Source organism: Bacillus stratosphericus, assembly GCF_020524495.1.
Taxonomy (GTDB): domain Bacteria; phylum Bacillota; class Bacilli; order Bacillales; family Bacillaceae; genus Bacillus; species Bacillus stratosphericus_B.
The window spans coordinates 1-57,671 of record NZ_JAIVLB010000019.1 but is presented as its reverse complement, the minus strand read 5'-3'; the positions used below and the strand labels follow the sequence as shown (position 1 = coordinate 57,671).

Annotated in this window: 60 protein-coding genes, 2 pseudogenes and 2 riboswitches; of the genes and pseudogenes, 44 read left to right on the top strand and 18 right to left on the bottom strand. The window is 40.8% G+C overall.

Annotation, left to right across the window (positions count from 1 at the left end; all coding sequences use genetic code 11):
- Nucleotides 1–22 precede the first annotated feature (22 nt).
- Genes LC033_RS09480 through LC033_RS09470 form a run of 3 tightly spaced genes read right to left on the bottom strand, consistent with a single transcriptional unit; the run spans nt 23 to nt 2,590 of the window.
- Nucleotides 23–961 (bottom strand): metal ABC transporter substrate-binding protein, encoded by a 939-nt coding sequence (locus LC033_RS09480; RefSeq protein ID WP_226568013.1) that lies wholly within the window; start codon nt 959–961, stop codon nt 23–25.
- Between the two features lie 13 nt (nt 962–974).
- The gene (locus LC033_RS09475; protein WP_226568012.1) at nt 975–1,847 is read right to left on the bottom strand and encodes a metal ABC transporter permease; all 873 of its coding nucleotides are present in this window, start codon (nt 1,845–1,847) and stop codon (nt 975–977) included.
- Nucleotides 1,847–2,590 (bottom strand): metal ABC transporter ATP-binding protein, encoded by a 744-nt coding sequence (locus tag LC033_RS09470; protein WP_226568011.1) that lies wholly within the window; start codon nt 2,588–2,590, stop codon nt 1,847–1,849. Before LC033_RS09470 ends, LC033_RS09475 begins: the two co-directional genes overlap by 1 nt.
- A gap of 416 nt (nt 2,591–3,006) precedes the next feature.
- On the opposite strand from LC033_RS09470, the gene LC033_RS09465 reads away from it, so the two are divergent.
- From LC033_RS09465 to LC033_RS09440, 6 genes are all read left to right on the top strand, one after another.
- The gene (locus LC033_RS09465) at nt 3,007–5,100 is read left to right on the top strand and encodes a heavy metal translocating P-type ATPase (protein ID WP_226568010.1); all 2,094 of its coding nucleotides are present in this window, start codon (nt 3,007–3,009) and stop codon (nt 5,098–5,100) included.
- A gap of 147 nt (nt 5,101–5,247) precedes the next feature.
- Entirely contained in the window at nt 5,248–5,931 is a 684-nt protein-coding gene (locus LC033_RS09460) for a DsbA family protein (RefSeq protein ID WP_376776432.1), read from the top strand.
- Complete coding sequence (locus LC033_RS09455) at nt 5,928–6,341, top strand: disulfide oxidoreductase (RefSeq protein ID WP_226568008.1); 414 nt, start codon at nt 5,928–5,930, stop codon at nt 6,339–6,341. Before LC033_RS09460 ends, LC033_RS09455 begins: the two co-directional genes overlap by 4 nt.
- A gap of 145 nt (nt 6,342–6,486) precedes the next feature.
- A complete protein-coding gene (locus tag LC033_RS09450; protein WP_226568007.1) occupies nt 6,487–7,098 on the top strand; it encodes a trimeric intracellular cation channel family protein in 612 nt (203 codons plus the stop codon).
- Nucleotides 7,099–7,408: 310 nt separating this feature from the next.
- Nucleotides 7,409–8,257: a glyoxal/methylglyoxal reductase gene (gene pgoN / locus LC033_RS09445; protein WP_226568006.1), complete on the top strand. Its 849-nt coding sequence runs from the start codon at nt 7,409–7,411 to the stop codon at nt 8,255–8,257.
- A gap of 374 nt (nt 8,258–8,631) precedes the next feature.
- Nucleotides 8,632–9,231, top strand: a complete 600-nt coding sequence (locus tag LC033_RS09440) for a hypothetical protein (protein WP_226568005.1) — start codon at nt 8,632–8,634, stop codon at nt 9,229–9,231.
- 30 nt (nt 9,232–9,261) lie between these two features.
- On the opposite strand, the gene modB is transcribed toward LC033_RS09440, so the two are convergent.
- The 4 genes from modB to LC033_RS09420 all read right to left on the bottom strand — a co-directional run bounded on the left by modB (nt 9,262) and on the right by LC033_RS09420 (nt 13,279).
- The gene (gene modB / locus LC033_RS09435; RefSeq protein WP_226568004.1) at nt 9,262–9,927 is read right to left on the bottom strand and encodes a molybdate ABC transporter permease subunit; all 666 of its coding nucleotides are present in this window, start codon (nt 9,925–9,927) and stop codon (nt 9,262–9,264) included.
- Nucleotides 9,927–10,703 carry a molybdate ABC transporter substrate-binding protein gene (gene modA, locus LC033_RS09430; RefSeq protein ID WP_226568003.1) on the bottom strand — a complete coding sequence of 259 codons (777 nt, stop codon included), beginning with the start codon at nt 10,701–10,703 and terminating at the stop codon, nt 9,927–9,929. Before modA ends, modB begins: the two co-directional genes overlap by 1 nt.
- A 113-nt stretch (nt 10,704–10,816) precedes the next feature.
- Nucleotides 10,817–12,667 carry an LTA synthase family protein gene (locus LC033_RS09425; RefSeq protein ID WP_226568002.1) on the bottom strand — a complete coding sequence of 617 codons (1,851 nt, stop codon included), beginning with the start codon at nt 12,665–12,667 and terminating at the stop codon, nt 10,817–10,819.
- 120 nt (nt 12,668–12,787) lie between these two features.
- The gene (locus tag LC033_RS09420; RefSeq protein WP_226568001.1) at nt 12,788–13,279 is read right to left on the bottom strand and encodes a metal-dependent hydrolase; all 492 of its coding nucleotides are present in this window, start codon (nt 13,277–13,279) and stop codon (nt 12,788–12,790) included.
- A gap of 232 nt (nt 13,280–13,511) precedes the next feature.
- On the opposite strand from LC033_RS09420, the gene sspJ reads away from it, so the two are divergent.
- The 10 genes and pseudogenes from sspJ to LC033_RS09370 form a co-directional block, all read left to right on the top strand.
- Nucleotides 13,512–13,655: a small acid-soluble spore protein SspJ gene (gene sspJ, locus LC033_RS09415; RefSeq protein WP_226568000.1), complete on the top strand. Its 144-nt coding sequence runs from the start codon at nt 13,512–13,514 to the stop codon at nt 13,653–13,655.
- 128 nt (nt 13,656–13,783) lie between these two features.
- A riboswitch (Lysine riboswitch) is annotated at nt 13,784–13,962 on the top strand.
- Between the two features lie 193 nt (nt 13,963–14,155).
- Nucleotides 14,156–15,562, top strand: a complete 1,407-nt coding sequence (locus LC033_RS09410; protein WP_226567999.1) for an amino acid permease — start codon at nt 14,156–14,158, stop codon at nt 15,560–15,562.
- A gap of 276 nt (nt 15,563–15,838) precedes the next feature.
- Nucleotides 15,839–16,561, top strand: coding sequence for a response regulator transcription factor (locus LC033_RS09405; RefSeq protein ID WP_226567998.1), 723 nt, complete (start codon nt 15,839–15,841; stop codon nt 16,559–16,561).
- A gap of 3 nt (nt 16,562–16,564) precedes the next feature.
- Nucleotides 16,565–18,319, top strand: a complete 1,755-nt coding sequence (locus LC033_RS09400) for a HAMP domain-containing sensor histidine kinase (RefSeq protein WP_226567997.1) — start codon at nt 16,565–16,567, stop codon at nt 18,317–18,319.
- A 227-nt stretch (nt 18,320–18,546) separates the two neighbouring features.
- Nucleotides 18,547–19,554, top strand: coding sequence for a LacI family DNA-binding transcriptional regulator (locus LC033_RS09395; protein ID WP_226567996.1), 1,008 nt, complete (start codon nt 18,547–18,549; stop codon nt 19,552–19,554).
- Nucleotides 19,555–19,673: 119 nt separating this feature from the next.
- Nucleotides 19,674–20,624 (top strand): ABC transporter substrate-binding protein, encoded by a 951-nt coding sequence (locus tag LC033_RS09390; protein WP_226567995.1) that lies wholly within the window; start codon nt 19,674–19,676, stop codon nt 20,622–20,624.
- The gene (locus tag LC033_RS09385; protein WP_226567994.1) at nt 20,590–21,648 is read left to right on the top strand and encodes a FecCD family ABC transporter permease; all 1,059 of its coding nucleotides are present in this window, start codon (nt 20,590–20,592) and stop codon (nt 21,646–21,648) included. The genes LC033_RS09390 and LC033_RS09385 overlap by 35 nt, the downstream gene beginning before the upstream one ends.
- Nucleotides 21,645–22,931 (top strand): heme ABC transporter ATP-binding protein, encoded by a 1,287-nt coding sequence (locus tag LC033_RS09380; protein WP_226567993.1) that lies wholly within the window; start codon nt 21,645–21,647, stop codon nt 22,929–22,931. The genes LC033_RS09385 and LC033_RS09380 overlap by 4 nt, the downstream gene beginning before the upstream one ends.
- A 149-nt stretch (nt 22,932–23,080) precedes the next feature.
- Nucleotides 23,081–23,650, top strand: coding sequence for a cob(I)yrinic acid a,c-diamide adenosyltransferase (locus LC033_RS09375; RefSeq protein ID WP_226567992.1), 570 nt, complete (start codon nt 23,081–23,083; stop codon nt 23,648–23,650).
- A 147-nt stretch (nt 23,651–23,797) separates the two neighbouring features.
- A pseudogene (locus tag LC033_RS09370) lies at nt 23,798–24,207 on the top strand (response regulator transcription factor); the annotation flags it as partial.
- A 42-nt stretch (nt 24,208–24,249) separates the two neighbouring features.
- On the opposite strand, the gene LC033_RS09365 reads toward LC033_RS09370, so the two are convergent.
- From LC033_RS09365 to LC033_RS09350, 4 genes are read right to left on the bottom strand one after another with little or no spacing between them, the layout of a single operon-like run.
- Nucleotides 24,250–24,618 (bottom strand): hypothetical protein, encoded by a 369-nt coding sequence (locus tag LC033_RS09365; protein ID WP_226567991.1) that lies wholly within the window; start codon nt 24,616–24,618, stop codon nt 24,250–24,252.
- Nucleotides 24,619–24,655: 37 nt separating this feature from the next.
- Nucleotides 24,656–25,777, bottom strand: a complete 1,122-nt coding sequence (locus tag LC033_RS09360; protein WP_226567990.1) for a Ger(x)C family spore germination protein — start codon at nt 25,775–25,777, stop codon at nt 24,656–24,658.
- Entirely contained in the window at nt 25,774–26,868 is a 1,095-nt protein-coding gene (locus tag LC033_RS09355) for a GerAB/ArcD/ProY family transporter (protein WP_226567989.1), read from the bottom strand. The genes LC033_RS09360 and LC033_RS09355 overlap by 4 nt, the downstream gene beginning before the upstream one ends.
- The gene (locus LC033_RS09350) at nt 26,855–28,279 is read right to left on the bottom strand and encodes a spore germination protein (RefSeq protein WP_226567988.1); all 1,425 of its coding nucleotides are present in this window, start codon (nt 28,277–28,279) and stop codon (nt 26,855–26,857) included. Before LC033_RS09350 ends, LC033_RS09355 begins: the two co-directional genes overlap by 14 nt.
- A 112-nt stretch (nt 28,280–28,391) precedes the next feature.
- Here LC033_RS09350 and LC033_RS09345 point away from each other — a divergent pair, with 112 nt between their 5' ends.
- The 3 genes from LC033_RS09345 (at nt 28,392) to LC033_RS09335 (ending at nt 30,359) form a co-directional block, all read left to right on the top strand.
- Nucleotides 28,392–28,559 carry a YvzF family protein gene (locus tag LC033_RS09345; RefSeq protein ID WP_226567987.1) on the top strand — a complete coding sequence of 56 codons (168 nt, stop codon included), beginning with the start codon at nt 28,392–28,394 and terminating at the stop codon, nt 28,557–28,559.
- Between the two features lie 89 nt (nt 28,560–28,648).
- Complete coding sequence (gene fumC, locus LC033_RS09340; RefSeq protein ID WP_226567986.1) at nt 28,649–30,043, top strand: class II fumarate hydratase; 1,395 nt, start codon at nt 28,649–28,651, stop codon at nt 30,041–30,043.
- A 178-nt stretch (nt 30,044–30,221) separates the two neighbouring features.
- Nucleotides 30,222–30,359 (top strand): hypothetical protein, encoded by a 138-nt coding sequence (locus LC033_RS09335; RefSeq protein WP_226567985.1) that lies wholly within the window; start codon nt 30,222–30,224, stop codon nt 30,357–30,359.
- Here LC033_RS09335 and LC033_RS09330 read toward each other — a convergent pair.
- Nucleotides 30,350–31,228: a TetR/AcrR family transcriptional regulator gene (locus tag LC033_RS09330; protein ID WP_226567984.1), complete on the bottom strand. Its 879-nt coding sequence runs from the start codon at nt 31,226–31,228 to the stop codon at nt 30,350–30,352. The two genes, LC033_RS09335 and LC033_RS09330, sit on opposite strands and share 10 nt — an antisense overlap.
- 192 nt (nt 31,229–31,420) lie before the next feature.
- Between LC033_RS09330 and spxO the strand changes: the two genes are divergently transcribed.
- Entirely contained in the window at nt 31,421–31,585 is a 165-nt protein-coding gene (gene spxO / locus LC033_RS09325; RefSeq protein WP_226567983.1) for an anti-adapter protein SpxO, read from the top strand.
- Between the two features lie 21 nt (nt 31,586–31,606).
- Here the strand turns inward: spxO and LC033_RS09320 are convergent, their stop codons facing one another.
- Nucleotides 31,607–32,938, bottom strand: coding sequence for a sensor histidine kinase (locus LC033_RS09320; protein WP_226567982.1), 1,332 nt, complete (start codon nt 32,936–32,938; stop codon nt 31,607–31,609).
- On the bottom strand, nt 32,935–33,609 hold the full coding sequence (locus tag LC033_RS09315; RefSeq protein ID WP_099681859.1) for a response regulator transcription factor: 675 nt from the start codon (nt 33,607–33,609) through the stop codon (nt 32,935–32,937). The genes LC033_RS09320 and LC033_RS09315 overlap by 4 nt, the downstream gene beginning before the upstream one ends.
- Nucleotides 33,610–33,920: 311 nt before the next feature.
- Between LC033_RS09315 and LC033_RS09310 the strand changes: the two genes are divergently transcribed.
- On the top strand, nt 33,921–35,288 hold the full coding sequence (locus LC033_RS09310) for a S1C family serine protease (protein WP_226567981.1): 1,368 nt from the start codon (nt 33,921–33,923) through the stop codon (nt 35,286–35,288).
- 40 nt (nt 35,289–35,328) lie between these two features.
- Here the strand turns inward: LC033_RS09310 and LC033_RS09305 are convergent, their stop codons facing one another.
- The gene (locus LC033_RS09305) at nt 35,329–36,174 is read right to left on the bottom strand and encodes an SDR family oxidoreductase (RefSeq protein ID WP_226567980.1); all 846 of its coding nucleotides are present in this window, start codon (nt 36,172–36,174) and stop codon (nt 35,329–35,331) included.
- Nucleotides 36,175–36,289: 115 nt separating this feature from the next.
- Here LC033_RS09305 and LC033_RS09300 point away from each other — a divergent pair, with 115 nt between their 5' ends.
- Both LC033_RS09300 and LC033_RS09295 read left to right on the top strand, forming a co-directional pair.
- A complete protein-coding gene (locus tag LC033_RS09300; protein ID WP_226568025.1) occupies nt 36,290–36,730 on the top strand; it encodes a YusW family protein in 441 nt (146 codons plus the stop codon).
- Nucleotides 36,731–36,876: 146 nt separating this feature from the next.
- The gene (locus tag LC033_RS09295; RefSeq protein ID WP_226567979.1) at nt 36,877–37,707 is read left to right on the top strand and encodes an ABC transporter ATP-binding protein; all 831 of its coding nucleotides are present in this window, start codon (nt 36,877–36,879) and stop codon (nt 37,705–37,707) included.
- Between the two features lie 330 nt (nt 37,708–38,037).
- On the opposite strand, the gene LC033_RS09285 is transcribed toward LC033_RS09295, so the two are convergent.
- Genes LC033_RS09285 through LC033_RS09275 form a run of 3 tightly spaced genes read right to left on the bottom strand, consistent with a single transcriptional unit; the run spans nt 38,038 to nt 38,813 of the window.
- Complete coding sequence (locus LC033_RS09285) at nt 38,038–38,385, bottom strand: spore coat protein (protein WP_226567978.1); 348 nt, start codon at nt 38,383–38,385, stop codon at nt 38,038–38,040.
- Between the two features lie 12 nt (nt 38,386–38,397).
- The gene (locus LC033_RS09280; RefSeq protein WP_226568023.1) at nt 38,398–38,649 is read right to left on the bottom strand and encodes a hypothetical protein; all 252 of its coding nucleotides are present in this window, start codon (nt 38,647–38,649) and stop codon (nt 38,398–38,400) included.
- 26 nt (nt 38,650–38,675) lie between these two features.
- The gene (locus LC033_RS09275) at nt 38,676–38,813 is read right to left on the bottom strand and encodes a YuzL family protein (RefSeq protein WP_003212904.1); all 138 of its coding nucleotides are present in this window, start codon (nt 38,811–38,813) and stop codon (nt 38,676–38,678) included.
- A 198-nt stretch (nt 38,814–39,011) separates the two neighbouring features.
- On the opposite strand from LC033_RS09275, the gene LC033_RS09270 reads away from it, so the two are divergent.
- From LC033_RS09270 to LC033_RS09170, 21 genes and pseudogenes are all read left to right on the top strand, one after another.
- The gene (locus tag LC033_RS09270; RefSeq protein WP_226567977.1) at nt 39,012–41,399 is read left to right on the top strand and encodes a 3-hydroxyacyl-CoA dehydrogenase/enoyl-CoA hydratase family protein; all 2,388 of its coding nucleotides are present in this window, start codon (nt 39,012–39,014) and stop codon (nt 41,397–41,399) included.
- 12 nt (nt 41,400–41,411) lie between these two features.
- Nucleotides 41,412–42,587, top strand: a complete 1,176-nt coding sequence (locus LC033_RS09265; RefSeq protein WP_226567976.1) for an acetyl-CoA C-acetyltransferase — start codon at nt 41,412–41,414, stop codon at nt 42,585–42,587.
- Between the two features lie 14 nt (nt 42,588–42,601).
- Entirely contained in the window at nt 42,602–44,383 is a 1,782-nt protein-coding gene (locus LC033_RS09260; protein ID WP_226567975.1) for an acyl-CoA dehydrogenase FadE, read from the top strand.
- 111 nt (nt 44,384–44,494) lie between these two features.
- The gene (locus LC033_RS09255; protein WP_226568022.1) at nt 44,495–44,851 is read left to right on the top strand and encodes an arsenate reductase family protein; all 357 of its coding nucleotides are present in this window, start codon (nt 44,495–44,497) and stop codon (nt 44,849–44,851) included.
- A gap of 65 nt (nt 44,852–44,916) precedes the next feature.
- The gene (gcvH, locus tag LC033_RS09250; RefSeq protein WP_226567974.1) at nt 44,917–45,300 is read left to right on the top strand and encodes a glycine cleavage system protein GcvH; all 384 of its coding nucleotides are present in this window, start codon (nt 44,917–44,919) and stop codon (nt 45,298–45,300) included.
- 44 nt (nt 45,301–45,344) lie between these two features.
- Nucleotides 45,345–45,581, top strand: a complete 237-nt coding sequence (locus LC033_RS09245; RefSeq protein WP_226567973.1) for a YusG family protein — start codon at nt 45,345–45,347, stop codon at nt 45,579–45,581.
- 131 nt (nt 45,582–45,712) lie between these two features.
- Complete coding sequence (locus LC033_RS09240) at nt 45,713–46,057, top strand: ribonuclease M5 (RefSeq protein ID WP_034317449.1); 345 nt, start codon at nt 45,713–45,715, stop codon at nt 46,055–46,057.
- Between the two features lie 12 nt (nt 46,058–46,069).
- On the top strand, nt 46,070–46,372 hold the full coding sequence (locus tag LC033_RS09235) for a thioredoxin family protein (protein ID WP_226567972.1): 303 nt from the start codon (nt 46,070–46,072) through the stop codon (nt 46,370–46,372).
- A 120-nt stretch (nt 46,373–46,492) separates the two neighbouring features.
- Entirely contained in the window at nt 46,493–46,834 is a 342-nt protein-coding gene (locus LC033_RS09230) for an SCP2 sterol-binding domain-containing protein (protein ID WP_226567971.1), read from the top strand.
- 103 nt (nt 46,835–46,937) lie between these two features.
- Nucleotides 46,938–47,045, top strand: a riboswitch (SAM riboswitch).
- Nucleotides 47,046–47,198: 153 nt separating this feature from the next.
- Nucleotides 47,199–48,224: a methionine ABC transporter ATP-binding protein MetN gene (locus tag LC033_RS09225; RefSeq protein ID WP_226568021.1), complete on the top strand. Its 1,026-nt coding sequence runs from the start codon at nt 47,199–47,201 to the stop codon at nt 48,222–48,224.
- Complete coding sequence (locus tag LC033_RS09220) at nt 48,217–48,885, top strand: methionine ABC transporter permease MetP (protein WP_226567970.1); 669 nt, start codon at nt 48,217–48,219, stop codon at nt 48,883–48,885. The genes LC033_RS09225 and LC033_RS09220 overlap by 8 nt, the downstream gene beginning before the upstream one ends.
- A gap of 14 nt (nt 48,886–48,899) precedes the next feature.
- A complete protein-coding gene (gene metQ / locus LC033_RS09215; RefSeq protein WP_226567969.1) occupies nt 48,900–49,721 on the top strand; it encodes a methionine ABC transporter substrate-binding lipoprotein MetQ in 822 nt (273 codons plus the stop codon).
- A 139-nt stretch (nt 49,722–49,860) separates the two neighbouring features.
- A complete protein-coding gene (locus LC033_RS09210; RefSeq protein WP_226567968.1) occupies nt 49,861–50,889 on the top strand; it encodes a hypothetical protein in 1,029 nt (342 codons plus the stop codon).
- A gap of 148 nt (nt 50,890–51,037) precedes the next feature.
- Entirely contained in the window at nt 51,038–51,391 is a 354-nt protein-coding gene (locus LC033_RS09205; protein ID WP_376776433.1) for a carboxymuconolactone decarboxylase family protein, read from the top strand.
- Between the two features lie 215 nt (nt 51,392–51,606).
- On the top strand, nt 51,607–51,744 hold the full coding sequence (locus LC033_RS09200; RefSeq protein WP_226567966.1) for a YuzK family famiily protein: 138 nt from the start codon (nt 51,607–51,609) through the stop codon (nt 51,742–51,744).
- A gap of 210 nt (nt 51,745–51,954) precedes the next feature.
- Nucleotides 51,955–52,740 (top strand): Fe-S cluster assembly ATPase SufC, encoded by a 786-nt coding sequence (sufC, locus tag LC033_RS09195; RefSeq protein WP_226567965.1) that lies wholly within the window; start codon nt 51,955–51,957, stop codon nt 52,738–52,740.
- Between the two features lie 18 nt (nt 52,741–52,758).
- A complete protein-coding gene (gene sufD / locus LC033_RS09190; protein WP_226567964.1) occupies nt 52,759–54,072 on the top strand; it encodes a Fe-S cluster assembly protein SufD in 1,314 nt (437 codons plus the stop codon).
- The gene (locus LC033_RS09185) at nt 54,072–55,292 is read left to right on the top strand and encodes a cysteine desulfurase (RefSeq protein ID WP_226567963.1); all 1,221 of its coding nucleotides are present in this window, start codon (nt 54,072–54,074) and stop codon (nt 55,290–55,292) included. The genes sufD and LC033_RS09185 overlap by 1 nt, the downstream gene beginning before the upstream one ends.
- Nucleotides 55,282–55,728, top strand: a complete 447-nt coding sequence (gene sufU / locus LC033_RS09180; RefSeq protein ID WP_226567962.1) for a Fe-S cluster assembly sulfur transfer protein SufU — start codon at nt 55,282–55,284, stop codon at nt 55,726–55,728. Before LC033_RS09185 ends, sufU begins: the two co-directional genes overlap by 11 nt.
- Nucleotides 55,729–55,745: 17 nt before the next feature.
- The gene (sufB, locus tag LC033_RS09175; protein ID WP_007500362.1) at nt 55,746–57,143 is read left to right on the top strand and encodes a Fe-S cluster assembly protein SufB; all 1,398 of its coding nucleotides are present in this window, start codon (nt 55,746–55,748) and stop codon (nt 57,141–57,143) included.
- 219 nt (nt 57,144–57,362) lie between these two features.
- Nucleotides 57,363–57,483 (top strand): annotated as a pseudogene (locus LC033_RS09170) (peptidoglycan-binding domain-containing protein); the annotation flags it as partial.
- Nucleotides 57,484–57,671: the final 188 nt, after the last annotated feature.

Below are 57,671 nucleotides of genomic sequence, written 5' to 3'. Positions count from 1 at the left end.
GACTCACTCCGCCTGTCTTTTTTTATGAGGACAGTCCTTTGTAAATGGTGTCAATATTCCATTTCATCATTTTATAGTAGCTGTCTCCATCTTCCCCTTTCTTTCCAATGGAGTCAGTGAAGACTTTCCCTTTAATCGGAACCCCGGTTTCCTCAGAAAGGCTTTCCAGACTGCGTTTATCTACACTTGTTTCAAGAAATAGAGCAGGAACGCGATGATCTTTCACAAAATGAATGATGCGTTTCATTTGACCAGGTGTTCCTTCATTTTCTGTATTGATCTCCCAAATGTAGCCCGCTTTCAGTCCATATGCAGCTGCAAAATACTTAAAGGCCCCCTCACTTGTGACAAGCAGCTTTCTGTCATTTGGAAGCTGATTAAACTTGTCTTTTGCTTCATCATGAAGAGCCTGAAGCTTCTTGATATAAGCATCTGCATTTTTTTCATAATCCTCTTTATGCTCGGGGTCTGCTTCAATGAGCGCATCCCGGGTATTTTGGGCATAAAGAATGCCGTTCTCGACATTCAACCAAGCATGAGGATCCTGCTGACTTTCCAGCCCTTTTGAAGATAAATGCTTCACTTTGACGCCCTTGCTTAGTTCCGCTACCGGTGCATCATTCCCGTCCTTGCCGCTCGATTCAAGCAGCTTTTGAAACCAGCCGTTCCCTGTTTCAAGGTTTAAGCCATTATATAGAACAAGGTCTGCATCCGTCGTATGCTGAACATCCTTTGGCAGTGGGTCAAATTCGTGTGGATCTGTACCAATTGGAACAATGCTGTGAATAGAGACATGCTGTCCCCCTACTTCTTTCACAATGTCATAAAGAATGGAGTAGGTCGTGACAACTTTTAATTTGCCATCATCTTTGGCGAAATTATTATGTTGATTAGAACAACCTACGATGACCATAAAGGCAATGAATACTGCGATCAAACGGATTGCAAATAACTTCTTCATATATATCCTCCTTTTACATAGATGTTTCTTTTTTTAATTGTTTTCGTTTTCGTTTTGATTTTAATGATCTCCACAAAATACCTTGCTTCGGTGAAAAAATAAAGGCACTGCCGAATAACATGGTTGCGACCAAAACGATGGAAGCACCAGAAGACAGGTTATACGTAAAACTAAGCCCGAGTCCCACGACAGCAGAAACGACACCGAAAAAAGCAGATAAATAAATCATGATCCATAACCTGTCAGTCAAGAGATAAGCGGTGGCTGCCGGCGTAATAAGCATCGCAACGACAAGAATAATGCCGACGGTTTGCAGGGATGCAACGGTGACAAGGGTGAGTAATGTCATGAGAAAATAATGGATCATTCGGTTCGGTAAACCGTAAACAGAAGAGATCACCGGGTCAAATGAACTAATGAGCAGTTCTTTGTAGAAAATGATGACCGCCAGCAAAATAAAAATGCCGATCCCAAGCGTAATCCACATATCAGATGAACGAACAGCTAGTACATTTCCAAACAAGATATGATATAAATCGCTTGAACTTTTCAAAAATGTAATCAAAATGATTCCGATTGAAAAAAAGGCAGTGAATACAATGCCGATGGCAGAATCATTTTTAATGCGGCTGTTTTGACTGACATATCCAATGCCAATCGCTGTTAACACCCCAGTTAAGACGGCCCCAAAAAAAAAGTTAATCCCAAGCATATAAGAGATGGCCACACCAGGCAGCACCGCATGTGAAATGGCATCTCCCATCAAAGCCATGCCCCGTAAAATGATAAAACAGCCAATGACGCCGCATATAATGCCCACCATGACGGATGTAAATAACGCTTTTTGTAAAAACGCATATTCAAAGAGTCCGGTTAAGAATTCCATTACACGTCTCCTCCTGCTGATTTTAAGAATGGTAGCTGCGTTTCATATGCCTTCAGTATCACCTCTGGACGAAGGATATCCTGTACGAGTCCAGCTTTGATCAGTTTTTTATTTAAAAGAACGAGATGGCTGAAGTAATCATCGGCCTTACTTAAATCATGGTGGACGACAAGAATGGTTTTTCCTTCATGTCGTAATTCCTTTAAAATGCGAATCATCGTTTCTTCACTTGCCATATCAATCCCGACAAATGGTTCATCCAAACAAAAGAGCTGGGCGTTTTGAGCAAGTGCTCTAGCAAGAAAGACACGCTGCTGCTGGCCGCCGGATAATTCCCCAATCTGTCTTTTCGCAAAGTCCTGCATCCCGACTTTTTCTAAGCAATGGTATGCATAGGCCCGGTCTTCTTTTTTAGGTCGTTTCATGAGTCCAAGTTTCGGATATGTTCCAAGTAGAACGGTATCCAGCACATGGATAGGAAATGTCCAATCTAGATCATTTCTCTGCGGTACATATGCGATCTGTTTTCTGACTTGTTTAAAGGGCTGATCAAAAAAGTGAACATCCCCTTGATCTTTTTCAATTAAATCCAAGCATGCCTTCAATAAAGTCGATTTACCGCCACCGTTCGGACCAATGATTCCTGTCATCGTCCCTTCCTGTATAGAATGAGAGACGTTTTCTAATGCATCCTCTCCGTGATATGAGACATAAAGTCGGTCGATTGTTAAAGCATTTGACATCTCTTGCGGCTCCTTTCAATCATCATTGCGTTTTTTAAAATATATACACTCACTAAATATTTTTGATTTAGGTTAAAATGATTCTTTAAGACTAATTTGTTTCCTTAGGGAAACTTTCGACTTATTATAAACGTATGTCTTTCCTTTGTAAAGAGATATGCTGTATATTTTTCGTCAGAGGTCAAACGATTGTTTTTATGTTATGAAAGGGACATGAGCATCTTTTATTGAAAATCAAAGTGACAGCATTGGCCAAAAAACAAATCATTTGTTCATAAATGATTGACAGTTGATCAGAACGCCTCATATAATAAGGATAGTTCAATATATGAATATATGCTCATATATAACATATAAAGCCGCTAATAGTTTTGTTTGAATCAGGGAAAGTTATTTATATAGAAAAAGGTGAGAGCATGAAAAAAACAAAGGATGAATACGTATTAAACGGTCTTGATTGTGGAAACTGTGCGCGTAAAATCGAAACAGGTGTCAACAAAATAGATGGAGTTGAGGAATGTTCTATTAATTTTGCGACAGGCACGTTAACTGTAACTCATGCAGATGCACAAGAGGCCATGTCAAAACGTATTAAAAAAACCGTTCAGTTCATTGAACCTCATGTGAGTGTGTCACCAAAAGAAGAAGGGCATCACCACGATCATGGGGCAAAGAATTTAAAAACAATTGTACTGAAATTAATTGGCGGTGCTGTGATTGGAACAGCTGCTTATTTTATACATGAAGATAGCTGGCTGAAATTTGTCATGTTTTTTGCAGCGTATATACTCGTCGGCGGTGATGTCGTCTTTAAAGCACTGAAAAATATCGTGCGAGGTCAAGTATTTGATGAAAACTTCTTAATGACCATTGCAACTGTTGGTGCTTTTCTCATTCGGCAATATCCAGAGGCACTGGCTGTCATGGTGTTTTATCAAATTGGAGAGCTCTTCCAAGGTGCGGCAGTGAATCGTTCAAGACGGTCTATTAGTGAATTAATGAATATCCGCCCTGAATATGCGAATCTCAAAATAGGGCATGAAACAAAAAAAGTGAAGCCGGAAGAAGTAAAAGCTGGTGATCGTATCGTCGTAAAACCAGGTGAAAAAATTCCACTAGATGGATTCGTGATGGAAGGCTTTTCACTTGTGGATACCTCTGCATTAACAGGGGAATCTGTTCCTCGAGATGTAGAAGCAGGAAAAGAAGTTCTTGCTGGATTTGTGAATCAAAACGGCATTCTTGAAATAGAAGTACAAAAAGAGCTAAGCGAATCGGCTGTGACGAAGATTTTAGATTTAGTTGAGAATGCCAGCAGTCGAAAAGCACAAACAGAAAACTTTATTACAAAGTTTGCGAAATATTATACACCTGCTGTCGTCGTGCTTGCACTATTGCTTGCCTTTGTGCCGCCGCTTTTGATACCATCAGCACAATTGTCTGACTGGGTTTACCGGGCGCTTGTCTTTCTCGTGATCTCTTGTCCTTGTGCACTTGTCGTCTCCATTCCATTAGGATTCTTCGGGGGAATCGGGGCAGCATCTAAACGAGGCATCCTTGTGAAAGGCAGCAACTACCTAGAAGCACTGAACTCTGTATGCTATGCTGTCTTTGATAAAACAGGCACACTCACAAAAGGGAACTTTACGGTCACCAATATCGTGACAACCCATGACAAGTGGTCGGAAGAGGAGCTGCTTTCTTTTGCGGCTCTAGCAGAAGCGCATTCCTCGCACCCTATTGCAGAATCGATTAAAGCGGCTTACGGTTCGCCGCTAGATGAGCGCCATATCAAAGCGTATGAGGATATTGCGGGACATGGAATTAAAGCGACGATTAGCGGTGTACATGTATTAGCGGGAAATCATCGCCTGATGGAACGAGAGGGCATTGCGTATGAAAAAGAAAAAAGAAGTGGAACTGTTGTGTATATGGCAGTAGACGGTGAGTTTGCCGGATATATCCTGATTGCAGATGAATTAAAGGATGATGCCATCAAGGCAGTTTCTGCTTTAAAAGCATCTGGAATTAAAACCGTGATGCTCACTGGTGATGCCAAACAAGTAGGGACTGCTGTCGCAAAGCAAATTGGCATGAACGAGGTTTACACTGAATTATTGCCACAGGATAAAGTGATGAAAATAGAAGACATTGATCAGCAAAAAGCACCTCAAGAAAAATTATTATTTGTGGGGGATGGCATTAACGATACCCCAGTATTAGCAAGAGCAGATATAGGCATTGCGATGGGCGGACTTGGTTCAGATGCGGCAGTGGAAGCCGCTGATATCGTGATTATGACGGACCAGCCATCAAAGGTAGCAGAAGCCATCACTGTCGCTAAAAGAACGAAAGCTATTGTTTGGCAAAACATCGTGTTTGCTCTTGGTGTCAAAGGGATTTTCCTATTACTAGGGGCTTTCGGTATTGCGACCATGTGGGAAGCGGTCTTTTCTGATGTTGGTGTAACGGTACTCGCTGTTTTAAATGCGATGAGGGTCATGAAATAAAATTGTAAGGAAAAATTCACGATAGCGTCTTTTATAATAGCCTCTCTCTTGTTAAAATAGAAGAAGTTGGATGATGGCATCTTCCTAAGCTATTATCCTCTTTTTTACTTTTAAGGAATGAATGAAAAAGATAAGGTAGGTGCTTTTGTGAGTAAAAAAAATCAATCTTCATCCATCAAGTTTGCCGTCATTTTAACCATCATTGCAGCTCTTCTCATTGGTATTTTCGTTGTGATTGGCAACAACAACAGCCAAGAAGCACAAACAGTTGACAGCAAGCCTTCCATTAAAGGACAACCTGTCATGGGAGATAAAAAGGCAGCGGTGCAAATCGTCGAGTTTGGGGACTATAAGTGTCCAACATGTAAATCATTTGAAAGAGACATTGTCCCAAAGCTGAAAGCAGACTACATAGATAAAGGCGATGCCTCATTTTCATTTATTAACTTGCCACTGCCTGTTCATGGAGACGGTGCGGTGTTAGCAGCACTCGCTTCTGAAGAGGTGTGGAAAGAAGACCCAAAAAACTTCTGGGCATTTCATGCAGCTGTCTATGATGCACAGCCAAATAGTGATGCGGAATGGGTAACGCCTGCTAAGCTCACTGAATTAGCGAAAAAGACAACAAAAATCAATACGGACAAGCTAAAAGAAAACTTGTCAAAGAAAACGTATCAATCTCAGTTGAACACGGATGATCAATTGGTCAATCAGTTCAAAGTGAACGCAACACCAACTGTTTTCATTAACAATAAACAAGTACAAAACTTTTATGACTATGACGAAATTAAAGAATTAATCGATCAAGAGCTTAAAGGAAAAAAATCATGAAGAATAAGCTTGTTTACTTATACAGCGCATGGATCGTTTCCATCGTTGCTACAATGAGCAGCCTGTATTTAAGTGAAGTGAAAAAGTTTATCCCATGCGACCTATGCTGGTTTCAGCGCATTTTCATGTATCCCCTTGTGCTTTTACTTGGAATTGCTACATTCCGTGGCGATGTCAAAGTGAAATATTACGTTCTTCCTTTAACCATGATTGGTGCTTGTTTTTCTATCTATCATTATATGGAACAAAAGATACCGGGCTTTGCATCCATTCGCCCTTGTCTGAGCGGAATTCCTTGTTCCTTTGATTATTTGAATTGGTTTGGTTTTATCACCATTCCATTATTAGCACTTATTGCATTTATTCTTATCATCATCAGTATGCTATTATTAAATGCAAAAGAAGATTAACAAGCCTGCTTGAAAAGTAGGCTATTTTTTATTTTCGCAAAAAGATAAAATTCAAAGAAAATTTGTATTGCTTTTCGCCTGTGTCAGATATACATTAAGGGTGGAGTGCTAGATGATCAGACAATGGTAAGGAGATAAGCGGAAAATGGCATGGGAAGTCTTAAGTATCATTGGCATTGTCGCATTCGCCATTAGTGGCGCTATTGTGGCAATGGAGGAAGAGTACGATATTCTTGGTGTGTACATTTTGGGAATTGTAACGGCATTTGGCGGGGGAGCGATTCGAAATATATTAATCGGTCTTCCAGTATCGGCTTTATGGTCACAGGGGAAGATGTTTACCATTGCCCTTGTGTCGATTACAATTGTGTTTCTTTTTCCAAAGCTCTTGCTAAAGCATTGGAGCACATGGGGAAATTTCTCAGATGCGATTGGCTTAGCAGCCTTTGCAATTCAAGGAGCCTTATTTGCTGTGCAAAGAGAGCTTCCGCTAAGTGCGGTCATTGTGGCAGCCATTTTGACTGGGAGCGGTGGCGGAATTGTCCGTGATCTTTTGGCAGGGCGCAAACCACTCGTTCTAAAAGCGGAGATTTATGCAGTATGGGCAGCACTTGGCGGTTTATTCGTTGGGCTTGGATTAGCTCAAGGGGAGATGAGCCTGTATCTTTTATTTCTCATTCTTGTCACGTGCCGAGTGTGCTCTTATCTATTCAAATGGCAGCTTCCTGCTAGATCCTATTTTTTAAATAAAGGGTAAAAACAAAGAGGCGATATCGCTCTCTTTTTTTGCTGTTATTTTTTCAGCAAATGTTGGTATTTTCGTGTTGAATGAAAATCTTGTCATTTGGCTGAATTGAGATATTCAGTTTTTTTGGCGACCTCGGCTGAAGCTGGTGTTGACGCTGCTACTTGATACATACATTCTCTCTCCTAGACTTGAGGACAAAGCAGGTATGACAGGGGCGTTGCTTTTGGCAATCGAAGAGAAACGCCTATTAATAGAGTTTTAAAGCGTAACATGAGATAATGAAAAAGATAGAATTTTTGAAAAAAGGTGGTTGTTAAAAATGGTCAAAAGCTTGAATGATACCGTAACACTAAATAACGGAGTGGAAATGCCTTGGTTTGGTTTAGGTGTATTCAAAGTAGAGGACGGCAATCAAGTGGTAGATGCCGTGAAAGCAGCCATACGAAATGGATATCGCAGCATTGATACGGCTGCCGTTTATAAAAATGAGACAGGCGTAGGGAAAGCCATTAAAGAATCAGGCGTCAAAAGAGAAGAAATTTTTATTACATCTAAAGTATGGAACTCCGATCAAGGTTACGAAAAAGCACTAGCTGCATTTGACGCAAGCTTAAATCGATTGGGTCTTGATTACTTAGACCTCTATTTAATTCATTGGCCCGGACCCAATACTGATACATTTAAAGAAACTTGGCGTGCGCTTGAGAAACTGTATAAAGATGGAAAATTAAGAGCCATTGGCGTCAGTAACTTCTATGTTCAGCATTTAGAAGAGCTGTTAAAAGATGCTGAGGTTGTCCCAGCTGTGAACCAAGTGGAGTTTCATCCGAAACTGACACTTGCCGAATTACGTCAATACGCAAAAGAAAAAGGCATTCAAATTGAAGCATGGTCTCCACTTATGCAAGGGAAGCTGTTAGATCATGACGTATTGAAGGACATTGCTTCACGCTACAATAAATCTGTCGCACAAGTGATCTTGCGCTGGGATCTGCAAAGCGGCGTCGTCACAATTCCAAAATCAATCAATGAAGAACGCATTAAACAAAATGCAGACATTTTTGACTTCGAGCTTTCTCAAGAAGACATGGAAAAAATCAATGCATTAAATAATAATGAGCGCGTCGGCTCGAATCCAGAGACGATGACGGTTGGGTTTGAATCATAACAAAATAGAATGAACTTTAGAACACCTTTCGATAGGGCTTGAGTGATACACTTCTGGGATTATTGAAAGGTGTTTTTTGTTGCTATAAATCAAACGATTGTCAGTAAGTGTTAAAAAAAGTGTATAATTCTTAAAAATCATTGAAAATAGGTGGTGCAAAAACACAATTTGTGGTAATTTATCAATTGTAAAAAAAGGATGGAGAACTATTTACAAATCAAAGTAGCGCTGTTTTAATATTATAGATAATCTCAAAAAATACCAAGAGGGGTTTTGGAAATGATCCATGTAAAGGGACTCACAAAGTCATATCGACAGCAGAGATTTTAATATTCAAATTAAACATCAAAAGGTAAATTTCATCATGGGGAAGAATGGATGAGGTTTATCCTCTTGCATTTGGTTTATATGCAATTTATTTAACAACATATGACATCAAACATAAAACGATGAAAATGAAAGCGGTTCAATATCAGTGGAACGATGTTTTATTTTCAAAGCAACTGTCTCTGTATGTGATCATTCTATTCTTTATTCCTATTATCTGTTTCATTTCGTATATGGCTAGTCATCTATTTTATTCTGTCATATCACATAATATATCTGTTCAGTTGTTTACATATCAAGATCGTACTGAACATTCTATCCTGCTTCAATTGATGTTTGTTGTATGTATCAGCTGGTTATTTAGTACAATTGTTTTTTATTTAGGTAGTTTATGTCGAAGTTTTATATTATCTGTGGTTATCTATATGGTCTATTTTTTATTGATCCCTAACTTAGGTGTCTTTGATTTGAAAAATATGATCGCAAACTTAGCTTTGCATCTCTTTTCTTTTAAAGGAAACTATCAATTATTTGTACCTATTCCCATTAGTGTGACTGCAATTCTGATCTGCATTTCTTTGCTTATCATCTTGTTATCAATCCTGACTTATACTGTGGTAAAAAGGCAAAGTAAATATGTGGTATAAATCCCCCCTATTCTCACATAGGGGGATTTTTTATGTGCTGCTTCGGCGTACAGCCAGCAGCATAATAAATGACAGGATCACAATACAAATCGTCCAAGTCCATGCAAGCTCTATTCGTCCAGAATCAATGGCCACATAGATTGCCGTTGGGAGTGTTTGGGTTTTCCCTGGGATATTGCCGGCAAACATTAAGGTCGCCCCAAATTCTCCAAGGGCTCTCGCAAAGCTCAAGATCGCACCAGAAAGAAGGGAAGGTAAGGCGAGCGGCACGGTGATATAGGCAAAGACTTGGAATGAATGAGCACCGTCTACTTTTGCAGCACCCTCAATGTCTGACTCAATCGTCGAAAATCCAGCTTTTGCTGATTGATACATGAGCGGGAATGCCACAACCGTCGATGCAATGACCGCCGCCCACCATGTGAAGATGACAGGCTGATGGAAGATCCATTCAATGGCGCTTCCAATCACACTGTGTTTTCCGAACAGAACAAGCAATAAAAATCCTACGACCGTTGGCGGAAGGACAAGAGGCATCATGAGAAGCGTTTCAATGATCATTTTTCCCTTAAAAGATGTTCGCGCCATCCAAAAGCCAATGGATGTTCCAAAAAGAGTAGCCAATAGCCCGCTGACGACGGCAACTTGAACGGACAGCCATATTGGAGACAGAAATTCTTCGGTCAGCATCGGCATTACTTCACTTGAAAGCCGTACTTTTTAAAAATCGATGCGGCTGTATCTGATTGTAGGTATTGAAAAAATGTCTTGGCTTCCTCTAAGTGTTCCGTCTCTTTTACGAGTCCTACAGGATAAATGATGGGGGAATGCATGTCCGGATTTGCCTCATCCACAATCTTTACTTTTTTGGACACAAGGGCGTCAGTCTTATACACAACACCTGCTTTTACATTCCCTGTTTCTACGTAGCTTAGGACTTGACGTACATCCTTGCCATAGACAGCGTTCTTTTTTACTTGATCCCATATGTTCAGCTTCGTGAAAATCTCTTTTCCGTGTGTACCAGCAGGAACTGATTCAGGTGTACCAAGAGCGATTTTTCCTTTTAAATGCTGGACGTCGAGAAAGGTTTTGATAGAAGAAGAGTCTTCTTTTGGCACAATGAGGACAAGCTCATTTTGTATGACATCCTTTATATGATCCTGATCGATATCTCCGGATTGGACAAGTTCATCAAAAGGCTCTTCAGCCGCAGAAAAAAAGAGATCCACTTTTGCCCCTTGAGCGATTTGCTGCTTCAGTGCGCCTGATGATCCGAAATTATTCGTTAATGTTACGTTCGGATGTTGATCGTTGAAGGTGGATTCAATTTCTTTTAGTGCATCCTGCAGGCTTGCAGCCGCTGAAATCACCAACTCCGTCTTTTTGCTTGTATCTGATGACTCCATCTCAGTTTGACACCCAGTCAGGAGCAAACAGATCGTGACGAAAGCTAAGAATAGATACTTCATGTTCCCACCTCTTATCATTCAATATCATGTGTATTCCTTATTATAATCAAACTTATTTGACCATTCATAGGTTTTCAGTAAAAGAGAAGAGAAAAAGCCGCCAGATGGCAGCTTTAATGCTGATAAAAACGAAGTAAATTCCCATTGATCACTTTATCCGATAAGGACAGCTCTTTATTGGCTTTCTCAATATAAGGCTGACATACTTCCTCTTGTTCAACAGGTTCTTTCGTTTTTTGGTTATAGCAAGTGTTTTTTGTATAGAGATAATCATCAGTAATAAAATTCCCATTTCTCAGAACAGCGAAAGGCGTACGTTCGTTAGAAAATAAGTCATTTCCAAATTGAATGGCATCCTTGGACTCAATACCAAGCAAATGGAGGAGTGTCGGTTTCACATCCATTTGGCCGGCTGTTTCAGATATTTTCTGTGGTGCTTGATCCGTGATACCAGGAATGTAGATTAAAAATGGTACCCGCTGTAGTTTGACAGCATCAAACGGTGTGATTTCATCCTGCTCGAGCAGCTCGGCCATCGCCTCATGATGTGCCTCTGAAATGCCATAATGATCACCCATGAGGACAAACATTGTATTTTCATACAGTCCTTCTTCTTTCATGCGGTCAAAAAATGTCTTAATGGCTTCATCTTGATAACGGACGGTTGTCACATAGCGGTTTAAAATGGAGCTAGACGAATCATATTCATCGATAAACTGATCCTTTTGGTCAATTTCAAACGGAAAGTGATTGGTCAGGGTAATGAATGTGCTGTAATAAGGAGTCTTCAACTTTTTTAAATAATCAATGGATTGATCAAAAAAGTCGATATCCTTTAAGCCCCAGCCAGTCGAATTCTGTTCATTGACATCAAATGAATCGACATCATAAAAGCGGTCAATTCCAAGAGATTCATACATCACATCACGATTCCAAAACGTTTTGTTATTGGCATGAAATTGGACGGTTTGATAGTTCTCTGTTTTCAATTGCTTGTATAACGTGTCATATTCGTTGTCACTCGCTGTGAAAAAGACAGCGCCGCTGCTAGATGGATAGAGTGAATTTGCGACAATAAACTCTGAGTCCGACGTCTTTCCTTGCTCTGTCTGCTGATAAAACTCATCAAAGTAAAAGCTCTTCTTAGCGAGTTGATTTAAAAATGGTGTGATGTATTGTCCGTTTACCTTTTGGTCAATGACAAATTGCTGCGTTGATTCAAGTGAAATGAAAACGACGTTCTTGCCTTTAGCAAGTCCAAAGTAGTCTTCGTTTGGTGCACTGTAGTCAGCCTTTGTGTAGTTTTCCACTGTTGAAAGTGTATCTTCATCTGCGAAGGCTTTTTGCCCAATACGAGCCGTTTGAGCAGCACCATCATAAAGATGGAATTGAAAAAGACCAAGGTTTCGTACAAGGACTTCTCGATCATGAGAGCTTGTCAGAAATCGAGGGTGATCCAACACGGCTGCACTGACATGGAATATTAGGAAGCTACAGCAAACTGCATAATACGTTTTAATTGTCTTAAATGATGCTTTTGGTGATAACGGTTTACGCTTTAACAGCCAAGCCAGTACCACGAAATCAATGAGCATCAGGACAAAAAGCGGGTGGAACAATTCAGTCATACTACTGCCCATATCCCCCATATTCTTTGCCTGAAATAAGACTGGGATGGTAATAAAATCAATATAAAATCCGTAAAAGATCGTATTTGATATCAAAATTGCCGTCAAAATAAAATTTGTGGTGAATAAAAAAACCTTTTGTTTCGTTTCATTTAAAAAAAGAGCAATCCCAAACAAAGGGAGCAAAAAGCTAAGTGGATTCATCAAAAGCAGCCATTCGTGAAACAGATTCGCTGTTCGTATATGAAATCCGAATTGATAAATGATGTATGTTTTCATCCACATGAAGAGGATGGAGTACACTAAAAACCAGTGATTTTTGAAAAACGTTTTCATTTATGTAGCTCCTCATCATTCTTTATTCAGCCGCGTAAAACACTTATTTTAAACCTACTAAAAAAATGAGGAATGATCAATTCATATCCTTTCTTTTTTAAAAAACTCTTTTTCCTTCTCCTAGAACTGAAAGGGGATAGACATTCCGCAAATGACGGCGATGTAATAGCAGGTGACAATGGTGAGGGCAGCTAGTACGACTTGTTCACCTGTGCTGCCTGTTTTGACATAAAAGGGAAGACGGACTTTAATTGTAGCTGGAAATAAAAATTTAATACCGTTCACTGTTCCTGCATCAAGAATAAGGTGGCTCGCCATTCCAACAAGTAAACCGATGCTAAGACTGTCATTTGGTATGTATGTTGTCGCAATAAAATAAATGATCAGCAGAAATAATAAACTGTGCGTAAAGGTGCGATGACCGAAAACACTACTAATCAGTGTCGAAAGGAGTGGGAATTTCCTCCCGATTTTACTTTTCGTATGACAAAGATCTGGGATGAGGGCACCTGCTGATCCAGCAGCAGCCATAGCGACTGGGTCAAATCCGTAATAGTAGGCGGCGGCTGTTGAGGCTGCAATTCCGCCCATAATATGTGTTTTTCCTGTCATGATGCGTACTCCTGTTCTATCTTTGGTTCAAGTACTCACTATATCAAGGGTGAATTCATTCAGCAAGGCTTATTTCTAAAGAAAAAAGGAAAAAACAGTGACCTTTCTCCATTATTTGAAAAAAAAGAGAAAGACCTTTTATGATGAATGAGCTTAGCCCCTTGTATAATGATGAATGCTGTAGCACAAATTACACAGGCAAAGGCATTTTATGAGAAGGGGGGAAGTAGCGATGTCATTTTTTCAAAAGGATAAAAAGGCGAAAAGTGAGAAAAACCATCAGCAGGTAGACCAGCTGTTAGAAGAAGCCAGTAAAGAACTAGCAGGTGATCCGCTTCAGGAAGCTGTACAAAAGAAGAAAAACAACCATCAATAAGCAATCAAAGGGCAGAGAAAACGAGAAACGGTTCTCTGCTCTTTTTATGATTTTCCCTTTGACAGATGTAAGAATGTTTGATAACCTTCGTGTAGTAAAAAATGAATAGAAATCCTCACGCTATGTCTCAGTGAGGTAGAGGTTGCGCGGATGATGAGTCACTCATAGGAGAGATGGAATCAACGATCATGAGAAAAAAGGCATCAGCGCCGAAGTGTAGAGAGAGCTCCAACTTTCTTTATGCTGGGTCTGCATTGAATAAATGCAGGACTGCCACGTCTTTAAAGCGTGGAGGGCTATCCGGAGATCAAGGTGTATGTTTTGAAAAGCATGGACTTTTGTTCAGGCTTTTTTTATGTTCTGCGGGACAAAGAAAAGGGTATGCTGTTAACAAAAAAGTGACCCTATTGAACATAAAGAATGTAAGTCATTGCTTCACAGATATATCGATGAAGATACTGCCGGGTCTGGTCCAAAGTGAATAAAACGGAGGTGCGGAAATGGAACAGACAAAAAAATGGGGTTTTTGGTTATTGACGGCGTTTGTCGTCGGAAATATGGTAGGTTCAGGCATCTTTATGCTGCCAAGTACGCTTGCTCAGCATGCGAGTCCATTAGGTGTGACGATGGCATGGCTTGTCACAGGTGGCGGAGTGCTGATGATTGCACTTGTATTTGGGCATTTGTCCATTCATAAGCCGCATCTGAAGGCTGGACCACAAAGTTATGCAAGGGCGCTTTTTAAAGATCCGAAAAAAGGAAAAGCTGCCGGTTTTACAATGGTTTGGGGATATTGGGTGGCGAGCTGGATTAGTAATGTCGCTATTATTACAAGCCTTGCTGGTTATTTAACAACCTTTTTCCCTATTTTAACCGTAAAAACGGTGATCTTTACCTTTGGGAAAGAAGCGATCACACTTGGTCAGCTCACGACTTTTATCGTATGTACCATCCTTCTATGGGGAACTCATACTATTTTAATCACAAGCTTAAGTGTAGCAAGTAAATTAAACTTTATTACGACCTTTTCAAAGGTGTTTGGCTTCGTCCTTTTTATTGTAGGAGGCTTATTTGCCTTCCAAATGACATTATTTGAATATTATTACTTCCCGGTTGCATCAGGGGGCCAAGAGGTGCTCGGACTTGGGGGTCAAATACATCATGCGGCCATTTCTACACTATGGGCATTTATTGGAATCGAATCTGCTGTTATTTTATCAGGAAGAGCGTCCTCGCAGCGTGATGTCAAACGTGCGACGATTACAGGGCTTTTAATTGCACTATCCATCTACATGATTATCACACTGATTACAATGGGCGTGTTGCCACACGATCAATTACAAGGCTCAGACAAACCATTCGTAGACGTGCTTCAGTTGATTATTGGGCCAGCTGGTGGAATTGTCATGGCAATGCTTGCGATCATTTGTTTATTTGGGTCGATGCTTGGCTGGATCTTACTCGGTTCAGAAGTACCCTATCAAGCAGCAAAGGCTGGTGATTTCCCAGCAGTGTTTGCAAAAACAAACAAAAAGGGGAGCCCTGCCTTCGCCTTGACTGTCACAAATATTATGTCACAGCTGTTTATTTTCTCAGTGATGTCAAGAACAATTAATGAGGCTTTTACCTTTTTAACAACATCAGCAACACTTGCATATCTCATTCCGTATATCGTGTCATCGATCTACAGCTTTAAGATCATCATACAAGGCGACACGTATGATCTCCAAAAAGGAAATCGAACAAGAGACGGCATCATTGCACTTGTTGCTATTGGGTATTCTGCTTGGGTCATTATTTCAGGGACAGCTGATTTGAAAACATTCGGTCTCGGAATTGGCCTGTTCTTAGTTGGTATTTTGCTTTATCCATTCATGTCAAAAAGATTTGCTAAAGGAACAGAATAAAGAAGATGTGTTTCTCAAAAATTGGTGTGAAATGAATAAGTAAATGATTTTTCACGTTCATCCTTAACATAGTAGCCACTCTATGGGTCAGTTGTACTGACCTTGATTTCTTTTGTTTCTTCTTCGGTATATATACCGAGTTGTTTTACGAGATTCCTAGTAATACCATATTCTTTAGTTGATATTTTTTCGCTTTTATGGAGAAAAGAGGTACTTTTTTACTTTAGACAATGGTAATATACGGTTAGAGAACATATCTAGAAAGGAAAGGGATGCGTGGAAACAGCAAAAATATTGATTGCAGATGATGAAGAAGCAATTGTAAAAATGGTTGAACGCGTATTAAAAAAAGAAGGATTTCAGCATATTTATAAAGCCTACCATGCAAATGAAGCATTAGATGTGGTCAAAAACGAAGACATCCATCTCTTAATTTTAGATGTGATGATGCCCGGTAAGTCTGGCTTTGACGTTCTTCCTGAAATGAGAATATATACGAAAGCGCCCATTTTCTATTTAACTGCAAGAACGTCCGATGTAGATAAACTGACCGGCTTTGCACAAGGGGCAGACGATTACATCACAAAGCCATTTAATCCGTTAGAGCTAGTGGCCCGAATTAAGGCTCACTTAAACCGAACATATATCTCCTTACAGGAGGAGCAAGAAGAGGCTCACAACCAATATGAATATGCCCATTTCTCATATCATCCTCATGCAGCTGAATTGAAAGTGAGAGGAGAGGTGACGGCATGCTCTGCTCAACTTCTATCTTTGCTGAAGTACTTTTGTGATCATCCGAATGTGGTCCTTTCAAAAGATCAAATCTACGAGAAAGTATGGGGCGTCCCATCATATGGTGATAACAACACCGTCATGGTTCATATTCGAAAGCTGAGAGAAAAGATAGAATTAGATCCTAGTCAGCCTGAATACATTGTAACGATTCGTGGTATGGGATATAAATTTATTCCACATCCTGTGAAGGTTCTGAATTAATTCATGAATTTACGAACAAAACTTTTCTTTCACTTTGTCGGACAGATGTTTATTGTCATTGCGATTCTGGTGATCGGGAATACGTTCTCTGAGAATCTATATTATAAAAAACACTATGAGAATATGACTGAAACCGGTTTAACAAAGGCCGATGGAGATACACTCATGAGGTGGCTTTATTTTAACGAGGATGGAAAAATGGAAGCCGATGATCAGCTCAAACAAGCAGTGAAAAAACGTGACGGCTGGTTCCAAGTGATCGATTCAAAAAAACACAATGTATATAGCTATCACCTCCCTAAAAATATTCCAACATCCTATCAAAAGGATGAAATGATCAGGATTTTTGAAAAAAGACAATTTAAAGATTACAAGATGTACTTCTGGCCAATTGAGATTGATCAAGAAAGCTTTATCGTGTTATATGGGTTTAAAACGAACAGTACAAAGGTAGCTAATTATCTCAAGCAGCACGAGAAAAATCTGGATGCACTATCTCAATATTCGGTTGAAACGAAAGAATTTTTGAAAAGAATGAATGGATCGGTGCATCTATTCAATGAAGAAGGAAAATATCTAAAAGGCATCCTTGCGAAAAACGATTTGAAAAATAACGTAACGGATGTTGAACTGCTAAAGTACCAATCGAAGCCTTGGGAGTTTAGAAGTGACCTCTCTTACATCAAAGTGAATAAACATCTCTACATAATCGTGTCTGTGCCAAATAAAGTATACAGCCCAGACGAGCTTTATGATAGAGAGACAGAGGCTTTAAACCAATATACGACCATTCTGATTGCGGGTCTTGCCCTCACTATTATTATCGTTATGACATTATGGTACTCTTATCGATATGGGCTACCGATCTATCACATTATTCGCTGGCTGATTTTTTTATCAAGAAATAAATTACAGGAACCAACAAACAGAAAAGGGATTCCAGTCAGTAAAAATAAAAAAGGCCGTATTAAGCGAGAATACCGGTTGTTTGAAGATATCCTAAAAACAATGGATCAGCTCACGCATACACTAAAAGAGAATGAAGCAAACCGTAGGAAAATTCAAATCACAAGGGAAGAATGGATTGCAGGATTGTCTCATGATTTGAAAACGCCTCTTAGTACGATTTACGGCTATGGAATGATGCTTGAATCTAATCAATACCAATGGTCCAAAGAAGAAGTCATGGAAATGGGACAGGTCATTCGTGAGAAATCAGAATACATGTCGACCTTAATAGAGGACTTAAACCTTACGTATCGATTGAAAAATGGCGCATTACCTATTAATCGAAAACCTGTCGAACTTGGTGAATTTTTAGCGTCTATTATGGACGAGTTTTCAAGAAGCTCATTTTCGGAAGATTATCCGTCATCTTTTGAAGATCAAACAGATGGAGTCATGTTTGAGATTGACAAAGCTTGGTTTAGACGAGTAATTGAGAACCTGCTAGCGAATGCTGTCAAGCATAACCAGAAAGGAACTCATATTACAGCTACCTTATCTGAAACAAATGAGGAAGTTCGGATCGAAATGAAAGACAAAGGACGCGGAATGGCACAAGAAACTGTTGATCACTTATTTAACCGTTACTACAGAGGGACAAATACGAATGATCCAACGAATGGAACAGGACTCGGGCTGGCGATTGCTAAAGAGCTCGTCTTACTGCATGACGGAGATATTCAAGTTGAAAGTGATCTAGGTGTAGGAACAACTATTGCGATTATCCTAAAAAAATTATCATCTGTAAAATAGTCAAAAAACGATTTTCTTTTCTAATGGAGATCGTTTTTTCCTATTTTAGAATTGAATCATTTTTGTAAAAGATTAAAAATGTTAACGTGAACAAATCTTTTTTCATTATTTCAATTTGAACGTGCAAAGCAGCTACAGCATCAAAGCAAGATTACATGCAGAAAAAGACAGGAAAATGAAAGCGGTTTTATGATAAGATGGTAAAAAATTATAAAAGGCGGAATAGCATGACAGTCACAATTAAAGACATAGCAAAATTGGCAAACGTCTCTCATACCACGGTATCAAGGGCTTTAAATAACAGTCCTTTTATTAAAGAAAAAACAAAACAAAAGATTTTGTCGATTGCAAAACACCTGAATTATTCACCGAATGTCCATGCTAGAGGCCTTGTATCACAAAAATCCTATACAATCGGTCTGTTTTTTACGAGTTTAACAGAAGGCACGTCCTCAAGTTTCTTCGTGGATGCGTTAAAAGGTGTCAACAGTGTGATGACAGAGCACTATAATCTATTTGTAAAAGAAATTGCTGACCTTCACGAGTACACAACCATTCATAAACAACGCTATGATGGCATTTTGCTCATGAGCCAAAGCGAGCACGATGAAGCGTTTATCCACCATGTAAAAAAACAGGGCATTCCCATCATTGTGCTAAATCGCCGTGTGGAAAGTAAAGAAGTGATGAATATATTAGCTAATGATAGTCAAGGTGCATACCAAGCGGCGCACTATTTTATTCAGCAAGGTCATGAAAAGATCGCCATCATTGAAGGGAAAGAAGGCTTTAAATCGACTCAGGAAAGAAATGATGGTTTTCTACAAGCATTAATTGATCATCATGTGCCAATGAAGAAAGAATATATGTTCAAAGGAGACTATCACATGAAAAGCGGCTATGAATCAATGGAAGCTTTGCTGACTCTTGATTATCCACCAACAGCGCTTTTTTGCTCAAACGATGACATGGCCATTGGTGCGATGAATGCTTTGTTGGCAAAAGGCAAAACGTGTCCAGGTGATATCTCCATCATCGGTTTCGATGATATTGCATTTTCATCCTATACCACGCCTGCACTGACAACGGTGAAAAAGCCGATCGAAAAAATGTGCGCACTTGGTGCAGAAGCCATCCTTTCAGTCATAAATGGTGAAGTGCAAGAAGATCATATGGAAAAAATGTATGTACACACAGAGCTGATGATCAGAGATTCAGTCAAAAAGGTGCAATAATTAGCGCCTACAGGTGAACATATACAACCTATATGCACTGTAGTATAATATTCCCGAAATTAGAAAAGAATTGACGGAGGAGATTCTGTCAAGCAGTACATAAAGCAGGGGGTTTATTCATGAAGAAGTTAACAGCCATTTGGCTATCGTTTTTGCTTGTGATGGGTGTTTTAGCAGGATGTGCAGGTGCGGAAACAGATCACAAAGCAACGGGTTCTGAAAATAAAGAGACAGCAACTGCGGCATTTCCTGTATCAATTAAAGATGCAGCTGGTAAAACAGTCCAAATTAAAGAACAGCCCGAAAGGATTGTTTCTTTAATTCCAAGTAATACAGAGGTTGCCTATGCGCTTGGCCTTGAAGATAAAATCGTTGGAAGATCAGATTTTGACAATTATCCAAAGGAAGTAGAAAAGGTTGAGAAGATAGGTGGACTTGAATTCAATGTAGAGAAGGTCATTTCCTTAAAGCCTGACCTCGTATTAGCACATGCATCACAACTGGGGGCAAAAGATGGATTTAAACAGCTTGAAGATGCAGGTATTCAAGTGCTGACTGTAAATGATGCAACCTCCTTCAAGGATGTTTACAAGTCTATTCATATGATCGGTGAAGCAATTGGAGTGAAAGAGGCATCCGCGAAGCTTGTAGACGAGATGAAATCAAAACTGAACGACCTCAAAAAACAAGCAGAGGCGATTTCCAAAGACAAACAAAAAACAGTCTTTGTTGAAGTGTCAGGTGCTCCTGAAATCTATACAACAGGTAAAAATACATTTATGGACGAAATGCTTTCAGTCATTCATGCAAAAAATGCAGCCGGCGACCAAACTGGCTGGGTACAAATGACAGAAGAGTCAATTATCAAACGAAATCCTGATGTCATTGTCACAATTGATGGTTCAAGCTTAGCTGATCTGAAAAAAAGAGATGGTTGGAATGCGATTAAAGCAGTAAAAGAAAAACAAGTCTTTCAATTGAATACGGATCTCGCATCAAGACCGGGACCGAGATTGGTTGAAGGAGTCGAGGATCTTGCGAAAAGCATCTATCCTGACACGTTCAAATAAATTCATTATCGCTTACGCATTCAGTGTTTTACTTCTTGTGGTGAGCATTGGAATGGGAATCTCATTTGGTAGCTTAGGGATTCCCATTCCTTCTATTCTTCGTATATTTGTTCATGAACTATTTGGAGTGCAGGTCGGAACCATTGATTCTATTGATCGCAATATTATGATGAATATCCGGCTGCCGAGAGTGATATTAGCGGCATTAGTAGGAGCAGCGCTGGCGTCATCTGGTGCTGCCTTTCAAGGTTTATTAAAAAATCCCCTCGCTGATCCTTATACACTAGGAGTATCTCAAGGGGCATCTGTTGGAGCCGTAGCGACTTTATTTTTTAGCTTGCAGCTCCCCTTGTTGGGCAGTTTTACACTGCCTTTTTTCAGTATGACAACAGCGCTTGTGACACTATGTCTAGTCCTCTTTTTCGCACGTCTTGTTCATCGGGGGATGAGCATCTCCTCTTTAATCTTGACGGGTGTGATTTTCAGCTCTTTTTTGGGAGCGCTCATTTCATTAATGATTGCTTTAACGGGTGATGACCTAAAAGAGATTATTCATTGGCTTCTTGGCAGTGTGTCCATGAGGGGCTGGCGTTATATCGCTCTTTTTCTCCCTTTCTTCCTCATTGGTACCTTTGCACTGATGCTGATGGGGCGAGATTTGAATGTGATGACGTATGGCGAAGAGAAGGCAAAGCTATTAGGTGTACATGTGAAAAGGAGCAAATATATTGTACTGCTTGCTGGTTCGATCCTGACTGGCAGTGCGGTAGCGGTGTCAGGGACGATTGGATTTGTGGGACTTGTGATCCCGCATTTTATCCGCCTTTTAGCCATCACGGATCACCGGCATCTGCTGCCTTTATCTATGATGAACGGCGCTTCCTTTCTTGTCATAGCAGATGTGTTATCCCGTACAATCATTGAGCCGACGGAATTGCCTATTGGTATCATTACTGCGTTAATTGGTGCACCTGTATTTGGGATCATCCTCATTCGCAGATATAGAGGGGGGACGCATCTATGATTCAAGTGAAGGAAGTCAAAGGTGGCTATGGTGAGAAAGAGGTCATTCGTGGCATCAGTTTTGAGGTGAAGAAAGGAGAATTTCTCGGTATACTGGGACCAAATGGGAGCGGAAAGACAACCCTGCTCAAAATGATAGCAGGTATTTTAGCGCCTAAGAGCGGTCAAGTATGCCTCAGCGGTTGCTCGATTCAATCATACCGGCCAAAGGTACTTGCGCAAAAACTTGCTGTTCTTCCACAGAAAACCGACCAAGCCTTCTCATTTACAGTGGAGGAAACCATTCAGTTTGGACGTTATCCTTATCAGAAAGGATGGCTGCAATCTGTCATGAAAGAAGATGAGCAAGTCGTAAGCAGAGTGATGGAACAAACGGATGTCGTTCAATTTAAAGATCAATCCATTCATGAGTTAAGCGGAGGAGAACAGCAGCGAGTATATTTAGCCCAGGCATTAGCTCAGCAGCCTGAATATTTATTGCTAGATGAGCCAACCAGTTTTCTTGATTTAGCTTATCAAAAAGAGTTGCTCGATTTAATTAAAGAAGAGACCTCTTCCTCTAAATTAACGGTGATCGGTGTGTTTCATGATGTAAACATTGCCAGTTTGTATTGTGATCGGTTGCTATTGCTTCATGAAGGAAAGGCTGAAATATTAGGACAACCGCATCACGTTTTGACCACTGAACGGATCAACCGGGTGTACGAAACTGATGTCACACTGCTCAATCATCCACTGCGAGCAAACCCACAGCTGATGATTGAGCCTGCTGCAATGTCTAAAGCATCCAATGTGAAATTAGCTGATGGTTGGAGAACGCATGGCTCAAAAGGAATGACATTTTCCATCAATCAGCCGCTTCGTATTCTATCCTCACACGAGAAAAATGGAGGTTTCTTTTGGAAAAGGTCACTTGGAACGGGAACTGAGACTCTTCATGACAGACTAGATGATGCTGAAGGTATATTGTTTTTCGGCAAATCTGAGGGACAAAAGCAATACGCCGCTGAAGACGATGAAGATGATATAGCTCTTTACGGGATGCTTCAGCAAGGAGAGCTAACCATTTGGCTTGTGCTGAAAGGATCTTTATCAGATGGAGCGTCTGTTCAGATGATGGGGCAGTTGATGCACATCATTCAACAAGAGGGGAGCATCCCAATTCATCATCTTTGTATCGCTGCTGTCAACGCAGAAGAAATGGGACTTGATGCCCTTCTATACGAAAGGTTACGGAAGAAAGCGCAACGTCTCCTTTATACATTGGGTGCAATTAAAAAGTAACCAGAAGGTTCACTTTTTTGTGTTTAGTTCATGGTTCAGCATTCAAATCGACCGAATGTTAAAAACACAGTGTTTATAGTAAAATAAATACAAATTTTCAATTTCAGGGTATTCTAAAAGGACAAAGCAATGCACAAGGAGGAGAATCGATGAAACTTTATACAAAAAACGGGGATCAAGGCCAAACAGGCTTGATTGGCGGGAGAGCAGATAAAGATGACATCAGGGTAGAAGCGTACGGTACGTTAGATGAGGCGAATAGCTTCATTGGACTTGCACAAGCAAGCTTACAGCAGCATGGTGAATTGTTTCAAGATATTCTGTCTGAGCTGATCGTCATTCAGCATGAGCTGTTTGACTGCGGTGGTGATTTAGCAGCGGTGAAACCGAGGAAAGAAGGCAAATTAACAGATGGATCTGTGGCATTCCTTGAGCAAAGAATGGACGTGTATGTAGAGGAAGCCTCCCCGCTGACCAAATTTATTTTACCAGGTGGCCAGCAAGGCGCTGCCTTCTTACATGTGGCGAGAACAGTGGTCAGAAGAGCAGAGCGGCATATTGTGACGCTAGCGAAGCAGGGAGAGATTCCATCAGTTACGCTCACATATGTCAACCGTTTATCCGACTATTTATTTGCAGTTGCACGTATTGTAAATCATCGGCTCGGTGAAGCTGATGTTGAATATGAACGAAGTGCAGATGTGTTTCGTTCTAAATAAGGGAAGCACTTTTCAAGAGTGCTTTTTTGTTGCAGTCAAACCTGACCAAAGTTACGACTCTGGTCGCAATCAAAGATCAATCTGTAACACGTTTTGCCGGGTTTCTATTTTGACTATAGTAAAAGCAAGGAGCAAGAAAGGAGGCATGAAGATGGCAAAATGATCGATCTGACGAGCTTTATTGATGATGATAAAGTCTATCCAGTGATGGAGGCTGATGCTTTGAGTTACTTATTAATATCGAAGGCAGGAGAAATTGCTGATGCCATTAAGTCTGCCAGTATTGGAGAACCAAGGGAATTGAATCAAAAGTGGCTAGAAAGGTCATGAATAAACTCCGTCATTAAGCAAATGGGTATTCTCCGGATTCGTTAACAGCAAGAGAAATGGAAATATTGAAGCTGATTGCAGATGGGAAATTGAATAAGGTCATGGTGAGGAATAGTTATTACAATTAAAACGGTGAAGACGAATATGACCAACATTCTTTCAAAGCTTGACGTAGAAAGATCGAACACAAGCGGCTGTGTGCACATCGTCATAAGCTGATTCAATAAAAAAACAGCTTTCAAATGAAAGCTGCTAGAACATGCGGAATTTTAGTCCTTCTGTCCTGTGATCGGACGTTCGGATAGTTGATGGAGCTCAGGAACTGAAAAAGCCTCCTGCTCCTCGGCCGATTTGTCTATCAGGGTTTGCTTCATCTCGGATAATAGCTTTACGCTCTCCTTTGCCAATGCCGCTTTTTTCTCCTGAAAATCAATGATCTGTGAAAGTCCGACGAATAAACCGCCTCCAATAAGAAGGATCGCAGGGGTTTGTCCATAATAAATCACGATCAAAAATGTGCTCGAAAAGCTGTCGGCTTCAATGAAGAAATCTTCTTTTGATTGCATGAATACTACGATTAAGAGGAGTAATCCTAAAATCAAAAATAGAATGCCGGCCAAAAGTAAAGCTCGTTTCATGATTGACACCCTTTTTTTCTTACCATTTTAACATACTCTATAAGGATTGTGTTGCGCCCTTAGTCCCGAAGTCACGGATTTTCACATTTACCTTGTATTGAATGTCCGATTCACTAAAAACCTCATCCCAATGCTTTGCTTCTTTTCGAAAATCATTCGGATACGCGATATTCGCTTTTTGATAAAATCCACAAATATCTGCTTTGATCTCGTGCTGTAACTTCTCAATGAAATCTTTCACGTTCTTTTCTAACCGCTGCTTCACGACCCCCTCAATCTCTTGGAGATATTTCTCATTAAATGAATTTTCACGTACATTCCAGTCCTCAGACAACCTTCCATCAAGCTCGACTGAAACATCAAATCGATATGTGCCACTGGCTGATTTATGAGTCTTTATGTTGTGGTTAAGTTTAAAAATCTCAAAAGAATAGATGCTCTGATCATATTGAAAATCAATCACTCCGCCCTTTGCGTCCCCAGTTAATAGGTTATATGACTGCACTGCTAATGGAGAGATGTTAGTGAGAAATCGTTTATTTTTAATAATAGAGGCACCTTCCAATATTAATTTGCCTTTATCGACACTGACTTTTGGAAGGGCAAAGGATACGTTGTTTTGCATGGCAGAAGAAATATCTCCTAATGAGACTGGCTTAAACATGCGAATGGTTGTTTTTGTATTTCCCGAAATGGTGTATAAAGTGGATGAAGCTGGCTGCCCGTCGTCATTGATTTTTAGCATGTCCCCAGGCTTTTCAGAAGTCATAAAGACAAGACTTCCTCTTCGTGTTTCATTGTCTCGAATGAATTGATTAATGACCAAGTCGAAATTATTCTCATTGATGAGCTCCTGAGAAAATAAATAAACTCTTAGCTGATGTGAGAAAATGCGGTGAGTTTTTTGGGCAGTTGTGCGAAAAATTTGGTGCATAGAATCACCGCTTGTTTCAATGATTTCAGTGGGGTCTTTTATGCTCGTTTCTTGATCAATTTTTTGAGGAACGAGAACTTGCATAGACAGCTTTAGTTTATGTCCGTTATCTCCCTTATCTACAGCAAATCCAATCGCCATGTTGAGCTCCTCGATATTTGTACTATCCCAGCATCCACTTAATAGGATAAGCGTCAGGAAAGCAAAAGTCGCTTTCTTTTTCATGTTGCTTTCCCCCTCCTTTTGAAAAACACAATAATGAATAAGAGAAACGGGAGTATGCCGAATAAAAGGAAAAATAGGTTGTTTACATAAGTCAGATAATCACGCACTATATCAACATCCTTTGGAAAAATGGCGGCAGAGAAGATCACAATCCCCATCAAGGCGAGGACGACTTTTTTAGGAAGCTTTGTCAGCTTGGATACCCCAATTGCAGCAAAAAACGTATACCCTACAAAGCTCGTATAAAGCTGAATAAGCCATACGATCAGCAGAAAGGACTCAATTCGTTCAATAAAGACCCCCTGAATATCAAATGATTGAAATAATGCAATGGTCGGCCAAGTTAATGTAGCCGTTTCTTTTACAGTCAGCGCACCAACTACAAGAATATAGGTGAAAATATAAATGATCGCAGGAATCAAAAATCCGACTGTACCATAAGCAAAGGTGTGTTTTTGAGTGTTCATATATGCAGGCATAAACAACATCATTTCAATGCCGACAAACGAAATGGCTGAAGCATTAAAGGAATTGAAGACAGGAGATAAGCCCTCTCCTAACACTGGCCGGAGGTTATCTAACTTAAATTCTTGTACACTGAGTCCGTAGGCAATAAATAAGATGATGAGTGTAACAATGAGAAAAAAAGGACATAGCCTGGCAATATCACCAATCCCACCAACTACAAGATAAAAACCGACTAAAATAAAGCTGAGCATTGTCACGACTACAGGCGTGTTTTGAAGCAGGAAGAACTTCACCATTTCCGACATGGCCCTTACTTGATAGCTGGCGACGCCAAGAAAATAAATAATGATCAAAAGGTTGGCAAGAGCGCCAATCCATTTCCCAAGCCCTTCGTTTGTATAATCATAATAAGAGGAGAAGGGAACCTTTTTCATCATGAGCACATTCGCAAAAATAAACACAATGTAAATGGCACTCATCAGTAAGAGTGCAATCCAGCCGTCAGGTGTAGACGCAGCCTGAGCCATTGATCTTGGCAGAATCATCATGCTTGCGCCTAAAGTGGTATTCGTAATAATGGCACTTGCCTGATAGCTTGTGATCGACTCTTTATGATTGACCATGTCGTTCTCCTTTCTTCTGGTTTTTCAAAGGCAACCGAATGATGGAATTATCCTCGTTTTTATAGCTGAACACAAAATCTGGTGAGAAGTATGGAGTGCCAAAACTTTTTTGTCTAGTCAAATGTGTCAGTAGTGCGAGCATGAACAGTACAACTCCGTATAAACCCAATGCAGCCGCAGTAAACATGGACACAAAGCGGAGCGTGCGAAATGACATGCCTATCCCGTATTGAGGAACGGTAAAGGATGCAAGTGCGATGACACTGACGATAATCACCATGATTGAGCTGACAATATGAGCTTGTACGGCAGCCTGTCCAATCACGACTCCTCCAACAAGTCCGATCGTTTGACCAAGCGGATTTGGCATCCTTAATCCAGCTTCCCGTAACAGCTCAATGGTTATCTCCATGATGAGTGTCTCCACAATAGGAGGAAAGGGGACATTCTCCCTTGTGCTTGAGATGGAAATGGCTAACGTTGTGGGCAAAAGACCTTGATGGAAGGACACAAGTGCAATATAAATAGCTGATAAAAACAATGTAAGAAAAATGGAAGTAAAACGTAGCAAACGAATGAGGGAGGCAGCGATCCATCTTTCATAATAATCATCAGGTGATTGCATGATCGTCGCGAGGGAAGCAGGCACAATTAAAACAAAAGGTGAATGATCGACAAAAATGGCGACTCGCCCATTGTTTAAAGCAGACGCAACTTTATCTGGCCGTTCTGTGTTTTGGATTTGCGGAAAAGGAGAATACACATTGTCTTCAATGAGTTCCTCAAGAACACCAGAGTCTTGTATATCATCAATGGTGACTTGTTTGAGACGTTTTTTCACCTCTTTTAAAACAGGAGCTTGAACGATACCATCAATGTACATAATGGTCACTTGGGTGTATTTTTTCTGCCCAATTTTCATGTCTACTGTTTTGAGATCAGGGTTTTTCAAGCGCTGTCTCACGAGAGCTAAGTTCGTGTTTACATCTTCAATAAAGCCAATTTTTGGCCCTCTAACCACTGTTTCAGATTTGGATTCCCCTAAACTACGTTTCTTCGTTCCGTTCGTTTCTAAAATATAAGCATGCTGAAATCCGTTAATTAGAACGACACAATGCCCTTGAAAAATCGCATCGATCAATTCTTCAGAGGTCTTCACCGAACGGGTTGTCATCATGGATAAATTGGATTCTAGCTTCTCTTTTGTAAGAGAGGTATGGTCTTGCAGCAGCAGCTTTAAGAAGGTTTGAATCTGGTTGGTTTCGTTCATTTCTTTAATGTATAAATAATAAACAACCTGTCCGTGAGGTAGCGTTTTTTTCTCATGGATCAAATCGTCCATTTCCTTTAACTGCGGGAGAATAACAGAGAGATTATCGTATAAGTGCTCTTTCAGTGGAGTCTGATTCAAAAGGATCACCCGCCTCAACATTTTTTTCTTAGCATTACCTACTTGAAAAAACAATATTCTCTGTTACATTATTTTGTGGTAAAAGAAAGAATAGGGTTGTGGAGGAAACAAGATGGCACAAATTCGTTTAGCAGGAACAAAAGAAAAGATTGACCGTATTCTACAGTCGTTTGACAAGCATTATGAGGTGAGGTATACGTCAAAGGATTATGGAAAAACGAACCCAAAATACAAATATTCGAAAGATGTTCGTGTTTATATTGAACTAAAATTAAAATAAAGATAAAATTTTAATTGAAAACGCTTAAAGGATTTTCGTTTTTTGTATAGAATAGAGTTGAGTGATGAGAAGCTATGGAGGGATACATAATGACGGAATTTAGAATCGAAAAAGATACAATGGGCGAAATTAAGGTGCCAAAGGACAAGTTCTGGGGTGCACAAACACAACGAAGCAAAGAAAACTTCAAAATCGGTTCTGAGAAAATGCCAAAGGAAGTTGTGAATGCGTTTGCAATTTTGAAGCGTAGCACAGCCATTGCCAACGAACGTCTTGGTAACCTTGAAAGTGAAAAGGCAGAAGCCATTGCAGTTGTATGTGATGATATTATCAGCGGAAAATACGATGAGCATTTTCCGCTTGTTGTATGGCAAACTGGTAGTGGAACACAAAGTAACATGAACATAAACGAAGTCATTTCAAATAGAGCAACTGCTTACTTGAAAGATAAAAATAGTGAACTCAGCATTCATCCGAATGATGACGTAAACCGAAGTCAAAGCTCAAACGATACATTCCCAACGGCTATGCACGTGGCAGCTGTTTTAGCTGTGTACAAAAAATTAGTACCTGCTATTGACCAGTTAAGAGCCACATTTGATGAGAAAGCAAAAGCGCATCAAGAGATCGTTAAAATCGGTCGTACGCACCTGCAAGATGCAACACCGCTTACAGTTGGCCAAGAGATTAGCGGCTGGGTTTACATGCTGGATCGTTCAAAAGAAATGATTTTAGAATCTACGGAAAAAATGAGAGAGCTTGCGATTGGCGGAACCGCTGTTGGTACAGGGATTAACGCACATCCTGAGTTCGGCAAATACGTGGCTGAAGAGATCAGCAAGTTAACAAGTCAAACTTTTCATTCTTCACCAAACAAATTCCATGCACTGACAAGCCATGATGAAATTACGTATGCACATGGTGCCCTAAAAGCCCTTGCAGCTGATTTAATGAAAATTGCCAATGATGTCAGATGGCTTGCAAGTGGCCCTCGCTGCGGAATTGGTGAATTGATGATTCCTGAAAATGAGCCGGGCAGCTCTATTATGCCTGGAAAAGTCAACCCAACACAAAGTGAAGCTTTAACAATGATTGCAGCGCAAATCATGGGGAATGATGCAACGATCGGTTTTGCTGCAAGCCAAGGAAACTTTGAACTTAACGTATTTAAGCCGGTCATCATCTATAACTTCCTGCAATCAGTTGAGTTACTCGCTGACGGCATGAACTCATTCCATGACAAGTGTGCCATCGGAATTGAACCAAACCTAGAAACAATTGAGAAAAACCTGAAAAATTCATTGATGCTTGTGACGGCACTTAACCCGCACATCGGATATGAAAATGCAGCGAAAATTGCTAAGCTTGCTCACAAAGAAGGATTAACGTTAAAAGAAGCAGCACTTCAATTAGAACTGCTAACAGAAGAGCAGTTTGAACAGTTTGTGAAACCAGAAGAAATGGTGACACCGAAAGCGAAATAAGAAACCAGGGGCAGATGCCCCCTGGTTTCTTATTTGAACTAAATGGTTGATGTGAATCTCTCATGAGAATGTGAAAGACAAGATTTATTCGATGCTACGTATACGTGTTTTTCAGTAATCTCGCATGACTCTAAGGAAACGGCTTTTTTGTTATATCTTGATCAAAGGCGGACGCAGGATGGAAATCGCGATTCAAAGATATGTAGATGACCTGCTAAACAGAATTCAAGCCAACAAACTTCCTGCGCTGACAGAAAAAGGTTTTAATTATTTATCACAAGGATCACTCAGGTACTGCCCTGGGTTTTATAAATGATCCTCTTTCGATGTGCGTAAGAGTGCTTCAGAGATGGATTGAAGCGGCGCGTATAATTTCAGTTGGTAAAGCATGCCTTTGACAATGACTTGTCTTGGTTTTTGCTTGTTTAATTCATTTTCTAAAATGCCAAGTGCTTCAAATAAATCAGACTCGTTTTTCACTTCATAGTGTTCTTCTGCCAGCCCTCTTAATTCTTTTAATAGAGATTCTGTCAGCGGGTCAAAGGACTGTTCATAAATGGAACCAAACCAGTCGCTCGCTTGGTCAACAGAAATGAGCGGAAGATCGTTTCGCTTCATCATACCGCTCATCAAATCATCAATGCGGTGCATCATGGTTGTGGCAAGCTCTTCTGCTTCCAACTGAAAATCATATAAAATCGCAAGCTCAAAATAAACATGACTCATGCCTTCGATGGTTAAACATAGATCCGCCATATAAGGAATAGCAGCGTCACCATACACCTTTTTAATGTTATCAATGTGCAGCTGGATCGTTGCAAGCCTAATTTGTTTAGCGAGCTGCTGCGTTTCTTCATTCAATGGAAGGGCTCGATCGCTCAGTTGCATTTTAATAAAATCCTTTTGCTGCAAAATATTATCGTAATAGACAGTGAGCTGTTTGCGATAGGCTTCTTTTGGTGTGCCACCTTCTGTTTGAACCTCGTGAATCCGGGTAAATACCTTATCGTAATAGTTATGCAAGATCGAAATGAGCAGGGCTTCCTTTGATTTAAAGTAAAGATAAAAAGCACCCTTTGACATATGACATTCATCCGCAATTTCCTGAACAGACGTTGTATTGTAGCCTTTACTGGAAAATAATTTCATGCCGGCCTCAATGATCATTTTTTCTTTCTTTTTCAATATGCATGTCATCCTTTCTTACCGAGAGACAAATGTCTTAGGAAACGTTCGCAAAGAGATATGACTTATCGGTCATAAACGACGAAAGTTTTCAAAAATTAATCAGATTGTAACTTGTTTTTTACAGTGTAATTCTTTATATTATAAAGTAAGGTGACCAACTGGTCAAAATATGTGAAAGGATGATGTTTCATGAGAGAAATCGATGATATGATTAGACGCTTGCGAACAAAGGGAATTCAAGTAGAAAAAGTCAAAATGCCGAAAGAAACAACAGTTGAAAAGAAATGGATGTACCAAGCTGGCAAGAAGATCAAGGCCACATACCCTGATTTCAATGGGTATTCATTCATCTAAAAAAGACTGCGGTCAAAAACCCTACAGTCTCTTCTTTGGAACAGTAATTGTATAACGTACTCCTAGATCATCATTTTCAATAGATATGGAAGCTCCATGCATTGAAAGAATTCGTTTGACAATGCTTAATCCAATACCGAATTCGCCCTTTTTCCCCTTACTAAAAGGTTCGTATAGGTTGGATAGCATATGTTCTTCAATTGGAGGGCCGTCATTACGAATGACAATGCGGATTTGATCCTCTTCCTGCTTCATATGAATGTCAATTTTACTTTTTGCGTAGCGAAGTTGATTTTCTAGTACATTTTCAAATAATTTGCTCCATTGTTCTGGATCGCCTTCAAGTGTAGCCTCATCATCTAAGTCCACGTTCCACTGCAATTCATTTTTCGACCAGCGTATACGGTCAACCACTTCCAGCATTGTATTACTCACGAGGAAGGAAGAATGCGCGTGATGTTGTTTTGATAAATAATCAAGCTTTGTTAAGTACAGCAAATCTTTGATTTTCTTCTCAAGCTTTTCCGCCTCACCTTCGATGACTTCCACCGTTTGTTCAAGATCTCCCTTAGGAAAAATACCATCTTTAATGGACTGCGTATAGCCGCGGATGACCATGACAGGTGTCTTTAAATCATGTGATATGTTTTGCAAAAGTGTTCGCTCAGTTTCATCCTTTTGAATGAGTTTTTGTCTCATTTCTTCGATTGTAGAACCGAGCTTGCCGATTTCATCTTGCCGGTCAACGATAACCGGATCATCCCAGTCTTCTTGTGCAATCCGCTTCACATGCTTTTCAAACGTAACGATCGGACGGGATAAGTAGCGGGCAAGCCAAATAGATGGAAGCCAGCTAAGTAAAATAACAGTGCCTAAAATAAAAATCAGCTGTTTAAACAGTGTAAAGGACAAGTCATCTCGATAAGAGTCCGGTGCATAGGACAAGAGAATATATTGTGTATTGCCTGATGAGATTTTTTTGATCACAAAAAAGATATGTTCCCCATTCACTTCTTCTGAGTAGCGTTTCGTTACGCTTTTTTGTTTTTTTACAAAGGTTTGCACTTTCTCAATAAATGCATACGGGAAAAACTGGGCCATTTGATTTAATTCATCTGACGGGATCAGAAGGTGCTGAACCGTGCGATTTTCTGGTGTCGACTTTGGCGACCCATCTGGATTCAAAGGGTATTCTGTTAACACCTGTTGCTCGTTTTCGATGTTTTTATATATTTCATTCGTGAAGAAGTTTCGTAATGTATTTGAAAATAAAATGATCAGGACAATCGAAATCGTCAGCAAAATGCCAGAGATGACGATCCAAATTTGAAAGGCGAGCGGTTTATTCTTCATCCTTTTAGCATCCTATAGCCAAATCCATAAATGGTCTCGACTTTTAAGTCAGGCATTTTTTTGCGTAGCCGTCTGACAAGATCATCGACAACACGATCTGTCCCGAAGTAATCGTGTCCCCAAATTTTGATGAGAATATCTTCACGAGAAAAGGCATGTCCTTGATGATGTGTAAATAAAAGCAACAAGTCAAATTCCTTAGAAGTTAAGTTAATCAGCTGATCCCCTTCGTAAACCTCTCTTACGTCCTCATGAATGATATAAGAGGAAACGTGTGTGACACTTTGCTGAGGGGTATCACTGTTTTTATACACAAGCTCCAGCAGCTTTTGCACGCGAATGATCAGCTCACGCGGAAGAAATGGTTTCGCAATATAATCGCTGCTTCCCAGTTCTAAGCCGAGGACACGATCGATATCTGCATCACGTGCTGAAATGAAAATGACCGGTACGTCAGGTGATGCAGCTTTGATTTCTTTAATGAGTGTGTAGCCGTCTGTATCAGGCAGCATAATATCTAAAATCCATAGATGCGGCGGCTTGTTCATTGCCTCACGTGCCGCTTCTCCTGTTAAAAAAGAGGAGACATTCCAATTTTCACTCTCTAAATATTTGGTTAAAAGTTCATTTAAGTTTTGTTCATCTTCAACTAAATAAATGGTGTACGACAAAGTCTTCCACATCCTCTCAACGCCATTATAACGGGATACAAAGGCGGCGTGTCAACAATCACATTCTTTTTTCACAATTTCACATATTCTTCTCATCATTATCCCATAATGTTTGATTATGATAACCTCAAGGGGAAAAAAGGGCATAGACAAAAAGTTATTTAATAAGTGCTTTTTTTCTATGAATAAGTATTATATAATTTGACTTATTGTCTATACAATTATCAATGATCTTTCCATTAAGAGGACATAAGTCCTATCAACACATAAGAATGAAGCATTTCATGAAATGATGCAAAGGAGTGCAAGCGATGGATTTCCGAAGAGAAGATGAAGAGAAAAATATGATTCATCAAGAAAAAACACAGCAAGAGAATGAGGAACAAATAGACCAACCACAAAAAAAGGAAGAACTCGTTTTTCACCATCATGAAGACGAAGCATCTGCATCTCAGGAGAGTGTGACAAATCGATCTCCTCAAATGATGGATGACCGTGCTTTTAAAAAGGAAAAAAAACGGAAGGCTGCATGGCTGAGCCCGATTCTTGGAGGGATTATTGGCGGAGGTCTTGTGCTTGGCATTACGCCGCTTTTACCGAAGTCACAGGACACAGCTGCAAACACTCACCAAACAGCGTCAAGTGAACCGGCTGCCTCTGATAATTTCTCAACAAAACAAATTACCAAAGCGACGAATGTAGCTGATATGGTAGAAGATTTAGAGCCGACCATTGTAGGGGTTTCAAACTATCAATCTACACAAAACTCGTTCGGTCTAAGCGGGGATTCAACAGAAGCTGAAGCTGGAGCTGGTTCCGGTGTTATCTTTAAAAAGGATGGCAAAAAGGCGTACATTATTACAAATAACCACGTGGTCGAGGGTGCCAATAAATTAAAGGTCACGCTTTATGACGGAAAAACAAAAGATGCGAAGCTTGTCGGCAGTGACGTGATGACAGATTTAGCTGTTGTCGAAATCAACGCTGACGGCATTGATAAAGTGGCAAGCTTTGGTGATTCGTCTAAGCTTCGTGCTGGAGACAAAGTCATCGCTATCGGGAACCCGCTCGGTGCGCAGTTCTCTGGTACTGTGACAGAAGGAATTATTAGTGGTCTCGATCGTTCAGTTGAAACCAATACATCATCTGGTACTGTTGAGATGAATGTGCTTCAAACGGATGCAGCCATTAACCCAGGAAACAGTGGAGGTCCACTGATCAATACGGACGGTCAAGTCATTGGCATCAATAGCTTGAAAATTAGCGAAAGCGGTGTGGAGTCACTTGGATTCGCGATCCCAAGTAACGATGTGAAACCGATTGTAGATGAGCTATTGAAAAACGGGAAAGTGGAACGTCCTTACCTTGGTGTACAAATGATTGACCTTGAACAAGTGCCTGAAACGTATCAGAAAAATACGCTCGGATTATTTGATAAACAAATCGGCAAAGGCATCTACGTAAAAGATGTGTCAAAAGGATCACCTGCACAAAAGGCAGGTTTGAAGTCTGGAGATATTATCATCAAGTTCAAAGGGAAAGATGTTGCGAACAGCTCACAGCTGAAAGAAATTCTTTACAAAGAAACAAAAATCGGCGATAAAACCACTATGACCGTCATCCGTGAAGGGAAGAACAAGAATCTAGATATTACCCTTGGACAATCTGATAACGAATAAATGAAAACAGGTGGATGAGAGGTCCACCTGTTTTTTGTGCTCATTTTTTTGATAAGAGCGTACGTAAAATGATTTTTTCCCACAAGTTCCAAGGCAAGAGCCGCTTTGCTGTGAATGAAAGACGTACGCCTTTTCCAACAAGAAATCTGAGTTGTTTCAACTGTTTTTTCTCTGCAAGTGTGACAACAAGCTCAGCGACCTCACGGGGATCTCCAAAATTTGATTTTTGAGCATCTGTATAGGCCATCATCTTTTGGTAAATGCTTGTGTATCTAGATCCTTCCGCTGGCTGAGTCATTTGCTCGTTTATGGAGGTGTTCCATATATTTGTTTGGAAAGAGCCAGGCTCAATCAAGGCAGTCTGTATACCAAACGGAGCCAGTTCAATCCGCAAACTCTCTGTATAGCCCTCCAAAGCAAACTTAGACGATACATATGGAGAAAGTGCTGGCATCCCCATTAACCCGCTGATGCTGCTCATATTCAATATTTTTGAACCACTTGTCATAAACGGAAGAACCGTTTGTGTCAATTCCATCACACCAAAGACGTTCACTTCGAACTGCTGCCGGTACATGTCCACGGAAACCTCTTCAGCAAAACCAGCATAGGCTGTCCCCGCATTGTTCACAAGTAAGGTGATCGGTGCGTAGGCGTCCAGCTTTTTCTTTAATGCTTCTATCGACTGTGTGGCCGTCACATCTAACGATTCGATATGTATATTTTTAGATAAGGAGGCTTGCTCTATCTCCTTTGCGAGCTTTTTGGCGTTGGCTTCCTGCCTGACACATGCAATCACTTTATAGCCTTGCTCGGCGAGGCGCATCGTGATGAGTTTTCCAAAGCCGCTATTGGCACCAGTCACAATGGCTGTTTTTTTCATCATTCGTTTCTCCATCCTTTTTGTTTTCATTTACCATAACACACTGTTTAGATGAATAACGAAAAGAAGCTTGGTGAAGAATAAAAAACGATGATATAATTATAGGAGGAAACACATGATGTGTTGGAAGAAGGCGGGACTGCTAGGGGTGCTGCTCTTTATGCTGTCTGGCTGTCAATCAATCGAACCGTTACAACATACTGGCGAAGCAGAGAGTCTGTCAGCTGTTCAAATGAAGGAGCTGCCTATCCAGCATCTGCACCTGCATGTTCAATATGGACAGAAAAATGAATTATACGAAGCCACCTACAGTCAGGCGAGCGGAAAAGAAGAAGCATTCATTCGAGATCACATGAATGGTTTCAGGTATGAAGGAGAAGAAGCATTGCGGGAGATGAAGATGAAGCTGAATGATATGTCTATTCCTAGTGCGAAGCTTAGTGGAACGTATGTAAACGAATTATTAGCTGCTTTTAATTTGGATGATGATTATCAGCGGATTCAGGTCGATATGAAGCTCGAAGATGGGACAATACGTACATTCGAGAAGAAGAAGTAAACGAGTTTTCTCATTTTTCAATTGAAAATGATTTTCAAGTTCACTTAAATCTGATACACTGAATTGAGATAAGTGATCTTTGACGTCTATACATAAGCAATATTCATGATAAAAAATAAGAATGAGAAAAGGAGCGTTTGAGCGGAATGAGTGCCATTTCTACTGAAGGTTTAAGCTTAGGCTACGGAGAAACAATAATTATAGATGAACTAAATGTATCAATCCCTAAGGGTGAAATCTCAGTATTTATTGGCAGCAATGGATGCGGTAAATCCACGCTACTTCGCTCTTTGGCCCGTCTCATGAACCCAATGGGTGGTTCTGTCCTGCTTGAAGGTCATTCTATTGCAAAATTACCAACAAAGGAAGTAGCAAAACAGCTCGCGATTCTCCCACAAGGACCAGAAGCGCCAGAAGGATTAACGGTGCATCAGCTCGTAAAGCAAGGTCGATATCCTTATCAAAATTGGCTGAAACAGTGGTCGAAGCAAGACGAAGAAGCAGTGAATCGCGCACTAAAGTCAACAAAGATGGAAGAACTCGCTGATCGAACGGTTGATTCATTATCAGGTGGACAAAGGCAGCGCGCCTGGATTGCGATGACGTTAGCGCAGGAGACGGATATTATCCTGTTAGATGAGCCGACGACGTATTTAGACATGACGCATCAAATTGAAATTCTTGACCTTCTTTTTGATTTAAATGAAAAAGAGCAGCGCACGATTGTGATGGTTCTTCATGATCTCAATCTCGCATGCAGATATGCTCATCATCTTGTAGCGATTAAAGACAAGACGATTTATGCAGAAGGAAGACCGGAAACCGTCATTAACTGTGATCTCGTGAAAAATGTCTTTGATATGAATTGTCAGGTGACAACAGATCCTTTATTCGGAACACCATTATGTATTCCGCACGGTCGAGGACGCTGCATTGTGCAACAGGCGCAAGCCGAGACATTTCTTGCTGCAAGATAATTGTATGTCAAAAGCCTGACATCTGTCACTCACAGAGTCAGGCTTTTTTCTTAAAAAGGGAGACGGAAGATCCCCGAACTAGATGAAGAGCTTGAGGGTTTGCTGGGGAAACAACCGAGGCGCTCAAAAAAGATGTGAAGCAGTGCAGTGGGTCATCTATTCTCATATTTGCCAAAAGCATGCCGCATTTAGCCAGGTATTTTAACGACACGTATCCAGAGGCATAAGAAGAGATCAAGAAACCATACAGCGGATCAAAACGCTGAATGAAGCTCATCGAGACAATAAAGACCGCTAAAAAACTGCCAGTATGATGCTGGCAGTTTTTCTTTATGACATGTGTGATGATCCGTATGGAGATTGATCTGTCAGCGTTTGCTGGAATTTCTGGTGTGCCTGCTGGAGCTTTTGCTGCTCAGCCGCTTCAACAGAGTACCAACCATATTTGAACATGACATCATATAAATGTCTTTGTGTTTTCTGTGTTTCCAGCGCAATTCGCTGAATATCCTGGTAAAGAGATTCGTGACTGAATTCATTAAGCGCTGTGTTATATCCGTTTGTCATATATTTTTCAGTCGACAGTAGATCTGTGATAAAATCACGATCATTCATGTTTGTTGTCGTTGGAACCGGGGTCTGTGGATTCCCGATTTTTTGTTGGTTTTGCTGTTCCATGTCCTTTTCCTCCTATTGCATAAAGCCAGTAGACTGGCCTTGCCCTGAGCTGCCTAAATGCTGAAGAATTTGTGTGTAATGCTGATGGTGCATTTGGCCAACCTGATTCAATTCTTGCTTCAATGTTTCGTCCTTGCAATGCTCGGCCATAAAGTGCGCCTTTTTCATGGCGATCAAATTCCAGTTTAGCATATCCACTAAGTATAAGGAATCCTTCACTGAAATCACCTGTGGGGGCATATTCATTTGCTGGTTGTTCAAGATGTATTCCTCCTTACGATTTTGTTTCCTTACTGATTCTTTTTATATTGCTGATTTTGACTGGTCTTTTTCCCTCCTAGGTCTGCTTCCTGTGATGGACCTGCGTTTCCTTTGACACTTGCAGCACTTACGCCTGCTTTAGATGGGTTTTTCTTCAAACGAGACATGTGGATATCACCTCCATTCTTACAATGCCCTCTCGTTTTTAATTCATACGCTGCAAAGTCAGACCCATGAGATGTGTAAATTTTTGAAATCTGCTATTGAACTGTTTCGGAAAATCTTTTAAGATAAAGAAAGAGGCATTGTTTTTTTTTGGACAAAAAATGAATGACTGTTCATTCAAAAAGTTTAGGGGGATATTTATGGGCAAACATATTCGAAAGGCGGCTGTCATTGGTTCAGGTGTCATGGGCTCAGGCATTGCTGCGCATCTAGCCAATATCGGAATACCAGTAACATTGCTAGATATTGTGCCAAATGAACTGACAAAGGAAGAAACGGCAAAAAATCTAACGCTTGATTACCCTATTGTTCGAAATAGATTAAGTCAAGAAGCGATGAAAAAATTGTTAAAGCAAAAGCCAGCACCTCTTACTTCAGCAAAAAACTTATCATACATCACACCCGGAAATCTCACAGATCACCTTTCCTTATTACAGGATGCTGACTGGATCATTGAAGTCGTTACTGAAAAGCTCAGCATTAAACAACACGTATTCTCTCTCATCGACGAGTACCGCAAAGAAGGCAGTATCATATCAAGCAATACATCTGGTATTTCTGTAGAAAAAATGGCAGAAGGTCGATCAGATGATTTTAAGCGCCACTTTCTAGGCACTCATTTTTTTAACCCAGCTCGATATTTAAAGCTCTTAGAAATGATTCCTATTCAAGAAACAGATCCAGAAGTACTTACATTTATGAAAACGTTTGGTGAGGAAGTACTCGGGAAGGGCGTTGTTGAAGCGAAAGATACGCCGAACTTTATTGCCAACCGTATTGGTACTTATGGACTTCTTGTCACAGTGCGTGAAATGCTTGAGAACAAATATACAATCGGGGAAGTTGATTCTGTTACAGGTCCATTGATTGGCAGACCGAAAAGTGCTACCTTCCGTACACTTGATGTCGTAGGACTCGACACGTTTTCACATGTTGCCCGCAACGTATATGAACAAGGAGAAGGAAAGGAGAAAGATATTTTCAAGCTGCCTGAGTTTATTGAGAGAATGCTCGAAAAAGGGTGGATTGGGAGCAAGGCAGGACAAGGTTTTTATCAAAAAAATGGGAAGACCATTTTAGAGCTGGACCCGGTGACGCTCACATACGGAGAGCGGACGAAGATGAAGGATCCAGGCATTGAGATTGCCAAGCAGCAAAAGGGGACAAAAGCAAAATTAAAAGCACTTATTTATCAAGATGGCCGTGCAGGGCAATTGCTCTGGAACATGACGGCGCCTGTGCTTCTTTATTCGGCTCATCTAAAAGACGAAATTGCGGATGATATCGAGTCCATCGATAACGCAATGAAATGGGGATTTGGTTGGCAGCATGGTCCATTTGAGTTATGGGATGCGATTGGTGTCAAAAAAGCCGTCAGTCGAATAGAAGCAGAAGGACACAGCATCCCAGCATGGGTGCAAAATATGTTGTCAGAAGGACATGAAACATTCTATCAAGAGAATGCCGAAGGAGAGCGAGCCTTTTATCAGAATGGGGCTTATGAACAGAAGAAAGGAAACGAGAAAAATATTTCTCTAGCCAGATTGAAAAAGAAACAAGGTGTCATTTTCAAAAATACAGGTGCAAGCTTCATTGATATCGGTAATGATGTCGCCTTGCTTGAATTCCATTCTAAGAGCAATGCGATTGGACTAGATGTCATTGATATGATCAATCGTGCTGTAGATGAAACGGAAAAGAATTATAAAGGGCTTGTCATCGGAAACCAAGGGAAAAACTTCTGTGTTGGCGCAAACCTTGCCATGATTTTAATGGAAGCGCAGGACGATAATTTCTTTGAAATTGACTTTGTGATTCGCCGATTCCAGCAGGCGATGATGAAGGTGAAATATAGTGAGCGTCCAGTCGTTGTTGCACCGTTTGGTATGACGTTAGGAGGCGGGACGGAGCTTTGTCTGCCGGCAGCGGCTATACAAGCGTCCAGTGAAACGTACATGGGACTTGTTGAAGCGGGGGTCGGATTGATTCCTGGCGGCGGAGGAAACAAAGAATTATATCTTCGCCACCTACAAGGAGCGACTAAGCCGTCTGCGACGGCTATACAAGATGCCACGCTGCAAACCTTTGAAACGATTGCCATGGCCAAAGTATCAACATCAGCAGAAGAAGCTCGTGATATGAAGATGCTACGTGCAAGTGATCGGATGAGCATGAACGGTGATCATGTAATCTATGATGCGAAACAACTGGTTCTTTCTCTTGATGAAGCGGGCTATCGTGCGCCGCTCAAGCAAAAGGTGCCAGTCATGGGGGAAACAGGCTATGCAGCGATGATATTAGCTGCTGAAAATATGAGACTGTCTGGATACATTTCAGAGCATGACATGACCATTGCAAAAAAATTGGCCTATGTCATTTCTGGCGGAAAACTGCCATTTGGTACAGAGGTGGATGAACAATATTTATTAGAGCTTGAAAGAGAAGCCTTTTTAAGTCTTGTAGGAGAAGTGAAATCACAGGCACGCATGCAGCACATGCTCGTCAAAGGAAAACCTTTACGTAACTAGGGGGGAGTCAAAATGAGAGAAGCAGTCATTGTAGCTGGCGCAAGAACACCAGTAGGAAAGGCCAAAAAAGGATCATTAAAAACCGTTCGACCTGATGATATGGGCGCATTGTGTGTGAAAGAAACATTAAAGCGTGCCGGTGATTATGATGGGGAAATTGATGATCTAATTATCGGGTGTGCAACACCAGAAGCAGAGCAAGGATTAAATGTTGCCCGGAATATTGGTGCATTAGCAGGGCTGCCTTATACCGTTCCTGCCATCACCATTAACCGCTACTGTTCGTCCGGTCTTCAGTCTATCGCTTACGCTGGTGAACGGATTATGCTGGGGCAAGCAGAAACCGTTTTAGCCGGAGGAGTCGAATCTATGTCACAGGTGCCGATGATGGGACATTCCATTCGCCCAAATGCACTTTTGGCAGAGCAAGCGCCTGAATACTACATGAGCATGGGGCACACGGCGGAGCAAGTGGCACAAAAGTATCAGGTTACCCGGCAAGATCAAGATGCCTTTGCGGTGAGAAGTCATCAAAAGGCAGCAAAGGCATTACAGGAAGGGAAATTTTCAGATGAAATTGTGCCTGTTGATGTGACGGAAACACGGGTAGGAGAGCAGTATCAATTAGAAGAACATCTATTTACGTTCTCACAGGATGAAGGCGTGAGAGCTGGCACAACAGAGGAAATCCTCTCAACCTTACGTCCCGCTTTCTCAACAAAAGGCACAGTGACCGCAGGAAACTCCTCACAAACAAGTGATGGTGCGGCGTGTGTAATGATGATGGATCGTGAAAAAGCGTCCTCTCTTTCTCTTCAGCCGCTCGCTAAGTTTAGAGCGTTTGCTGTTGGCGGTGTACCACCTGAGGTCATGGGAATTGGTCCGGTTGAAGCCATTCCGCGTGCGTTGAAAATCGCTGGACTTGAGCTTAAGGACATTGGGCTATTTGAATTAAACGAAGCCTTTGCCTCTCAGGCCATACAAGTCATTCGCCATTTAGGGATAGATGAAGAGAAGGTGAATGTCAATGGAGGGGCGATTGCGTTAGGACACCCGTTAGGCTGTACAGGAACGAAACTAACGCTGTCACTCATTCATGAAATGAAACGACGAAACGAGCAATTTGGCATTGTAACGATGTGTATTGGTGGAGGAATGGGAGCCGCAGGCATTTTTGAATTGATCTAAAGGGGGAATTCAGGATGAAAGCAATGGAAGATGTAAAAAAGGGTGGCAGTTTCTTAATTGATGAGACGAATTATGAGCATATCTTTACGCCGGAGGATTTCTCTGATGAGCATCAGATGATAGGGAAGACAACAGAGGATTACATTTTACAAGATGTTGTCCCGCACATAGAACAAATTGAAAATCATGAATTCGAGCATTCTGTTCGGCTCTTAAAAAAAGCTGGAGAGCTTGGACTACTTGGGGCTGACGTTCCAGAGGAATTCGGAGGACTTGGGTTAGATAAGATTAGCTCAGCCATCATTACTGAAAAATTCGCAAGGGCAGGTAGCTTCTCTCTTTCCTATGGCGCCCATGTTGGCATCGGTTCTCTGCCAATTGTGTTGTTTGGAAATCAAGAACAAAAGGAAACGTACTTGCCTGGGCTCGCCTCTGGAGAAACCATTGCGGCGTACGCACTGACAGAGCCAGGATCAGGGTCTGACGCACTTGGGGCAAAAACAACTGCTTTACTGAATGAAGCTGGAACACATTATGTCCTTAATGGAGAAAAGCAGTGGATCACGAACTCCGCTTTTGCAGATGTCTTTGTCGTTTATGCTAAGATTGACGGAGAACACTTCTCTGCTTTTATCGTAGAAAAGGATTTTCCAGGTGTCAAAACTGGACCAGAGGAGAAAAAGATGGGTATTAAGGGATCATCGACGAGAACATTAATTCTGGAAGATGCCCAAGTACCGAAAGAGAATTTACTTGGTGAAGCCGGAAGAGGGCATGTCATTGCCTTTAACATTTTGAATATTGGTCGTTACAAGCTGGCGGTCGGCACTATAGGTGCTTCAAAACGAGTCATTCAATTATCAGCAGAATATGCCAACCAGCGTAAGCAGTTCAAAACGCCTATTTCTCAATTTAGCTTAATTGGTGAAAAAGCAGCCAACATGTCAGCAAAGCTGTATGCCATGGAAAGTGCTGTTTACCGCACAGTGGGCTTGTTTGAACAGCGGATGGGTCTATTAAGTGAAGAGGAGCAAAAGGATGGGAAACAAATTGCGCAATCTATTGCTGAATATGCAATTGAATGCTCTCTCTGTAAAGTGCTTGGCTCCGAAACATTAGATTATATTGTGGATGAAGGAGTGCAGATACACGGTGGATATGGATTCATGCAAGAATACGAGGTCGAAAGAGCCTATCGTGACTCAAGAATTAATCGTATTTTTGAAGGAACAAATGAAATCAACCGTTTGCTTGTGCCAGGCACATTCTTGAAGAAAGCGATGAAAGGGGAGCTTCCTCTTCTTCAAAAAGCTCAAACCTTGCAGGAAGAGCTCATGATGATGATGCCGGAAGAGCCGGGTGATCAGCCGCTCGATCAAGAAAAATATTTGCTCGTCCATGCGAAAAAGATTGCCTTGATGGTGGCAGGTATGGCAACGATGAAGTACGGGAAAGCGCTAGAAAAGGAGCAAGAAATACTTGTGAATATAGCGGATATCGTGAATGAAATGTTTGCTGCTGAATCAGCGATCTTACGTACAGAAAAGGCAATCGCTACATCAGGTTCAGAAAAGAACGCTCAAAAGCTAGCCTACACACAAATTTTTACACAGGAAGCCTTTTTAAAGATTGAAGCAAATGCAAAAGAATCCTTGATCGCCATGGAGGAAGGGGATTCACTCCGCATGAGCCTGTCAGCTCTTCGCAAGCTGACAAGATTCACCCCGATCAATGTCATCGCCAAAAAGCGTGAGGTGGCTAAACGTATCTTTGAAGCAGAGAAATATTTCGTATAAAAAACGATTTGAAGGTGCGGATACAACTCCGCACCTTTTTGTAAGCATACATTTAGGTTTTTAAAATATTTTGTGATAAAATGTTGTCACAATTTGCAGGAGGTGATAATGGTGGCTTTAGATTTTTACGAATACCCAACTTGTGGTACATGCCGAAAAGCAAAAAAGTGGCTTGAAGAACACAATAAAGACATCAACAGCATACATATCGTCGAAGAGACGCCTGATAAAGAAACACTAAAAGTACTTTACGAAAAAAGCGGTTTAGAGTTGAAGAAATTCTTTAACACAAGCGGACAAACTTACCGAGAGTTACAGCTGAAAGATAAACTTCCTGCAATGTCAGAGGACGAGCAGCTAGAATTACTTGCGTCTAACGGAATGCTGATTAAGCGTCCGATTACAACAGAAGGTAAACGAGTAACAGTTGGATTTAATGAAGATACATTTAAAAGCGTCTGGAAATGATGTAACTTTCATTCAGATTGTGGTATCTTCAATATAGGCGGAAACAATAGACTGGAGGGTATTGAATGAGCACACCAAAAGATTTACGTTATTCAGAAGAACATGAATGGGTCAAGGTAGAAGGAGATAAGGTTCGTATCGGTATTACGCATTTCGCTCAATCTGAGCTAGGCGATATCGTTTTCGTTGAGCTTCCTGAAGTAGGAGACAAAATCACAGCGGACGAGCCTTTCGGAAGTGTAGAATCAGTGAAAACTGTTTCTGAACTATACGCACCGATCAACGGCACAATCGTCGAAGTAAACGATCAACTAGATGACAGCCCAGAATTCGTAAACGACTCTCCATACGAACAAGCATGGATGATTGTTGTTGAACCAGCTGATGCATCTGAAATCGAGAGCTTAATGACAGCTGAGCAATATGAAGCAATGACAAAAGAAGACTAATTTTTGTGAAATTGGACACTCTACCTTTATGGGGGGTGTCCAATTTGTCCTTTCAAAAAGAACAGGTGGATATAACAGAGCATGTCACTGGGCGATTCAAAGAAGGTGGCATGATGCTTTACTATCTAAATGAAGAGATTGGCACGATGATTAGTGAAAATCAATATGAGTTAAAATCGGGTTATTCCTATGATCAAAATCGCTTTTATCGTCTGTCCGATACATTGACCCATGGAACTGAAAAATATGTAGACTGTGACGATGAAAATGGCTGGTGCTAATCACAGGTTAGGCTGCAGTGAGTACATGCTGCAGTCTTTTTAGTGACCAAGTGCCCAATCTTTACAACCTGAATGAAAGATTGTAATCTAAGGAAGAAGTGAATCAACGTCAAAAGGGCCGGGTGATCGTGATGAATGTCGAGATAGAAAAGGTCATCATAGTAGAAGGTAAATCGGACAAACAAAAGCTAAAAGAAGTCATAAGTGAACCTGTTACCATCATTTGCACCAATGGCACCATCAGTACATCCAAGCTGGATCAGCTTGTGGACGATTTATTAGGGAAAGACGTTTACATATTAGCAGACAGTGACGATGCTGGGGACAAACTGCGGAAGCAATTTCGAAAAGAATTCCCTGAAGCACTTCATCTTTTTGTCGACAGAACGTACCGCGAAGTGGCCGCTTCACCGTCAGCCCACATTGCATCTATCCTATTAGCTGCAAACATTGATGTTCATTCCAAATATTTATGAGGTTGGACGTATATGAAAGAGATTAAAGAGCATGCATTCAAGGAAATAGAGGACGATTTATTTCTTTTGTACTTATATACACCATTTTGCGGAACATGCCAACTGGCAAAGAAAATGCTGTCAGTAGTAGACGCGATGCAGCCGAATGTTCCATTTTACGAGAACAATTTAAACTATTCACCAAGTTTTGCGAAAGCATTTGAGATCGAAAGTGTACCTTGCTATCTTCTGTTTAAAAAGGGTGAGATCGTACAAAAAGGCTATGCCTTTCACTCAGTTCCATATCTTCATGAAATGATTGAAACCGCTAAATAAAGCGGTTTTTTGTCATATTTCAAGCAATTCATTTGAAAATTTGTCGAGCTATTTATAAAGGACAAGCCGATGTTAGTAGAGAAATGTTATGTACAACCAAATGACAGGGAGGTTATACATGTGGAAAATGTGAAAGCCCATGGAAACACAAAGCAGCAATTATTGTTAAAGCCGCTGCTCCCATCATCATCCTTGAAGATTACATTTGAGGCGGAAACTGACTCTTGTACACTGATTGTGGATGAACGTGGTGAAGTGAAGAAACTGCCTGCAATTGAGTTATCGGATCTCATCTTTTATGGTGAGAGAAAAGAAATTCTTCAATTATTAGATGGTGATCTGTCGTTACAGCAGCTGATTAGCCGGGGACAAGTCAAGGTGAAAGGCTCATTCCGCGCGCTGCTTAGACTAGAGGCCGTGCTTTGGCTGACGAACGGTTTTTTCAGAAAGATGATAACGTAGTCGTTTACTTGGAAATTAGTGATTTACAGCGTTGACATATCTGAGATAGCATGATATTCTACGTTAGTAAAAACATGAACATCACATAAAAACAACATATTTTCTCTTATTAAGAGAGGTGGAGGGACGTGCCCTATGAAACCCGGCAACCATCAGCATAGCTGAAATGGTGCCAATTCACTCAAAGCCGCAACGCTTTGAAAGATGAGAGAAAGGCGTATTTGAAATAAAAGGCCTTTCTGCTTGCGTTGCAGTTAGGTCTTTTTTACTGACCTGACGTCAAGCTGAGTCATGACAGTAAGAAGAATAAATGAACAATGTGATGGCAACCTATAGATTCAGCAAGAAAGCAGGTGAACAGACTGTGATCCATTTACAGAATGTATCTAAAACGTATCATTCAAAAAGCGGAAATGTTAATGCCGTGAAAGACGTCAACTTGGATATCGATAAAGGTGAAATATTCGGAATTATCGGGTATAGCGGGGCAGGGAAAAGCTCCCTTATTCGCCTACTAAACGGTCTGGAGCTGCCAACAGAAGGGATTGTTGAAGTGGCAGGCAATCGGATCAATGAAGTATCGAATGCGAAACTTCGTAAAGCAAGACAGGAAATTAGCATGATCTTCCAGCACTTTAACCTACTCTGGTCGAGAACAGTGCGACAAAATATTATGTTCCCCCTTGAGATTGCAGGTGTACCGACGTTAAAACGGAGAGCCCGTGCAAATGAACTGATTAAATTGGTCGGTTTAGAAGGAAAAGAAAATGCTTATCCTTCTCAGCTAAGTGGTGGACAAAAGCAGCGTGTAGGTATTGCGAGAGCATTAGCGAATGACCCCAAAGTTCTTCTTTGTGACGAAGCAACGTCTGCGCTTGATCCGCAAACAACAGATTCGATCCTTGAGCTTTTGGCCGATATCAATAAACGATTAGGGCTAACAATTGTGCTGATCACACACGAAATGCATGTCATTCGCAAAATCTGTCATCGTGTGGCAGTGATGGAAAATGGACGCATTGTCGAAGAAGGCGAAGTATTACCCGTCTTCAGACAGCCGAAGGAAGAAATGACGAAGCGATTTGTGAAACAGCTTGCTGAACCAGAGGAAGCGAAAGAAACAATCGAGCACGTCTTAGAGCGAGTGAAAGAAGGTCAGGTAGTACGGTTGTCCTTTATCGGCGATTCTGCGGAACAGCCACTGATCACTGAAATCATTCGATCTTTCAAGGTCGAAGTGAACATCTTGCAAGGAAAGATTTCTCAAACGCAGGAAGGCGCGTTTGGAACTCTCTTTATCCATATGAATGGAGATGAGAACGAGGTTGAAAAAGCCATCGCCTATATCCAGAGCAAACAGGTTGAAATCGAGGTGATGACACATGTTTGAGAGATGGTTTCTGAAAGTTGACCTAGATGTCATTTGGAATGCAACGGGTGAAACGGTTTATATGACGCTCATTTCACTAGCATTTGCTTTTGTCATCGGTATCATCCTTGGACTATTGCTATTTCTAACTAGCAAAGGCGGCCTTTGGGAAAATAAACCGATAAATGCTGTCATCGGTGCAGTCGTCAACATTTTCAGATCGATTCCTTTTATCATTTTGATCATTCTTTTATTAGGGTTTACAAAACTAATTATGGGTACTATTTTAGGTCCAAATGCAGCACTACCAGCCCTTGTCATTGGGTCAGCTCCTTTCTATGCACGTCTCGTCGAAATTGCACTTCGTGAAGTAGACAAAGGAGTCATTGAAGCAGCACGATCCATGGGGGCTAAAACGTCTACGATTATTTTCAAAGTATTGCTTCCAGAATCACTGCCAGCTCTCATTTCAGGCATTACCGTGACAGCTATTGCTCTTATTGGCTCTACTGCAATCGCAGGTGCAATTGGGGCAGGCGGACTTGGTGACCTCGCGTATGTGGAAGGATACCAATCTGGTAACACAGATGTCACACTTGTAGCCACTATATTTATTCTCATCATCGTCTTTATTATTCAAATAATCGGTGATTTGATTACAAACAAAATTGATAAACGTTAAGGGAGGATTTATTCATGAAGAAATTGATTTTAAGTGGACTATTTCTAGCATTTGCAGGCATTTTAGCTGCATGCGGTTCATCTAATAACGCAAGTGAAAGCAAAACCATCACGGTTGCAGCTTCAAAAACACCACATGCCGAGATTCTTGAAGAAGCAAAACCACTTCTGAAAGAAAAAGGCTACGATCTAAAAGTGAAAGTACTTAGCGATTATAAAATGTACAACAAAGCGTTAGCTGAAAAAGAAGTGGATGCGAACTTTTTCCAACATACCCCTTACTTAAACGAAGAAAATAAATCAAACAAAGATTATAACCTAGTGAGTGCGGGTGATGTTCACCTTGAGCCTTTCGGTATCTATTCTAAGAAATACAAATCAGTGAAGGATATTCCAAACGGCGGCACAATCATCATGACAAACAATGTGGCTGAGCAAGGACGTATGCTTGCACTTTTACAAAATGCTGGTGTCATCAAGCTTGATCCAAAAGTTGATACAATCAACACAACAGTGAAGAACATTAAAGAAAACCCTAAGAACCTAAAATTCAAAAAAATCGCTCCTGAACTAACAGCCAAAGCTTATGAAAACAGTGAAGGCGATGCCGTGTTTATTAACGTAAACTATGCGATTCAAAATAAATTGAATCCGAAAAAAGATTCAATTGAACTTGAGCAAACAAAGAACAATCCGTATGCAAATATCGTTGCTGTTCGCAAAGGTGATGAAAATTCAGATAAGATTAAGACATTAATGGAAGTTCTTCACTCGAATAACATCAAAGAATTCATCGACAAAAAATATGACGGTGCAGTTTTGCCTGTATCTGAATAAATAGCTTAAAACCTCCATTATTGAAAATGGAGGTTTTATTTTGACAATCAATTATCAGGATCAAAGGAAATGCAAATGTATAAATTTGAATGATTGATAAATACTTGAGGGGAGGAAGTTATAAAAAGGAGAGAAATAAATGCATACTTCAAGAGATATTGACTTAAAGCTTAAACAGGGATTTCGCACGCTATTTCCAAAATACGCTCAAAAGCTAGAGAAAGCAACATCTCAAGCCGAAATAAATCAATTACATACTTTATTTATCAAAGAGCAACAGCAAGAATTAGCAAATGTGTTAGGCAAGGAGTTGAAGGATGCACAAAATCAATGTTCCATAGCATTGACCATCAGTCAATATGAAAGTTTGATTAATGCTCAAGGGGACGATATAAAAAAACAACTCCAATATTTAATTGATGGCCTTCAAAAGTTGAAAGCATTGGAAAAAAGAGATGATTCATGTGTTGTTATGGCACAAATGCTTTTGGCAGGAGTATTAGGAATTGGACAAAAGTCCATTGATGGTGCAATGGAGTATATAGCAAAAAACAGTAATCCTTCCAAAAAAGATGAATTATTGGTCACACCTGAGTTGATAGATGCTTACATTGCTCTTGCAGGGATTAGTAGTGCAACAGTTGCTTATGTTATAGCAATAGTTAGTCTTGTTGTAGTGATCATACTTATTCCAATCATTCATTATTTTATTGAAAAGGATGCAAAAGCGCTTATATTTTTGATAAATGAATTAGATAAACCACTTTCGTTTTATGGCGATTATAATGTTCATGGGAATGGAACGCTTTATACATCGACTATTCAAAATGGATTATATGTCCCAAATATAGGAAGGTATGCTGTTGGAGGTTTCTTTGCCACTGAAAAGGCAAGTGGTGCTTTAATAGGAACACAGTATGGTTTTACTATGACACTCGGGGGTACCACAAAACTTTCATTTGGAGTAGAGTGTCCGCTCACTTCTTTATATACAGATAATAACTGCTACTGTGCAATTAATGAGGACGCCAATAATGTTGCCGAGTTAACCTCTAAAAAAAATCAACAATACTGGGTAAGTAAACAAAACGGTATTGGCATTAGTATAAGGTGTCATTCAGTAAGTGGATCAGTTGCTTATTATATAGCCCGAGCTTATCAAGTTTAATTTGTTCTAATAGATTGGGATCAGAGTGATGATGTAAAAACCTCTATTAGTTGAAAATAGAGGTTTTTTGTGTATTTTTTCAAATCTCGCTCATAATAAAAACGTACAAATGACCTGAAGGGATGGAATCAAGATGAACGAACAGCATATGAGCAGCTCAATGCAGCAATCACTCACGGATTATAAAACCGCAATGGGTGAATTTCAGAAGAAAATGCCGGTGTTTGGGAAGAAATTCAATGAATTTACGGAGCAGTGTTTCCAGAGCGATTCATTAACACAAAAAGAAAAACAAATGATTGCCCTTGGCATTAGCATTCATGCACAAGATGAATACTGCATGATTTATCATACAAAGGGAGCGCTCGATCAAGGAGCGACAGAAGAGAATTTACTGGAGGTCGTTAGTGTGGCGGCAGCATTCGGCGGCGGGGCAGCACTTAGCCAAGGCATTACTGTCGTTCAGCAATGTATTGATGAATTTGGAGGACAGACGCATTAAGAGAAGAAAAACATGGTATTTTTTTATATAAGAGAGTTGAGTGCTTCTCATCCGAGTGTGTGAGAAAATATGCCAGCATAACACGTCATATCCCTTTTGAGTGAAGTTGCATGCCTTTGATAAAATAAAGCTACACTAAAAGAAGGGAATGGTTTATTATTTGTTCTGACCAGAGTACACTGGGATTGGATTATACCGCCGAGATGGAAAAGGCCATGCATCAATCTCATGGCATGAGCTATGCAGAGTACGAAAGAGACCATGACTTACGAATGGAAGTTGAATATAAACGAGAGCAGTCCTATCGAGATGAGAAAAGGCAGCTCGCAAAAATGAATATACGAGGCTATTAATAGCTAAGGGGCGGGGAGAACAGTTTCCCGCCCTTTCTTTATGAAAACAGTCTTTTCGATATAAATCCTTTTATCCACCTGCATTTTTTGTTAGAATTTTGAGAGCATCCTCTCACGCTTGTTGTGAATGTGTTGTATTTACTTTTAATTTGTTATAAGATTAGAATGAGAATAAATTGAGAATAATGATTATTTTGGAGGTATCGATATATGACTGCTTCGACATTAACAATTAAGGACTTGCACGTTGAGATTGAAGGGAAAGAAATCTTAAAGGGTGTAAACCTCGAGATAAAAGGTGGAGAATTCCACGCAGTAATGGGACCAAACGGTACAGGTAAATCAACTTTATCTGCTGCCATCATGGGTCATCCTAAATATGAAGTAACAAAAGGAAGCATTTTGCTTGATGGAAAAGATGTACTTGAAATGGAAGTAGATGAGCGCGCACAAGCGGGTCTTTTTCTTGCCATGCAATACCCATCTGAAATCAGTGGTGTCACAAATGCGGATTTCCTTCGTTCTGCTATTAACGCACGCAGAGGAGAAGGCGATGAAATCTCTCTTATGAAATTCATCCGCAAAATGGACGAAAACATGGAGTTCCTTGAAATGGACCCTGATATGGCACAGCGCTATCTAAACGAAGGTTTCTCAGGCGGGGAGAAAAAACGTAACGAAATTCTTCAATTGATGATGATTGAACCAAAGATCGCCATCCTTGACGAAATCGATTCTGGTCTTGATATCGATGCCCTAAAAGTTGTTTCTAAAGGAATTAATAAAATGCGTGGCGAAAGCTTCGGCTGCTTAATGATCACCCACTATCAGCGTCTACTGAACTACATTACACCAGATCATGTCCATGTGATGATGCAAGGACGTATTGTGAAATCTGGCGGACCAGAGCTTGCACAGCGTTTAGAAGCAGAAGGCTATGACTGGATTAAAAAAGAGTTAGGAATTGAAGACGAAACTGTTGGTCAAGAAGCGTAAGCGTTAGGAGGATTATTGATGACATTAGAAACGAAATTATCAGTAGATCAAGATTATGTCAAAAGCTTCTCCGAGAAGCATCAGGAACCGGCATGGATGAGCTCCCTTCGCTTACAGGCTCTTGAAAAAGCAGAAGACCTCCCAATGCCAAAGCCTGACAAAACGAATATTTCAAAATGGAATTTAACAAATTTCAAAAAGCATACAGTCGAAAGTGCGCCATTTGGATCACTAGAAGAGCTTCCAGAAGAAGTGAAATCTCTGATTGATTTAGAGGACACGGATAAGACAGTCTACATTCAGCGTGATCAAACGCCAGCATACTTGTCTCTTTCAGCAGAAGCTAAAGACAAAGGCGTGATCTTCACTGATATTCATACAGCAATTCGTGAGCATGGAGATTTAGTGAAGAAATATTTCATGACAGATGCAGTGAAAGTGGAGGAGCATAAACTAACAGCTTTACATGCTGCTTTAGTCAATGGCGGAGCTTTCCTCTATGTACCGAAAAATGTAGAGCTTGAAGCACCAATTCAAGCCGTCTATCTTCATGAAAAAGACGAAACAACCTTGTTTAACCATGTCATCGTCGCAGCAGACGATCATAGTGCTGTGACATATGTAGAAAACTATATTAGTACTGCAAAGCCGGAAGAATCGATCTTCAACATCGTTGCTGAAGTGTTCACAGGAGCGAATGCTTGCGTCACATACGGTGCAGTAGATAACCTTGCAGAAGGTGTAACAGTCTATGTGAACAGACGCGGTATGGCAAATGGCCGTGATAGTAAAATCGAATGGGCGCTTGGCCTCATGAATGATGGAGACACAGTGTCTGAAAACATCACAAAGCTAATGGGTGACGGCACATTCGGTGATACGAAATCAGTTGTTGTCGGCAGGGGCAATCAAACGGAAAACTTTACAACAAGCATCATCCACTTCGGTAAAAACTCAGAAGGGTATATTTTGAAGCATGGTGTCATGAAGGACCAAGCATCCTCTATCTTTAACGGAATTGGCAAAATCGAGCATGGCGCAACAAAGTCAAATGCCGAGCAGGAATCACGTGTTCTCATGCTGAGCGAGAAAGCACGCGGAGACGCAAACCCCATTCTCTTAATTGATGAAGATGATGTAACAGCAGGACACGCAGCATCTGTTGGGCGTGTAGATCCAATTCAATTGTATTACCTCATGAGCCGCGGGATTTCCAAAGAAGATGCAGAAAGACTTGTCATTTATGGATTCTTAAATCCAGTTGTCAAAGAACTGCCGATTGAAGGAGTTAAAAAGCAGCTCATTTCTGTGATTGAAAGGAAAGTAAAATAATGAATATCAAAGACGTTCGTGAGCAGTTTCCAATCCTTCATCAGCAAGTGAACGGACATGATTTGGTGTATTTGGACAGTGCAGCGACTTCTCAAAAACCAAGAGTCGTCATTGATACAATGAATGAGTATTACCGGTCTTACAACTCGAACGTCCACCGGGGAGTTCATACCCTTGGTACGAAAGCAACGGACGCATACGAGGGTGCAAGAGAGAAAGTTCGTGCATTCATTGGTGCTTCTTCTGTCCAGGAGATTATTTTTACTAGAGGAACAACAACGGCACTGAACACAGTGGCGATTGGCTATGCAAGAGCAAACCTCAAAGAGGGCGATGAAATTGTCATTACGTATATGGAGCATCATGCGAATATCATCCCTTGGCAGCAAGCAGCGAAAGCAACTGGAGCCACATTAAAATATATTCCGTTACAGGAAGACGGCACGCTATCGCTTGAAAATGTGAAGCAAACAATCACACATCAAACGAAAATTGTCGCTGTCACACATGTCTCAAACGTACTAGGAACCATCAACCCAATTAAAGACATCGCCAAAATTGCTCACGATCACGGTGCAATTATTGTCGTCGACGGTGCGCAAAGTACCCCGCACATGCAAATTAATGTTCAAGATATGGATTGTGACTTTTTCGCATTCTCTGGGCATAAAATGTGTGGACCGACTGGCATCGGTGTGCTTTACGGGAAGAAGGATCTTTTGAATAATATGGAGCCTGCTGAGTTTGGCGGTGAAATGATCGATTTTGTGGATCTGTATGATTCCACTTGGAAAGAGCTGCCGTGGAAATTTGAAGCGGGAACACCGATTATTGCAGGAGCAGTTGGACTAGGAAAAGCGATCGATTTCTTAAATGAAATCGGTATGGACGAAGTCAGCCGCTACGAGCATCAGCTTGCCACTTACGCGCTTGAGCGCTTTAAGGAGCTTGAAGGTGCGACTGTTTATGGGCCGGAGCATCGAGCTGGACTTGTGACGTTTAATTTAGACGACGTCCATCCACATGATGCGTCAACAGTTCTGGATACAGAAGGTGTCGCCATTCGTGCTGGACACCACTGTGCACAGCCTCTCATGAAATGGCTTGGTGTATCAGCGACTGCAAGAGCAAGCTTCTATCTTTACAATACAGAACAAGAGATTGACCAACTGATTGCAGCGCTCCGTAAGACAAAGGAGTATTTTACGAATGTCTTTTAATGTAAACTTAGACACACTGTACAGACAAGTGATTATGGATCATTATAAAAATCCGAGAAACAAAGGTGTACTAAACGACAGCATTGTCGTCGATATGAACAACCCAACGTGTGGTGACCGCATTCGTCTAACGATGAAAATCGAAGACCAAAAAGTCACTGATGCGAAATTTGAGGGAGAAGGATGCTCGATTTCCATGGCATCTGCCTCTATGATGACGCAGGCGATTAAAGGGAAAGGTATTGAAACAGCTTTGAAAATGTCTCAGATTTTCTCTGATATAATGCAAGGAAAAGAATACGACGATTCCATTGATCTTGGTGACATTGAGGCGCTACAGGGAGTGGCAAAATTCCCAGCCCGCATTAAATGTGCAACATTATCCTGGAAGGCGCTTGAAAAAGGCGCATCTGCCGAAGATAACGGCAAATCATAAGATTGGAGTGAAAATGGATGGCTAAAAAAATGCCAGATGTTGGTGAATATAAATACGGCTTTTCTGATAAAGACGTTTCCATTTTCCGTTCAGAGCGCGGACTGACAAAAGAAATCGTTGAAGAAATATCTCGTATGAAGGAAGAGCCTCAGTGGATGCTCGACTTCCGTTTGAAATCTCTTGAGCACTTTTACAACATGCCGATGCCACAATGGGGCGGAGATTTAAATGCATTAAATTTTGATGAAATTACGTACTACGTAAAGCCATCAGAGCGCTCTGAGCGTTCTTGGGATGAAGTACCGGAAGAAATCAAACAAACCTTTGATAAGCTTGGAATCCCAGAAGCAGAGCAAAAGTATTTAGCGGGTGTATCTGCTCAGTATGAATCTGAAGTTGTATATCACAACATGAAGCAAGACCTTGAAGATCTAGGAATTGTGTTTAAAGATACAGACAGCGCATTAAAAGAAAACGAAGACATCTTCCGTGAACACTGGGCAAAAGTCATTCCTCCGACTGATAACAAATTTGCTGCGCTGAACTCGGCTGTATGGTCTGGTGGTTCATTTATCTACGTACCAAAGGGCGTAAAAGTAGATACACCACTTCAAGCATACTTCCGTATCAACTCTGAAAACATGGGTCAGTTCGAGCGTACGCTGATCATCGTGGATGAAGGCGCACATGTGCATTACGTAGAAGGCTGTACAGCACCAGTGTACACAACAAACTCACTTCACAGTGCGGTGGTTGAGATCATCGTGAAAAAAGGCGGCTACTGCCGTTATACAACGATTCAAAACTGGGCAAACAACGTCTTCAACCTTGTCACGAAACGGACGGTATGTGAAGAGAATGCGACAATGGAATGGATTGATGGAAACATCGGTTCTAAGCTGACAATGAAATACCCAGCGGTGATCCTAAAAGGTGAAGGCGCTCGTGGGATGACATTAAGTATTGCCCTAGCAGGTAAAGGTCAGCACCAAGATGCAGGTGCGAAAATGATCCACCTTGCACCAAACACATCTTCAACAATCGTATCGAAATCGATTTCAAAACAAGGCGGTAAAGTCACATACCGTGGAATCGTACACTTCGGACGCAAAGCCGAGGGTGCACGCTCAAACATCGAGTGTGATACACTCATCATGGATAACAAATCAACATCTGATACCATTCCTTACAATGAAATCTTAAACGACAACATTTCATTAGAGCACGAAGCGAAGGTATCGAAAGTATCAGAAGAACAACTATTCTACTTGATGAGCCGCGGAATTTCTGAAGAAGAAGCAACAGAAATGATTGTCATGGGCTTCATCGAGCCATTCACAAAAGAACTGCCAATGGAATACGCCGTTGAAATGAACCGCTTGATTAAGTTCGAGATGGAAGGCAGTATAGGTTAACCGTTGATTTACCGGGGATTTAAGGTGCTTGAATGATACATTTATGCTAAGCACCCACAAAACACCCACAACATTTAATTACTGAACATGCCGCAGATACATTTCCATTGCTTGGTTCCTCAATTTTTTGGAGATAAGTGTCTGCGGTTGTTTTTATACTAGAATGCCCTAACCGTTCTGATTTAATATTCACGACTGCTTCTAAAAGGTGTACAGCATGGCTATTACGGACCAAAAACAGGCGGATGCGGTCAAGCGGTTCCAGATGATGCATGGGTTTGTTGCTGACGGCATTTATGGTTCACAGACAAAGGCAAAACTTGAAGCTCTGTTAATGTAACAAAATCGTTTTTGAGATATTTTAAATTCTTTTATGACACAGTAAAAATAAACCCCCGAAATGGGGGTTTATCAGACCGTAGACAAACCCCACCTTTACTTCAAGTAAAAGTGGGGTTTTCACTTATTTTGATAAAATTTATCAGTTGTCTTACGCTGGACATGGTCCTTTCCATGTCCAGTTTGCTA

Coding starts and splice junctions, on each gene's coding strand:
- LC033_RS09320 (WP_226567982.1), bottom strand. CDS start 32,938: ATGAAGAATAAACCGCTCGCCTTTCAAATTTGGATCGTCATCTCTGGC.
- LC033_RS09365 (WP_226567991.1), bottom strand. CDS start 24,618: ATGAAACGAGCTTTACTTTTGGCCGGCATTCTATTTTTGATTTTAGGA.
- sufD (WP_226567964.1), top strand. CDS start 52,759: ATGACATTAGAAACGAAATTATCAGTAGATCAAGATTATGTCAAAAGC.
- modA (WP_226568003.1), bottom strand. CDS start 10,703: ATGAAGTATCTATTCTTAGCTTTCGTCACGATCTGTTTGCTCCTGACT.
- LC033_RS09400 (WP_226567997.1), top strand. CDS start 16,565: ATGAATTTACGAACAAAACTTTTCTTTCACTTTGTCGGACAGATGTTT.
- LC033_RS09420 (WP_226568001.1), bottom strand. CDS start 13,279: ATGACAGGAAAAACACATATTATGGGCGGAATTGCAGCCTCAACAGCC.
- LC033_RS09235 (WP_226567972.1), top strand. CDS start 46,070: ATGAAAGAGATTAAAGAGCATGCATTCAAGGAAATAGAGGACGATTTA.
- LC033_RS09275 (WP_003212904.1), bottom strand. CDS start 38,813: ATGTCTCGTTTGAAGAAAAACCCATCTAAAGCAGGCGTAAGTGCTGCA.
- modB (WP_226568004.1), bottom strand. CDS start 9,927: ATGCCGATGCTGACCGAAGAATTTCTGTCTCCAATATGGCTGTCCGTT.
- LC033_RS09425 (WP_226568002.1), bottom strand. CDS start 12,667: ATGAAAACGTTTTTCAAAAATCACTGGTTTTTAGTGTACTCCATCCTC.
- LC033_RS09200 (WP_226567966.1), top strand. CDS start 51,607: ATGCATCAATCTCATGGCATGAGCTATGCAGAGTACGAAAGAGACCAT.
- LC033_RS09465 (WP_226568010.1), top strand. CDS start 3,007: ATGAAAAAAACAAAGGATGAATACGTATTAAACGGTCTTGATTGTGGA.
- sufU (WP_226567962.1), top strand. CDS start 55,282: ATGTCTTTTAATGTAAACTTAGACACACTGTACAGACAAGTGATTATG.
- LC033_RS09335 (WP_226567985.1), top strand. CDS start 30,222: ATGGAAATCGCGATTCAAAGATATGTAGATGACCTGCTAAACAGAATT.
- LC033_RS09440 (WP_226568005.1), top strand. CDS start 8,632: ATGGATGAGGTTTATCCTCTTGCATTTGGTTTATATGCAATTTATTTA.
- pgoN (WP_226568006.1), top strand. CDS start 7,409: ATGGTCAAAAGCTTGAATGATACCGTAACACTAAATAACGGAGTGGAA.
- LC033_RS09345 (WP_226567987.1), top strand. CDS start 28,392: ATGGCACAAATTCGTTTAGCAGGAACAAAAGAAAAGATTGACCGTATT.
- LC033_RS09260 (WP_226567975.1), top strand. CDS start 42,602: ATGAAAGCAATGGAAGATGTAAAAAAGGGTGGCAGTTTCTTAATTGAT.
- LC033_RS09450 (WP_226568007.1), top strand. CDS start 6,487: ATGGCATGGGAAGTCTTAAGTATCATTGGCATTGTCGCATTCGCCATT.
- LC033_RS09475 (WP_226568012.1), bottom strand. CDS start 1,847: ATGGAATTCTTAACCGGACTCTTTGAATATGCGTTTTTACAAAAAGCG.
- LC033_RS09220 (WP_226567970.1), top strand. CDS start 48,217: ATGTTTGAGAGATGGTTTCTGAAAGTTGACCTAGATGTCATTTGGAAT.
- LC033_RS09205 (WP_376776433.1), top strand. CDS start 51,038: ATGAGCAGCTCAATGCAGCAATCACTCACGGATTATAAAACCGCAATG.
- spxO (WP_226567983.1), top strand. CDS start 31,421: ATGAGAGAAATCGATGATATGATTAGACGCTTGCGAACAAAGGGAATT.
- LC033_RS09380 (WP_226567993.1), top strand. CDS start 21,645: ATGATTCAAGTGAAGGAAGTCAAAGGTGGCTATGGTGAGAAAGAGGTC.
- sufB (WP_007500362.1), top strand. CDS start 55,746: ATGGCTAAAAAAATGCCAGATGTTGGTGAATATAAATACGGCTTTTCT.
- LC033_RS09360 (WP_226567990.1), bottom strand. CDS start 25,777: ATGAAAAAGAAAGCGACTTTTGCTTTCCTGACGCTTATCCTATTAAGT.
- LC033_RS09395 (WP_226567996.1), top strand. CDS start 18,547: ATGACAGTCACAATTAAAGACATAGCAAAATTGGCAAACGTCTCTCAT.
- LC033_RS09480 (WP_226568013.1), bottom strand. CDS start 961: ATGAAGAAGTTATTTGCAATCCGTTTGATCGCAGTATTCATTGCCTTT.
- LC033_RS09285 (WP_226567978.1), bottom strand. CDS start 38,385: ATGGAACAGCAAAACCAACAAAAAATCGGGAATCCACAGACCCCGGTT.
- LC033_RS09390 (WP_226567995.1), top strand. CDS start 19,674: ATGAAGAAGTTAACAGCCATTTGGCTATCGTTTTTGCTTGTGATGGGT.
- LC033_RS09455 (WP_226568008.1), top strand. CDS start 5,928: ATGAAGAATAAGCTTGTTTACTTATACAGCGCATGGATCGTTTCCATC.
- LC033_RS09310 (WP_226567981.1), top strand. CDS start 33,921: ATGGATTTCCGAAGAGAAGATGAAGAGAAAAATATGATTCATCAAGAA.
- LC033_RS09300 (WP_226568025.1), top strand. CDS start 36,290: ATGTGTTGGAAGAAGGCGGGACTGCTAGGGGTGCTGCTCTTTATGCTG.
- LC033_RS09265 (WP_226567976.1), top strand. CDS start 41,412: ATGAGAGAAGCAGTCATTGTAGCTGGCGCAAGAACACCAGTAGGAAAG.
- metQ (WP_226567969.1), top strand. CDS start 48,900: ATGAAGAAATTGATTTTAAGTGGACTATTTCTAGCATTTGCAGGCATT.
- LC033_RS09410 (WP_226567999.1), top strand. CDS start 14,156: ATGGAACAGACAAAAAAATGGGGTTTTTGGTTATTGACGGCGTTTGTC.
- LC033_RS09305 (WP_226567980.1), bottom strand. CDS start 36,174: ATGATGAAAAAAACAGCCATTGTGACTGGTGCCAATAGCGGCTTTGGA.
- LC033_RS09375 (WP_226567992.1), top strand. CDS start 23,081: ATGAAACTTTATACAAAAAACGGGGATCAAGGCCAAACAGGCTTGATT.
- LC033_RS09270 (WP_226567977.1), top strand. CDS start 39,012: ATGGGCAAACATATTCGAAAGGCGGCTGTCATTGGTTCAGGTGTCATG.
- sufC (WP_226567965.1), top strand. CDS start 51,955: ATGACTGCTTCGACATTAACAATTAAGGACTTGCACGTTGAGATTGAA.
- LC033_RS09240 (WP_034317449.1), top strand. CDS start 45,713: ATGAATGTCGAGATAGAAAAGGTCATCATAGTAGAAGGTAAATCGGAC.
- gcvH (WP_226567974.1), top strand. CDS start 44,917: ATGAGCACACCAAAAGATTTACGTTATTCAGAAGAACATGAATGGGTC.
- LC033_RS09355 (WP_226567989.1), bottom strand. CDS start 26,868: ATGGTCAATCATAAAGAGTCGATCACAAGCTATCAGGCAAGTGCCATT.
- fumC (WP_226567986.1), top strand. CDS start 28,649: ATGACGGAATTTAGAATCGAAAAAGATACAATGGGCGAAATTAAGGTG.
- LC033_RS09185 (WP_226567963.1), top strand. CDS start 54,072: ATGAATATCAAAGACGTTCGTGAGCAGTTTCCAATCCTTCATCAGCAA.
- LC033_RS09210 (WP_226567968.1), top strand. CDS start 49,861: ATGCATACTTCAAGAGATATTGACTTAAAGCTTAAACAGGGATTTCGC.
- sspJ (WP_226568000.1), top strand. CDS start 13,512: ATGTCATTTTTTCAAAAGGATAAAAAGGCGAAAAGTGAGAAAAACCAT.
- LC033_RS09470 (WP_226568011.1), bottom strand. CDS start 2,590: ATGTCAAATGCTTTAACAATCGACCGACTTTATGTCTCATATCACGGA.
- LC033_RS09295 (WP_226567979.1), top strand. CDS start 36,877: ATGAGTGCCATTTCTACTGAAGGTTTAAGCTTAGGCTACGGAGAAACA.